At 68.4% G+C, this 57,671-nt stretch carries 45 protein-coding genes (2 of these 45 only partly in view); 25 read left to right on the top strand and 20 right to left on the bottom strand.

All coding sequences use genetic code 11. From position 1 onward, the window contains the following. The 3 genes from bioD to AB0H61_RS16220 form a co-directional block, all read right to left on the bottom strand. Nucleotides 1-73, bottom strand: partial view of a dethiobiotin synthase gene (gene bioD / locus AB0H61_RS16230; protein ID WP_357304514.1) — the beginning only. The gene continues 602 nt to the left of window position 1, outside the view; 73 of the gene's 675 nt are visible here — the first part of the coding sequence; it begins with the start codon at nt 71-73; the stop codon falls past the left edge of the window. Beyond that, nucleotides 70-1,224 carry an 8-amino-7-oxononanoate synthase gene (locus AB0H61_RS16225; protein WP_357304511.1) on the bottom strand — a complete coding sequence of 385 codons (1,155 nt, stop codon included), beginning with the start codon at nt 1,222-1,224 and terminating at the stop codon, nt 70-72. Before AB0H61_RS16225 ends, bioD begins: the two co-directional genes overlap by 4 nt. A 565-nt stretch (nt 1,225-1,789) precedes the next feature. Beyond that, nucleotides 1,790-3,091 (bottom strand): adenosylmethionine--8-amino-7-oxononanoate transaminase, encoded by a 1,302-nt coding sequence (locus tag AB0H61_RS16220; protein ID WP_357304508.1) that lies wholly within the window; start codon nt 3,089-3,091, stop codon nt 1,790-1,792. Nucleotides 3,092-3,540: 449 nt separating this feature from the next. On the opposite strand from AB0H61_RS16220, the gene glgX reads away from it, so the two are divergent. After that, nucleotides 3,541-5,661, top strand: a complete 2,121-nt coding sequence (glgX, locus tag AB0H61_RS16215) for a glycogen debranching protein GlgX (protein WP_357304506.1) — start codon at nt 3,541-3,543, stop codon at nt 5,659-5,661. A gap of 12 nt (nt 5,662-5,673) precedes the next feature. Next, complete coding sequence (treY, locus tag AB0H61_RS16210) at nt 5,674-8,109, top strand: malto-oligosyltrehalose synthase (RefSeq protein ID WP_357304504.1); 2,436 nt, start codon at nt 5,674-5,676, stop codon at nt 8,107-8,109. Here treY and AB0H61_RS16205 read toward each other — a convergent pair. The 4 genes from AB0H61_RS16205 to AB0H61_RS16190 form a co-directional block, all read right to left on the bottom strand. Further along, the gene (locus AB0H61_RS16205; RefSeq protein WP_357304501.1) at nt 8,083-9,303 is read right to left on the bottom strand and encodes a DUF2235 domain-containing protein; all 1,221 of its coding nucleotides are present in this window, start codon (nt 9,301-9,303) and stop codon (nt 8,083-8,085) included. The two genes, treY and AB0H61_RS16205, sit on opposite strands and share 27 nt — an antisense overlap. A 238-nt stretch (nt 9,304-9,541) precedes the next feature. Further along, nucleotides 9,542-10,369: a methyltransferase domain-containing protein gene (locus tag AB0H61_RS16200; protein ID WP_357304499.1), complete on the bottom strand. Its 828-nt coding sequence runs from the start codon at nt 10,367-10,369 to the stop codon at nt 9,542-9,544. A gap of 80 nt (nt 10,370-10,449) precedes the next feature. Beyond that, nucleotides 10,450-10,872 (bottom strand): hypothetical protein, encoded by a 423-nt coding sequence (locus AB0H61_RS16195; protein WP_357304497.1) that lies wholly within the window; start codon nt 10,870-10,872, stop codon nt 10,450-10,452. 46 nt (nt 10,873-10,918) lie between these two features. After that, nucleotides 10,919-11,275 carry a nuclear transport factor 2 family protein gene (locus AB0H61_RS16190; protein ID WP_357304495.1) on the bottom strand — a complete coding sequence of 119 codons (357 nt, stop codon included), beginning with the start codon at nt 11,273-11,275 and terminating at the stop codon, nt 10,919-10,921. 158 nt (nt 11,276-11,433) lie between these two features. Between AB0H61_RS16190 and AB0H61_RS16185 the strand changes: the two genes are divergently transcribed. Then, entirely contained in the window at nt 11,434-14,127 is a 2,694-nt protein-coding gene (locus tag AB0H61_RS16185) for an AAA family ATPase (protein ID WP_357304493.1), read from the top strand. Between the two features lie 23 nt (nt 14,128-14,150). Here the strand turns inward: AB0H61_RS16185 and AB0H61_RS16180 are convergent, their stop codons facing one another. Continuing rightward, nucleotides 14,151-14,390 (bottom strand): hypothetical protein, encoded by a 240-nt coding sequence (locus AB0H61_RS16180; protein ID WP_357304490.1) that lies wholly within the window; start codon nt 14,388-14,390, stop codon nt 14,151-14,153. 86 nt (nt 14,391-14,476) lie between these two features. Between AB0H61_RS16180 and AB0H61_RS16175 the strand changes: the two genes are divergently transcribed. Both AB0H61_RS16175 and ilvA read left to right on the top strand, forming a co-directional pair. Further along, complete coding sequence (locus AB0H61_RS16175; RefSeq protein ID WP_357304489.1) at nt 14,477-14,911, top strand: nitroreductase family deazaflavin-dependent oxidoreductase; 435 nt, start codon at nt 14,477-14,479, stop codon at nt 14,909-14,911. Nucleotides 14,912-14,986: 75 nt separating this feature from the next. After that, complete coding sequence (ilvA, locus tag AB0H61_RS16170) at nt 14,987-16,342, top strand: threonine ammonia-lyase IlvA (protein WP_357304487.1); 1,356 nt, start codon at nt 14,987-14,989, stop codon at nt 16,340-16,342. 18 nt (nt 16,343-16,360) lie between these two features. On the opposite strand, the gene AB0H61_RS16165 is transcribed toward ilvA, so the two are convergent. Together AB0H61_RS16165 and treZ are read right to left on the bottom strand one after the other, a co-directional pair. After that, complete coding sequence (locus AB0H61_RS16165) at nt 16,361-17,614, bottom strand: serine hydrolase domain-containing protein (RefSeq protein ID WP_357304484.1); 1,254 nt, start codon at nt 17,612-17,614, stop codon at nt 16,361-16,363. Nucleotides 17,615-17,805: 191 nt separating this feature from the next. Then, nucleotides 17,806-19,542: a malto-oligosyltrehalose trehalohydrolase gene (gene treZ / locus AB0H61_RS16160; protein WP_357304481.1), complete on the bottom strand. Its 1,737-nt coding sequence runs from the start codon at nt 19,540-19,542 to the stop codon at nt 17,806-17,808. Between the two features lie 223 nt (nt 19,543-19,765). Between treZ and AB0H61_RS16155 the strand changes: the two genes are divergently transcribed. Continuing rightward, on the top strand, nt 19,766-20,383 hold the full coding sequence (locus tag AB0H61_RS16155) for a class I SAM-dependent methyltransferase (protein WP_357304478.1): 618 nt from the start codon (nt 19,766-19,768) through the stop codon (nt 20,381-20,383). Nucleotides 20,384-20,771: 388 nt separating this feature from the next. Here the strand turns inward: AB0H61_RS16155 and dnaE are convergent, their stop codons facing one another. After that, a complete protein-coding gene (gene dnaE / locus AB0H61_RS16150) occupies nt 20,772-24,320 on the bottom strand; it encodes a DNA polymerase III subunit alpha (protein ID WP_357304475.1) in 3,549 nt (1,182 codons plus the stop codon). Between the two features lie 300 nt (nt 24,321-24,620). Between dnaE and AB0H61_RS16145 the strand changes: the two genes are divergently transcribed. The 8 genes from AB0H61_RS16145 to AB0H61_RS16110 all read left to right on the top strand — a co-directional run bounded on the left by AB0H61_RS16145 (nt 24,621) and on the right by AB0H61_RS16110 (nt 33,895). Beyond that, nucleotides 24,621-25,832, top strand: coding sequence for a histidine kinase (locus AB0H61_RS16145; protein WP_357304557.1), 1,212 nt, complete (start codon nt 24,621-24,623; stop codon nt 25,830-25,832). A gap of 91 nt (nt 25,833-25,923) precedes the next feature. Continuing rightward, nucleotides 25,924-26,748, top strand: a complete 825-nt coding sequence (locus AB0H61_RS16140) for a LytTR family DNA-binding domain-containing protein (RefSeq protein ID WP_357304472.1) — start codon at nt 25,924-25,926, stop codon at nt 26,746-26,748. 36 nt (nt 26,749-26,784) lie between these two features. After that, nucleotides 26,785-27,153, top strand: coding sequence for a hypothetical protein (locus AB0H61_RS16135; RefSeq protein ID WP_357304469.1), 369 nt, complete (start codon nt 26,785-26,787; stop codon nt 27,151-27,153). A 102-nt stretch (nt 27,154-27,255) separates the two neighbouring features. Next, the gene (locus AB0H61_RS16130; RefSeq protein WP_357304554.1) at nt 27,256-29,001 is read left to right on the top strand and encodes a cation acetate symporter; all 1,746 of its coding nucleotides are present in this window, start codon (nt 27,256-27,258) and stop codon (nt 28,999-29,001) included. Nucleotides 29,002-29,154: 153 nt separating this feature from the next. Further along, entirely contained in the window at nt 29,155-29,517 is a 363-nt protein-coding gene (locus AB0H61_RS16125) for a DUF485 domain-containing protein (RefSeq protein ID WP_357304467.1), read from the top strand. After that, a complete protein-coding gene (locus tag AB0H61_RS16120) occupies nt 29,514-31,148 on the top strand; it encodes a cation acetate symporter (RefSeq protein ID WP_357304464.1) in 1,635 nt (544 codons plus the stop codon). The genes AB0H61_RS16125 and AB0H61_RS16120 overlap by 4 nt, the downstream gene beginning before the upstream one ends. Nucleotides 31,149-31,260: 112 nt before the next feature. Continuing rightward, nucleotides 31,261-33,279, top strand: a complete 2,019-nt coding sequence (locus AB0H61_RS16115; protein ID WP_357304461.1) for an acetate--CoA ligase — start codon at nt 31,261-31,263, stop codon at nt 33,277-33,279. Nucleotides 33,280-33,451: 172 nt separating this feature from the next. Then, nucleotides 33,452-33,895 carry an SRPBCC family protein gene (locus AB0H61_RS16110; RefSeq protein ID WP_357304458.1) on the top strand — a complete coding sequence of 148 codons (444 nt, stop codon included), beginning with the start codon at nt 33,452-33,454 and terminating at the stop codon, nt 33,893-33,895. Between the two features lie 66 nt (nt 33,896-33,961). Here AB0H61_RS16110 and AB0H61_RS16105 read toward each other — a convergent pair whose 3' ends face one another. Next, nucleotides 33,962-37,309, bottom strand: coding sequence for a BTAD domain-containing putative transcriptional regulator (locus AB0H61_RS16105; protein ID WP_357304455.1), 3,348 nt, complete (start codon nt 37,307-37,309; stop codon nt 33,962-33,964). A gap of 147 nt (nt 37,310-37,456) precedes the next feature. Between AB0H61_RS16105 and AB0H61_RS16100 the strand changes: the two genes are divergently transcribed. The 4 genes from AB0H61_RS16100 (at nt 37,457) to AB0H61_RS16085 (ending at nt 43,188) form a co-directional block, all read left to right on the top strand. After that, the gene (locus AB0H61_RS16100; protein WP_357304452.1) at nt 37,457-38,365 is read left to right on the top strand and encodes an alpha/beta hydrolase; all 909 of its coding nucleotides are present in this window, start codon (nt 37,457-37,459) and stop codon (nt 38,363-38,365) included. Continuing rightward, a complete protein-coding gene (locus tag AB0H61_RS16095; protein ID WP_357304450.1) occupies nt 38,362-38,982 on the top strand; it encodes an NAD(P)H-dependent oxidoreductase in 621 nt (206 codons plus the stop codon). The genes AB0H61_RS16100 and AB0H61_RS16095 overlap by 4 nt, the downstream gene beginning before the upstream one ends. A gap of 107 nt (nt 38,983-39,089) precedes the next feature. Next, nucleotides 39,090-40,670 (top strand): serine hydrolase, encoded by a 1,581-nt coding sequence (locus tag AB0H61_RS16090; protein ID WP_357304551.1) that lies wholly within the window; start codon nt 39,090-39,092, stop codon nt 40,668-40,670. A 232-nt stretch (nt 40,671-40,902) separates the two neighbouring features. Next, a complete protein-coding gene (locus AB0H61_RS16085; RefSeq protein ID WP_357304448.1) occupies nt 40,903-43,188 on the top strand; it encodes a CocE/NonD family hydrolase in 2,286 nt (761 codons plus the stop codon). A gap of 40 nt (nt 43,189-43,228) precedes the next feature. Here the strand turns inward: AB0H61_RS16085 and AB0H61_RS16080 are convergent, their stop codons facing one another. Then, complete coding sequence (locus tag AB0H61_RS16080; protein ID WP_357304445.1) at nt 43,229-44,002, bottom strand: maleylpyruvate isomerase family mycothiol-dependent enzyme; 774 nt, start codon at nt 44,000-44,002, stop codon at nt 43,229-43,231. A 233-nt stretch (nt 44,003-44,235) separates the two neighbouring features. Between AB0H61_RS16080 and AB0H61_RS16075 the strand changes: the two genes are divergently transcribed. The 3 genes from AB0H61_RS16075 to AB0H61_RS16065 are packed head-to-tail and all read left to right on the top strand — an operon-like array spanning nt 44,236 to nt 45,938. Beyond that, on the top strand, nt 44,236-44,910 hold the full coding sequence (locus AB0H61_RS16075; protein WP_357304442.1) for a hypothetical protein: 675 nt from the start codon (nt 44,236-44,238) through the stop codon (nt 44,908-44,910). Next, complete coding sequence (locus AB0H61_RS16070) at nt 44,900-45,481, top strand: DUF6529 family protein (RefSeq protein WP_357304440.1); 582 nt, start codon at nt 44,900-44,902, stop codon at nt 45,479-45,481. Before AB0H61_RS16075 ends, AB0H61_RS16070 begins: the two co-directional genes overlap by 11 nt. Nucleotides 45,482-45,494: 13 nt before the next feature. Beyond that, a complete protein-coding gene (locus tag AB0H61_RS16065) occupies nt 45,495-45,938 on the top strand; it encodes a Rieske (2Fe-2S) protein (protein ID WP_357304437.1) in 444 nt (147 codons plus the stop codon). A gap of 107 nt (nt 45,939-46,045) precedes the next feature. On the opposite strand, the gene AB0H61_RS16060 is transcribed toward AB0H61_RS16065, so the two are convergent. The 3 genes from AB0H61_RS16060 to AB0H61_RS16050 form a co-directional block, all read right to left on the bottom strand. Continuing rightward, nucleotides 46,046-46,513 (bottom strand): VOC family protein, encoded by a 468-nt coding sequence (locus tag AB0H61_RS16060; protein WP_357304434.1) that lies wholly within the window; start codon nt 46,511-46,513, stop codon nt 46,046-46,048. Nucleotides 46,514-46,613: 100 nt separating this feature from the next. Then, entirely contained in the window at nt 46,614-47,342 is a 729-nt protein-coding gene (locus AB0H61_RS16055; RefSeq protein WP_357304431.1) for a hypothetical protein, read from the bottom strand. Continuing rightward, nucleotides 47,339-48,286, bottom strand: coding sequence for a hypothetical protein (locus AB0H61_RS16050; RefSeq protein ID WP_357304428.1), 948 nt, complete (start codon nt 48,284-48,286; stop codon nt 47,339-47,341). The genes AB0H61_RS16055 and AB0H61_RS16050 overlap by 4 nt, the downstream gene beginning before the upstream one ends. A 130-nt stretch (nt 48,287-48,416) precedes the next feature. On the opposite strand from AB0H61_RS16050, the gene lspA reads away from it, so the two are divergent. Genes lspA through AB0H61_RS16035 form a run of 3 tightly spaced genes read left to right on the top strand, consistent with a single transcriptional unit; the run spans nt 48,417 to nt 50,780 of the window. After that, nucleotides 48,417-49,157 carry a signal peptidase II gene (gene lspA / locus AB0H61_RS16045; RefSeq protein ID WP_357304425.1) on the top strand — a complete coding sequence of 247 codons (741 nt, stop codon included), beginning with the start codon at nt 48,417-48,419 and terminating at the stop codon, nt 49,155-49,157. Next, nucleotides 49,154-50,080: an RluA family pseudouridine synthase gene (locus AB0H61_RS16040; RefSeq protein ID WP_357304422.1), complete on the top strand. Its 927-nt coding sequence runs from the start codon at nt 49,154-49,156 to the stop codon at nt 50,078-50,080. Before lspA ends, AB0H61_RS16040 begins: the two co-directional genes overlap by 4 nt. Then, entirely contained in the window at nt 50,073-50,780 is a 708-nt protein-coding gene (locus AB0H61_RS16035; protein ID WP_357304419.1) for a hypothetical protein, read from the top strand. Before AB0H61_RS16040 ends, AB0H61_RS16035 begins: the two co-directional genes overlap by 8 nt. 78 nt (nt 50,781-50,858) lie before the next feature. On the opposite strand, the gene AB0H61_RS16030 is transcribed toward AB0H61_RS16035, so the two are convergent. Together AB0H61_RS16030 and AB0H61_RS16025 are read right to left on the bottom strand one after the other, a co-directional pair. Beyond that, nucleotides 50,859-51,515, bottom strand: a complete 657-nt coding sequence (locus tag AB0H61_RS16030; protein ID WP_357304416.1) for a response regulator transcription factor — start codon at nt 51,513-51,515, stop codon at nt 50,859-50,861. After that, on the bottom strand, nt 51,512-52,735 hold the full coding sequence (locus AB0H61_RS16025) for a sensor histidine kinase (RefSeq protein WP_357304413.1): 1,224 nt from the start codon (nt 52,733-52,735) through the stop codon (nt 51,512-51,514). The genes AB0H61_RS16030 and AB0H61_RS16025 overlap by 4 nt, the downstream gene beginning before the upstream one ends. Nucleotides 52,736-52,868: 133 nt before the next feature. Here AB0H61_RS16025 and AB0H61_RS16020 point away from each other — a divergent pair, with 133 nt between their 5' ends. Then, entirely contained in the window at nt 52,869-54,935 is a 2,067-nt protein-coding gene (locus AB0H61_RS16020) for an MMPL family transporter (protein WP_357304410.1), read from the top strand. Nucleotides 54,936-54,978: 43 nt separating this feature from the next. Here the strand turns inward: AB0H61_RS16020 and AB0H61_RS16015 are convergent, their stop codons facing one another. Both AB0H61_RS16015 and AB0H61_RS16010 read right to left on the bottom strand, forming a co-directional pair. After that, nucleotides 54,979-55,797 carry a PhzF family phenazine biosynthesis protein gene (locus tag AB0H61_RS16015; RefSeq protein ID WP_357304407.1) on the bottom strand — a complete coding sequence of 273 codons (819 nt, stop codon included), beginning with the start codon at nt 55,795-55,797 and terminating at the stop codon, nt 54,979-54,981. A 146-nt stretch (nt 55,798-55,943) separates the two neighbouring features. Beyond that, nucleotides 55,944-57,671: the 3' portion of an HAD-IC family P-type ATPase gene (locus AB0H61_RS16010; RefSeq protein WP_357304404.1), read on the bottom strand. Its footprint extends 696 nt past the window's final position; 1,728 of the gene's 2,424 nt are visible here — the last part of the coding sequence; its start codon lies off the right edge, out of view; the stop codon is at nt 55,944-55,946.

Here is a 57,671-nt window from a genome sequence, read left to right as displayed (position 1 = left end):
CGGCGGCCACGGCAGCCGTCACGACCGTCTTGCCGACTTCAGTGGAGGTGCCGGTGATCAGCAACAAGCTCATGCGGGCACCACATCCAGTCCGCGGGCTTCGGCGAGCACCGCACCGAGCACCGTCGCGATGGTGTCGAGCTCCGCCGCCGTGAGGTTGGCGCGGGCGGTCAACCTCAGTCGTGAGGTGCCCTCCGGCACCGACGGCGGCCGGAAGCAGCCGACGTCGAGCCCGCGCGCCCGGCAGGCCTGAGCGGCGTCGTAGGCGACCTGCGCCGCGCCGAGCACCACCGAGACGACGGCCGACTCCGGTTGCGCCACACGGGCGATACGGGCGATATCGGCCGCCCGATCCAGCACTCGGGTGGCCATATCGGGCTCTCGGCGCAGCAGGCGGAGGGCCGCCCGGGCCGCGCCGACCGCGGCGGGCGCGAGACCGGTATCGAAGATGAAGGTGCGCGCGGCATCGATCAGATGTGCCCGGACCCGCTCGCTCGCCAGCACCACCCCGCCCTGGGCGGCGAGGGCCTTCGAGAGGGTCGCGGTGATCACCAAGTCCGGTTCGCCCGCGAGACCCACCTCCTGGACGAGTCCGCGGCCGCCGGCGCCGCGCACCCCGAGTCCGTGCGCCTCGTCGACGATCAGCACCGCGGCGTTGGCCCGGGTGACCCGATGCAGCTCGGCCAGCGGAGCCAGGTCGCCGTCGGCGCTGAAGACCGAATCGGTCAGGACCAGCGCGCGCTCCTCGGTCCGCGCGGCCAGCAACCGGTCCACCGCCTCGACATCGCCGTGCGGCGCGATCTCCACCCGCGCGCGAGAGAGCCGGCATGCATCGACCAGTGAGGCGTGACTGCCCGCATCGGAAACCACCAGCGCGCCGCGCCCGGCCAGTGCGGTCACGACACCGAGGTTCGCGGCGTATCCGGAGGCGAATACCAGCCCGGCCTCGGCGCCGACGAACTCGGCGAGTTCGGCCTCCAATAGTTCGTGTTCGGCGGTGGTGCCGGTGACCAGCCGGGATCCCGTCGACCCCGCGCCCCAGCGCCGCACCGATTCGATCGCGCCCTCGATCACCTCGGGGTGCCGCACCAGACCTAGATAGTCATTGGAGGCCAGATCGATCGACGGCGACAGCGGGGCGCGCGGCCGCAACTCCCGGCGCAGCCCGGCGGTCACCCGCTCGACGGCACGCTCGTCCAACCAGCTCAGCGGATCGGTAGTCACAGCTCCGCAGCATACTTGAACACCGTTCAGGACGGTATCGAGGATGTGCCGTACGGTGTCGACAAGCCGTATGGGCGAAACGGTGATCCGTACTTCCCGATCGCACGCAAGCGGTTCACCCACGGCTGCCACCGCATTCCAGGTGTGGAAGCTCCGGCTCCGGCTCCGGCTCCGGCTCCGGCTCCGGCTCCGGCTCCGGCTCCGGCTCCGGCTCCGGCTCCGGCTCCGGCTCCGGCTCCGGCTCCGGACAGCACGCTCACACAGACGCCCGCGCAGCTACAACATCCGAGGCACCGCAGGTCCACCGGCTCAGCCGACCAGATAGCGGTTCACCCACGGCTGCTACCGCATTCCGGGTGCGGAGAATCCGGCCCCGACAGCACGCTCACAGACCGCAGACGCCCCCGCAGCTAATAGCGTCCGGGGCACCCGCAGGTCCACCGGCTCAGCTGACCAGATAGCGGTTCACCTACCACCGCCACCGCATTCGGAGTGCGCGGAATCCGGTTCGGGACAGCACGCCCGACGGCGACCGCCTAGCTACAGCGCCCGAGGCACCGCAAGGTCAACCGACCAGATACGGACGCGCTGTATTCGTCTGCGCCGCGACGGCGGCGAGCATGCCGGAGGCGACAGTGGCGATATCCTCCGATGTGCTGATGAACGGCGGCATGCAGTAGACGAGATTGCGGAACGGTCGCAGCCAGGCCCCGGCCGCGACCGCGGCATCGGTCGCCGTCCGCATATCGACCGGCTCGGCCAGCTCGATCACACCGATCGCGCCGAGCACTCGCACCTCGACCACCCCGGGCAGATCGCGGGCCGGTGCCAGGCCCGCGGTGAGCTCGGCCTCGATCCGCGCCACCGCACCGCGCCAATCTCGCTGGAGCAGTAGTTCGATGGAGGCCACCGCAACCGCGCAGGCCAGCGGATTGCCCATGAAGGTCGGGCCGTGCATGAGGCCCCCGTGCGCGGCGCTCACGGTCTCCGCGATCCGCGCCGTGCACAGGGCGGCGGCCAATGTGAGGTAGCCGCCGGTGATCGCCTTGCCGACGCACATCACATCCGGCGCCACCCCGACGTGGTCGGCCGCGAAGAAGGCGCCGGTGCGGCCGAATCCGGTGGCGATCTCATCGAAGATCAGCAGCACACCGTGCGTATCGCACAGTCTGCGCAGTTCGGTGAGGTAGCGCGGATCGTGCCAGCGCATACCGCCGGCTCCCTGCACCACGGGTTCGACAATGATCGCGGCGAGTTCGTCGGCGTGCGCGGCGATCAATCGGTCCAGCTCGGCCACATAGTCGGGCTGGTAGTCGCGCGGCGGGGCGGGGGCGAAGAGCTGCCGGGCCAGTACATCGGTCCACAGCGAATGCATGCCGCCATCCGGATCGCAGACACTCATGGGGGTGAAGGTGTCACCGTGGTATCCGCCGCGCCACGTGAGCAGCCGGTTCTTGCCGGGCTTGCCGAGTGCGCGCCAGTACTGCAAACACATCTTCACCGCGACCTCGACCGAGACCGAACCGGAGTCGCAGAGGAAGACCTTGTCCAGCCCGGCCGGGGTGTGCTCGACGAGCAGCTCCGCCAAGCGGGCGGCGGGTTCGTGCGTCAGCCCGCCGAACATCACGTGACTCATCCGCTGCGACTGCGCCAGCAGCGCGGCGTCCAGCACCGGGTGGCGATAGCCGTGTACGGCGGCCCACCAGGAACTCATGCCGTCGACCAGTTCGCGGCCGTCGGCCAGGGTCAGCCTGGTGCCCGCGGCGCTCGCGACCACCAGAGGTTCGGTGGTCGCGGGGAAGCCGCCGTAGGGGTGCCACACGTGTTCGGCGTCGATGGCGGTGATGTCGTCGGGAGTCAGTGCCACAGGAATCCTCGCGGTCGCACAACCGCCCCGGCCGCCCCGGGACGGGCTTGAACGCCGTTCAAGTTACCACTCGAGCTCAGCGGATACGATGTGCCATCCGGATCCGCGTGGTCGAACCTGCGCGATCGCCGCGCGAGTACGGCGAGCCGCGGCTCACCGACCGCGGCCGCAGGGAGTCCGCGGTCGACCACGAAATCCGTCCGCCACTGCGGCATTGGAAATATTCCGGCGGTGGCACAGCTCGGATGCCGCGGGGAAGACCGCCGCCACGCGACCCGTTGGTGACGGCACTGCCGTGCGAGTAGCGGGACGGCTATCGCGGGCATCCCGCCCGGCCCGCAACGCATCCCGCTCGGCCGAGGTGGTAGCTCGGGTATCGGCCTCGGCCGACGCACCTGTCCGCAACCACCCGCACCGGGGCGGAAACCGCTGCCGCTAGTGTCGTCCGTATGTCTCAGCCCGACGCAGCGCCCGGTGAACTGACACCACTCGGTGTGTGGCCGGGCACCGCCTATCCCCTGGGCGCGACCTATGACGGTGCCGGCACCAATTTCTCGGTCTTCTCCGAGGTCGCGGACGCTGTCGAACTGTGCTTGATCGCGAGGGACGGCGTCGAGACCCGGATCCCGCTGGACGAGGTGGACACCTATGTCTGGCACGCCTACCTCCCGACCATCGGACCTGGCCAGCGCTATGGCTTCCGGGTACACGGGCCGTACGTCCCGGAACACGGATTGCGCTGCGACCCCAGCAAATTGCTGCTCGACCCGTACGGCAAGGCCTTCGACGGCGATTTCGACAACGATCCCTCGCTCTACACCTACGGCCTGGATTCGTTGGGCCACACCATGACCGGCGTGGTGATCAACCCGTTTTTCGATTGGGGCGCCGACCGCAGGCCGAATCGGCCGTATCACGAGACGGTGATCTACGAGGCGCATGTCAAAGGCATGACGATGACGCACCCGGGCATTCCCGAGGAATTGCGCGGCACCTACGCGGGCATCGCGCACCCGGCCATCGTCGGCCACCTGAAGAGCCTCGGCATCACGGCGATCGAACTGATGCCGGTGCACCAGTTCCTGCACGACCGGATACTGCTTGACCAGGGTCTGCGAAACTACTGGGGCTACAACAGTTTCGGCTATCTGGCGCCGCACAATGGCTACGCCGCCAGCCCGCGCGGCGGCGCGGCGGTCACCGAGTTCAAGGCGATGGTGCGCGCGCTGCACGCCGAGGGCATCGAGGTGATCCTCGACGTGGTCTACAACCACACCGCCGAGGGCAATCATCTCGGCCCGACCATCGCCTTCCGCGGCATCGACAACGCCGCCTATTACCGGCTGCTGGACAAGGATCCGTCGCGGTACATGGATTACACCGGCACCGGTAACAGCCTCAATGTGCGCCATCCGCACACCCTGCAGTTGATCATGGATTCGCTGCGCTATTGGGTCCTGGACATGCACGTCGACGGCTTCCGCTTCGACCTGGCCGCCACCCTGGCCCGCGAATTGCACGATGTCGACCGGCTGTCCACCTTCTTCGACCTGGTGCAACAGGACCCGGTGGTCAGTCAGGTCAAGCTGATCGCCGAGCCGTGGGACGTCGGAGAGGGCGGCTACCAGGTCGGCAACTTCCCCGGGCAGTGGACCGAGTGGAACGGCAAGTACCGCGACACCGTCCGCGACTACTGGCGCGGCCAGCCCGCCACGCTTGGCGAATTCGCCTCCCGGCTCACCGGATCGTCGGACCTGTACGAGGCGACCGGGCGCAGGCCGAGCGCCAGCATCAACTTCGTCACCGCGCACGACGGCTTCACACTGCGGGATCTGGTGTCCTACAACGAGAAACACAACGAGGCCAACGGTGAGGGCAACCGCGACGGCGAAAGCCACAACCGCTCCTGGAACTGCGGGGTCGAGGGGCCGACCGACGACCCGGAGATCCTCGCGTTGCGCGCCAAGCAGACCCGCAATCTGCTGGCCACGCTGGTCCTCTCGCAGGGCACCCCGATGCTCGCGCACGGCGACGAAATGGGTCGCACCCAGCACGGCAACAACAATGCGTACTGCCAGGACTCCGAACTCGCCTGGATGGATTGGTCACTGATGCAGACGAATTCGGACCTGCTCGACTTCACCAGGCAGGTGATCGCGCTGCGCACCGACCACCCCATCTTCCGGCGCCGCCGCTTCCTGGAGGGTCGCCCAATCCGATCCAAGGACGACGTCCGCGACATCGCCTGGCTCACGCCGGGCGGCGAGGAAATGACCCCCGCGGACTGGGACAGCGGTTTCGGCAAATCACTGACGGTGTACCTGAACGGACAGGGTATTCCCGAACCGGGCCCACGCGGTGAGCACATCACCGACGACTCGTTCCTGCTGTGCTTCAACGCGCACGACTCCGCCCTCGATTTCGTGTTACCCGGTACCGACTACGGCCCCGAATGGTCGGTCGCATTGGATTGTTCGGTGCCCGACGGCCGCTCCGAGACCACCTACCCCGCGTCCGCCACGTTGCCCGTCCCCGCCCGTTGCCTGCTCGTCCTCCGCTGCCCTGCCTAAACCGACACCCACATGACTGCATCCAACGCACCGATCCCCACCCATCACACGGACCCCATCGCCCACAGCCGCACCCGGGGCAGGGCGACGACCGTCCGCAGCACCTACCGGCTGCAACTGCGGCCGGACGCGCTGACCTTCACCGATGCCAGAACGATCGCGGAATACCTACAGCAACTGGGTATTTCGCACTTGTACCTGTCACCGATCATGACCCCGATGCACGGTTCGACGCACGGCTACGACGTCGCCGATCCGACCACCGTATCGGCCGCGCTGGGTGGACCCGCCGGACTCAAAGCGCTCGCCGACGAGGTGCGCAGCCGCGGCATGGGTTTGATCGTGGACCTGGTCCCCAACCACATCGGGGTCGCCGACCCGCGACAGAACCACTGGTGGTGGGATGTGCTGCGGAACGGTAGGGAGTCGGCCTTCCAGCACTTCTTCGATATCGACTGGAGCCCGGCCAACGGCGCGGGCGGGCGGCTGGCCCTGCCGGTGCTGCAGAGTGAGAACGATCCGGCCGCGCTGACCGTGGACCGCTCCGGCCCCGAACCGATGCTGGCCCTGCACGATCTGCGCTTCCCGATCGCACCGGGGACCGACGGTGATAATGCGCTGCGCATCCACGACAAACAGCATTACCGGCTGGTGAGCTGGAGGGCAGGGCTGTGCACCTACCGCCGCTTCTTCGCTGTCAGCAGCCTGGCCGGGCTGCGCCAAGAGGATCCCGAGGTCTTCGAGATCACACATCGGGAGCTGGCGGCTTGGTGCGAACACGATCTCATCGACGGCGTCCGGGTGGACCACCCGGACGGATTGTCCTATCCCACCGGTTATTTGACCCGGCTGCGGCAACTCATCGGACCCCATCGGCTGCTACTGGTGGAGAAGATCCTGGCCAACCGGGAGCCGCTGGACGCCACTCTGCCGGTGGACGGCACCACCGGCTACGACGCGCTGGCCGGGCTCAGCGGGGTGCTCATCGATCCGGACGGCGAGCAGACGCTGACCGAGCTCTCGCGCCGGTTCGCCGGGCACGGCAGTGACCGCGCCTGGGTCGGCGAGACCGAGCACCGCATCAAACGCGCGGTGGCGGAGAGCATTCTGGCCCCGGAGGTCCGGCGGTTGGTCGCCGCGATCAAACGCGACGCGAACGCCGACAGCTTCGACACCCTGGCGCTGACCAATGCCGCCATCGAGGTACTGGCCTTCATGCCGGTCTACCGGGTGGACTACACGCCGCTGGCGGGTATGACCGGCGCGGTGGTCGCCGAGGTCGAGAAGCGCAATAGCGAACTCACCGCGCCACTGTCGGTGCTGGTCACCGCGCTGGCGGCGGATGGCGAGGCGGCCGTGCGGTTCGGTCAGGTCTGCGGGGCCATCACCGCCAAGGCGGTGGAGGACACCATGTTCTACCAGGGGGCGCGACTGGTCTCGCTCCAGGAGGTGGGCGGTAACCCGGCGCGCTTCGGGCACTCGCTCAACGAATTCCATCTCGCCAATACCGAACGAGCCCAGCGCTGGCCCGCCACCATGACCACGCTGTCCACCCACGACACTAAACGCGGCGAGGACGTGCGCGCCCGCATCGGGGTGCTGTCGCAGGCCGCGAAGCCTTGGGCGCGCTCGGTGGAGTCCTGGCTGGAGAGCACCCCGGCTCCGGACGGGGCGACGGCTCTGTTTCTGCTGCAGAACATGTTCGGCGTCTGGCCCGCCGACGGCCGCCCGGCCTCCTCGGTGCCGGGTCTACGCGAACGGCTGCATCTGTTCGCGGAGAAGGCGATCCGCGAGGCGGGCACCCGATCCTCCTGGGAGGAACCGGATGCCGAATTCGAATCGGCGGTGCACGGTTGGCTGGACACGGTGATCGACGGGCACGTCGGCGCAGAACTCAGTGATCTGGTGCACGATCTGGCACCGCACGCATGGTCGGATTCGCTGGCGCAGAAGCTGCTACAGCTGTGTGGACCCGGCATCCCGGACGTCTATCAAGGCTGCGAGCTGTGGGAGGACTCGCTGGTCGACCCGGACAACCGGCGCCCGGTCGACTTCGCAGCGCGCATCGGCATGCTGCAATCGCTCACCGGCACACCGGCATTGGATACCTCCGGTGCGGCGAAGATGTGGATCGTCGCCTACGCGCTATGGCTGCGCCGGGAGCGCCCGGAATGCTTCGTCGGTGGCAGCTATCTACCGTTGTTCGCCACCGGTGAGCAGTCGAGCAGGCTGGTGTCCTATGCCCGCGGGCGGATCGGTGAAGCGCCGGAGGTCATCGTGGCCGTCACCCGGCACAGCGTAGGTCTCACCGAAACCGGGTGGAGCGATACCACATTGGATCTGCCGTCCGGCACCTGGACCGACCGGCTGACTGGTCACACCTTCCAGGGCAGGGCCCGGGTCGAGAAGCTCTTCGCTCGCCTACCCGTCGCTCTGCTGGTGCGCTGAGACCGGCTTGATCTTCTCGAACAGGTCCTCCGGAAACGCGCCGCTGAACTTCTCCTCGCGCCAGCGTTCCAAATTGGACGGATGGTAGTCCGGGCTGTCGAGGACGGAGGAAGCCAGCCGGATCCCGCTGTCCGCGCCGGAGAACCGCCGTTTCGTCCGCGCGGCGACCGTCTCGTTCTCGACGGCAGCCTTGCGCTTGCGCTGCCCCGCCAGTCGCCGCCAGGAATCCAGGTGGAAACGATCACTGCGCGGATTACGCAGGGTGCGAAGCAGATTCAGGATCAGGTAGCCGGGGCCGAGTGAGCCGTGCCGCTTCATATGCTTCGCACCGGCGGCGTGACAGCGCTGTGACAGGTCCTCCAGCCGGTCCTGGTCGAAAACCAGGCCCACCGATTCGGCCTCGCCGACCATCCAGCGCAACGTCAGATCCGACAGGCCGCATTCCTCGTAGCCACCGCCGACATCGCTGTGCACGCCCTCGAACCAGACCTGTTTGACCCGAGGGAAACCCCTGCGGTACTTCACATCCGGCTCCACCGGCACCTGCCACAGGCAGGGCTCGAAGTTGCGCCGCCGCTCGTCGATGGCCAGCGCCTGCCGGGCGCAGTAGACATTCGACGAGAGTTTGACATCGTGGAACTTGTGCCGCAGCGCGGTCAGGCCCGGCACACCCAGCGCGCCGACGGTATCGAAGACACCGAGAAAGTCGATCTTGGCCGGATACTGACAGTTCTCCTTGCGAAACTTCTCCCACTCCGACGGGATGGAACCGTCCGCCGGAGGTCGCTGATGGTGAATCGCCAAGGCGTGCGGGTACTTTCCGTCGATCATGGCCTCGGGCGTCATGATCCCGATGCGGCCGATCAGACTGGCCAGGCTGCGCGCGGTGTAGGCGCCGCGACTGAAGCCGAAGATGTAGATCTCGTCGCCGGGCTCCCAGTTCAACGCCAGATGCCAGTAGGCCGAGGACAGATTCGCCTCCAGACCCAGCCCGAACGCACCGCCCATCATCCGGTCCGCCAGGAACCCGCGGGCGCCCGGACCGGACACGTAGGTGACCCACTGCTGAATCGGGGTTTCCCTCGGACCCGGCGCGGAGAAGCGGATCGTCTGCGCGATCTTGATAATGTTCGATACCGTGCTGCTCGATTCGGCCTTCCATGTGCCGTCGCAACACACCACCAGGCGTTTCATGGATGAATTCTCCCCTCGAATTCCCGTCGAAACCCGCGTACCCGACTACTCGGATTCATCGCGGGCGCGCATGGCAATGTTAGTGAGGGCGGCATACTCGCGCATCGGGATACGCGGGCCCCACCAGACCGCGACCTACGTATCGCGTCATTCGATCAGATCCACACCGGATCGCCGTAAACGACACTCATATCATCGATTTCGGGCAAGCGGATCTGTACGGCGGGTAGGCGAGGGGTCAGGCCAGGTGCGCGAGTACCGCGAACATGGTGACCGACAGGTGGTAGTCACCCGTGGCGAACCCCGCCTCCAGCTCGGCGATGAACCGCTCGCACTCCGCCGCCGTGATCACCCCCGCCGCCACCGCCTGCTCGCTCATATTCGTGAACAGCCCCCGCGCCGAGTCCGGTGTCCAGATCACCGCCTCCGACCCCTGGTCGTCGATGACGAATCCGGCCGCTGCCAGCAGCCCACGCAAACGGCGACCGGACCCCGGATTCGGCGTATTGGCCAGCATGGCCGCGCCGAGCGCCTCCACGATCGCGGGTTCACCGGGATGGGTGATCGCGGTGAACCAGTCGCTATCGATTAGCAGCACCCGGCCGCCGGGCCGCAGCACCCGGGCGATCTCCGCGGTGGCGGCGGCCGGGTCGTCGAGATGTTGATACACCCGCTCGCAGCGGACGGCGTCGAAGGAATGATCCGGGAAGGGCAGCCGGTAGGCCGTGCCCTCGAGGAATCGGGCGGGCGAATCGGCCGCCGCGGCACGCTCCCGCGCGACGGCGAGCATGGCCGGATTCGGGTCGACACCGACCGCGTCGCCGTCCGGGCCGACCCGCTCGGCGAACTCCAGCACCTCGGATCCGGTGCCCGACCCGATATCGAGGGCCCGCTCCCCCATCGTCACCGCGAGCGCCTCGTGCGCCCAGCGCCGCATCCGGCGCACACCGGGCAGTTCCGCCTGCCTATCGAGAAGTTCGACCAGCACGCCGATCGGCGCCTCCTCGACCTGATCCACGTGGAATGACGGGGGCACTGTCGGCTCGGGCGCATCTGTCCGGGGCATAGGCCCGACGGTACTCGGATCGTGGCGCACCGGACCGGGTATCGGTTCGTCGATGTGGTTGTGGTTGTCGCGTTTTCGGATTACCTGGCCTTGCGCAGACCCAAGTACTGCAGAGCCGCGAAGGCGCCGACAGTACCCGCCTGCAGCACGGTCCAGACAGCCCCCGCCAGGTTCAGATCCAGCGCTCCCTCGAGCAGCGCGGCCAGGCTGACCACGACCCAGACGGCATTGCCCGCCACCACCATGCGCGCGGCCATCGTATTGATGGCGGTTGACGCGCCGATCAGCGCGACTGCGATTCCGTACAGCGTGAGGAAGACGCCGATCGGAATTCCGATACCGGTGTCGAGCCCGAGCAGCGACTCGATCGGGCCGGAGAGCGCCAGGTAGGCGAGGCCGTTGACGCCGGTGACGACCGCGTCCAAGCGCAGCGACAACCGCAGCAGGGTGGGGCCGGGGGCGAGCAGGGTGGACAGGTAGCCGGGGGCGGCGGTGGTGGTCATGGCGAAAGCTTCTTTCGTTGTGCGGGAAGGAGAACGAGCGTGCGGATCAGGCCGCGGCCGGGACCTTGTCGAGGAAGCCGTAGACGTTGGCGATGCGGCCGTCGCAGACGATCGCGACATCGAAACCGATCACCACCGCGGGTCCGTCGGCCGGACCGAGCCCCCAGGTGAAGCGCACCTGGTCGTGGTGGCCGTCGACCGGGCCCGCCGAAGTGAAGACCCAGCCGGGGAATTGGGCCTGCACACCGGCGATCGCGGCGTCCATGCCGTCATGTCCGGCGACCTCGACCAGCGGGTCGACGTAACGCACGTCTTCGGTGAAGACCCGGGCGATGGCGGCCTTGCGCGCGGCGGCATCGGTGGTGTTCCAGGCTTCCAGGTACTGCGCGACGGGAGTGTTCATTCGATCCTCCATTAGTGTTCTGAGCTGCGGTTTTCCGTTGCTCTTGCTGATGGGGACTACGTTATTGCCGCGGGTGGGTGCCTCGAATCAGTCATCTATAAGTACTTTCCGCGACGGCGTAGGTATGTAGGGCGGACCGCGCTCGCTACGGTGGACCGATGCTCCACGGAAGAGAAGTCGAACAGGCGCACATCGATCGACTTCTGCACGCGGCCCGCGAGGGACGCAGCGGGGCCGTCGTATTGCGTGGCGAACCGGGTATCGGCAAGACAGCGCTTCTGGATTACGCTGCCGCCCAGGGCATTCCGACGGTGCGCAGTGCGGGCATCGAATCCGAGGCCGAATTGCCGTTCGCCGCACTGCATCTGCTGGTGCGGCCGGGTATGGCACTGGTGGACACCCTGCCCGGTCCGCAGCGCGCCGCCCTGCGCTCCGCATTCGGGCTGGCGAGCCATGATCCGGCCGACCGCATGCTGATCGGACTCGCGGTGCTGTCGCTGCTCGCCGAAGAGGCCGCCGAGGGCCCGCTGCTCTGCCTGGTCGACGATGCGCACTGGCTGGACCGGGCGACCGCGGAGAGCCTGCTGTTCGCGGCACGGCGGCTGGACACCGAAGGCGTGGTGATCATATTCGCCACCCGCACCGGCGAACTCGACTTCCCGGCACCCGGCCTGCCGGAGCTGGTGGTCTCGGGCCTGCGCCAGGACGCCGCGGCGGCCCTGGTCGACGACCGCGCCCCGGAGCTGGCGCCCGCGGCGCGCTACCGGCTCCTCGCCGAATCGGGGGGTAATCCGCTGGCTCTGCTGGAACTGCCGGCGGTGCTGGCGGCGGAATCACCGGGGTCGGGGTCGAATCCGCTCCCGCTGACCCAGCGCCTACAGGTCGCCTTTCTCGGACAGGTGAGCAGACTGCCCGCGCCCACCCGGACATTGCTGTTGGTGGCCGCCGCGGCGGGTAACGCCGACCTCGGGACGGTGCTGCGCGCGTCCGCCACGCTGGACGCCCGGCTGCCGGATCTCGCACCCGCCGAGGAAAGCGGGCTCGTGCACAGCGACGGCCACACCCTGAATTTCCGGCACCCGCTACAGCGTTCGGCGATCTACCAGGGTGCGCCACTGGCCCAGCGACTCGCGGCGCATCGCGCCCTCGCCGACGCGCTGACCGACGACGCGGACGCCGACCTGCGAGCCTGGCACCTGGCCTCGGCCGCCACCGGCCCCGACGACACCGCGGCCGCCGCCCTCGAGGCGACCGCGGACCGGGCACGCATGCGCAGCGGCTACCACGGCGCGGTCGCCGCCTACGAACGCGCGGCGGGGCTGAGTATCGAGCCCGCGGGCCGGGTCCGCAGACTGGTGCTGGCCGCCGAGACGGCGACCGAGACCGGCCGCTTCGACCTGGCCGGACAACTCGCCGAACGTGCCGCCACCCAGACCACCGATCCGCTGCTCACCGCCCGGCTGGATCTGGTGCGCGCCACCGCCGAGTTCGGCGCGGGCACACCGCTGGCGGCGCACCGGCTGCTGCTCGACGCGGCATCCGCCGTCCGCGAGGCCGATCCGCGCCGCGCGGCCCGCACACTGTCCCAGGCGGTGCATACCGCCTGGTATCTCGGCGCGACAGAACTCGCCGAGGTCGCCACGCTGTGGTCGGCGCTGCCACTCGCGGACGACGAACCGATGACACCGATCGCCCACTACACGCTCGCCGCAATCGACGGCCGCGGCACGGGGCCGCTGCGCGTGGCCGCCGCGCACGCCCGGCGCAACGGCGCCGACAGCCCGCGGGATCTGGTGCAGATGTGCGGAACCGGGCTCGTCGTCGGTCAGGACGAGCAGGTCGCCGAACTCGCCGCGGAACTCATCGCGGAGAGCCGCGAGCAGGGCAGGGTCGCGCTCCTGCCCGCACTGCTGTTCTTCCGCGCCGAGGCCGAAATGTTCCTCGGCAGGCCCCGTGAGGCCAGGGTCGCCGCGACCGAGGGGTTGCGGATCGCCCAGGACGGTGGGCAGACGCACTGGGTCAGCCAGCAGATGAGCTTCCTCGCGTATCTCGCCGCACTGGAGGGACGCGACCCGGAGTGCCGAGAACTGGTGGAATGCGCACTGGCCGAGGAACTCGGCGGCACTGCGGCGGCGGGCGCATCATGGACCCACGCGGCGCTCGGCCTGCTCGAACTCGGGCAGGGCAAGGTCGAGAGTGCGCTGGCCCGATGGGAGCCGTTGACCGAGGAGCCGGCCCGCCACCACGTCATCGGAGTGCGCACGCTGCCCGATCTGGTCGAGGCGGCGGTGCGGCTCGGCGACCCCGACCGCGCGGGCGACGCGCTCGACCGGTTGCGGTCCTGGGCCGATTCGGCCGGGCAGGAGTGGATCCAGGCCCTTGCATTGCGCTGCCGTGCCCTGACCGCGCCCGATGCCGAGGCCGAGGCGCTGTACCCGGAGGCGTTGCGACTCGGCGGACGTCCCTTCGAACTGGCGCGCACCCAACTGCTGTACGGCGAATGGTTGCGCCGCACCCGCCGCAAGGTGGACGCGCGCGGCCAGCTACAGCCGGCGCTGGAGACCTTCGAGCGTCTCGGCGCCGCACCGTGGGCCGAACGCGCGCGGACCGAACTCGGCGCGCTCGGCGTCGGGGCGATCGCCCGGCCCGCCGACGGAGTGCTCGCCCGGCTCACACCGCAGGAGTTGCAGATCGTGCGTCTGGCCGCGCAGGGCATGTCCAATCGGGATATCGCCGCGCAGCTGTTCCTGAGTCCACGGACGGTCGGGCATCACCTGTACAAGGCGTATCCGAAACTGGGGGTGCTCGCACGGGGCGAATTGGCGGCGCTTCCGCTGGACGCGGACCGCTAGCGTGCGACGTGCGGGAGGGGTGATCAGTGCGCCGACAGCGCTCGATCGGTACGGCGATCCGCTCCGATACGGCGACTCGTCGCGTAACCGAGCAGCCAGCGGGCCGCGGCGACGCCCGCGCCCGCGAGCACGCCGATCTGCGGCGAACCGGTGATCAACGCCAGAAGAAGGCAGGTCACCAGGCCCGCGGCGAGTGCCTCGAGTTTGAACACCGGCCACGCGGAACCCGCGATCTGCACCGATGAGGGGTGAACCGTTGCCATGCGGTCAGGATATACGGACCTCGAAGTTCGGTCCACCAAACATTTGCCAGGGGAACATTGGCATACCCCGGCGCGTTGCCCGGAATATGCCATTGACGGGAGACTACGCACCCAGCACCTCAGGCTGGGCTCGCAAGCAGGCCGAGACCTACGAGGACTCCGGCGGCACCAAGGGCACGTCGATGATGGGCAAGCCGGTCATCCTCCTGACCACCCGTGGCGCCAAGACCGGCAACCTGCGCAAAACCCCGCTGATGCGGGTCGAACACGACGGCGAATACGCCATAGTCGCCTCACTGGGCGGGGATCCGAAGAATCCGGTCTGGTACTACAACGTCAAAGCCGATCCGCACGTCGAATTGCGCGACGGAACCGCGGCCAAGGACTACACCGCCCGCGAGGTCTTCGGTAGGGAGAAAGCGCTGTGGTGGCAGCGGGCCGTCGAGGCCTGGCCCGACTACGCGAAGTATCAGACCAAAACCACCCGCCAGATCCCGGTCTTCGTCCTCACCCCGCGCTGATCCGCAACCTCGCGGCAAGCTATTCTCCCCCACCCGCCGCATCCTGCCGACGCGGCGGGTGGCAGCATATTTCGGGTGTTCAATCCGCTTGATGTTCTCGACGAACTGTCCGCTTCTCGTCCCGCGCTGAGCGCGGACGAGATCGACGCCGCCGCCAAGCGAATTGCCGACATTATCGAGCCGACCCCGCTGCAGTTCAGCCCGCGCCTGTCGGCGCTGTCCGGCGCGCAGGTCTACCTCAAGCGCGAAGACCTCACCGCGGTGCGCTCCTACAAGCTGCGCGGCGCCTACAACCTGATCGTGCAGCTGACCCCCGAGGAACGGTCCGCGGGTGTGGTCGCGGCCAGTGCGGGCAATCACGCACAAGGTGTCGCCTACGCCTGTCATGCCATGGGCATCAAGGGCCGCATCTACGTCCCGACCACTACGCCCAAGCAGAAGCGGGACCGGATCCGGGTGCACGGCGGCGAGTTCGTCGAGCTGATCGCGGTCGGCGAAACGTACGACGCCGCGGCCGCGGCCGCCGCCGCCGATGTCGAGCGCACCGGCGCCACCATGGTGCCGCCGTTCGATGACCCGCGCACCGCCGCGGGCCAGGGCACCATCGCCGCCGAAATCCTGGAACAGCTCGGCACCGCCCCCGATCTGGTGGTGGTCCCGGTGGGCGGCGGCGGCTGCCTGGCCGGTATCGGCACCTACCTGCGCGAGCGCGCGCCGCAGGCGGGCATCCTCGGCGTGGAGCCGAGCGGCGCGGCCTCGATGACCGCGGCGCTGGTCGCGGGCGGACCGGTAACGCTGCCCACCATCGATCCCTTCGTCGACGGCGCCGCGGTGCGCCGGATCGGCGCGCTCCCCTACGCCGCGGCCGCAGGTTTCGGTAGCCGCGTGGTCTCGCACGGTTCGCTCCCCTTACTGACCGCCACCGAATCCCCCCAGGGTGCGGGTGCTTTCCGGATGATGCACGTCGACGAGGGCGCGATCTGCACCACCATGCTGGAGCTGTACCAGAACGAGGGCATCATCGCCGAACCCGCGGGTGCGCTCTCGGTCACCGGACTCAGCGAGATCGAGGTGGAGCCGGGTTCGACGGTGGTCTGCCTGGTCTCCGGCGGCAATAACGATGTCTCCCGCTACGGCGAAATCATCGAACGCTCGCTGGTGCACCGCGGCCTGAAGCATTACTTCCTGGTGGACTTCCCGCAGGAGCCGGGTGCGCTGCGCCGTTTCCTGAACGAAGTGCTCGGACCGGACGACGACATCACCATGTTCGAATACGTCAAGCGCAACAACCGGGAAACCGGCGCCGCGCTGGTCGGCATCGAACTGGGCGCGCAGGACGGCCTCGCGCCGCTGTTGGAGCGGATGCGCGACTCCCCGATCCAGTGCGAGCGGCTGGAGCCGGGTTCCTCGGCCTACCGCTACCTGACCTGAGCCGAAGGCGGCCGCCGCTCAGGCGGCCGCCTCTCGGGTATCCCCGAGCGCGGTCCGCTTGGTGCCGCGCAGGCAGTTCAGTACCAGCGGCAGCAGCCACATCGCCGACATCTGATCCAGGCTCATATGCGGCACCGCCAGCCGGTTGTGTACGAAGCCGACCGAGAGCCCCAGCCGCGGTTCGGCCCAGCCGAAAGAGCCGCCGAGTCCGATGTGGCCGAGACCGCCATGGGCGCCCGGCATGGGCAGCGAGTGGTAGCCGAGATGCCACAGCATCGGCATATAGAACAGCGCGTGGTCGAGCTGGTAGCTGCGGATCCGGCGCATTTCGGCGATGGTTCGCGCGGAGAGGTACCGGCGGCCGTCGACCATGCCGTCATTGGCCAGCGCGCCGTACATGGTGGCCAGCCCGGTAGCGGTGCAAACGCCGTTGCCCGCGCCGAGTTCGGTGTTCAGGATCGGCGGGGTGTCGCCCTCCAAGAGCGCCTCCATGCCGGGCAGGAACAGGGCGCGGAGCGCGGCGCCCGGCGCGCCGGGGAAACCGAAGGAGCGACCGATGATCCGGGCGCCGAGCGGTCGTCCGAGTATCCGCAGCTGGTCGCCCGCGAGCGGGGCGTATCCGGTCGGCGCACCGGACGGCGGGGCGCCGAGGTGGATGCCGTCGATGCCGAGCGGTTCGGCGACCTCGCTGCGGAACAGCTGGGCCATACCCCGCCCGGTGATCGCGCGGGCCAGTCCGGCCAGCAGCCAGCCGAAGGTGAGCGCGTGATAGGTGGGAACGCCGAGTAGATGATCCGGTTTCGCGGCGGCAAGCCGTTGCTCCATCAGTTCGTGGTCGAGCACCTCGGTGATGTCGCCCGCGAGCGGGTTGAGCGCGGAGAGCCCGGCACGGTGTGTGAGCACCTGCGCCACGGTGATCTCGGCCTTGCCGTTCGCGCCGAACTCGGGCCAGTACTCGGCGACCGGGGCAGCGTAGTCGAGCAACCCTCGATCGGCGAGACGGTGGATGACGGTGGCGGTGACACCCTTGGTGGCGGAAAAGATGATCGACCCGGTATCACCGGTCCAGTGCGCTGATCCCGTATGTCTGCCGGTCCAGATGTCGACCAGTGGTTCGCCGTGCAGATGGACCGCCAGTGCACCGCCTGCCCCCCGGCGACGGCCGAAGGCTCTCGCGAATGCCCGCACCAGCGGAGCGAATTCGGCGGCGGCGCTGCCGCCCACCCCGTCGGGGAGGTCGACGAGATCCCCGGATGAAGCCACGTTGCCCATTCCTCAAAGGTAATGGCGTATTCAACTGGCGGCATCCCCGTCTCGGACAGTTGAGGCCACACCGTTATACGGCATCGCGACCGGTCTGTTCGCGGATACAAACACAATTGGAGAACATTTGTGCCCGCGAACGAGGGCAACCGCGAGAATCCCGTTCGGCGCGGCACGTTTGCGCATCGCGCGGATAACGCTCAGTGCCGATCGGCATCCAGGAGGGTAAACGAATGACCGGGAATTGTTATCTGCCCCGGCGTCTGGCCCGCCTCCGGCTCCTGCCAGGACAGCAGGCCGGTGCCCGTGTACGGCGCGGCGACGGGGTCGGCGGATAGATTGCACACCAGTCGCAGTGGACCCCTCCGCACCGCGATCCACCGTTGCCGCTCGTCGTACTCGACCCCGACATGGGTCAGCCACGGATCGGTGATCTCGGCCCTGGTCCGGCGCAACGCAATCAACGCGCGATAGCAGGCCGACAACCGAGCGTGCCGGTCACGCTCCGGTTCGGACCAGTCCAGCTTCGAACGCAGGAAGGTCAGCGGGTCCTGTGGATCGGGCACCTCGTCGGTGGACCAGCCGTGTTCGGCGAATTCGGCCTTGCGACCCGCCGCGGTCGCCGCGCCGACCACCGGGTCGGTATGCGAAGTGAAGTAGAGGAAAGGAGTGCGGGCGCCCCACTCCTCACCCATGAACAACATCGGCGTGTAGGCCGAGAACAGCACCAGCGCGGCCTTGACGGCGAGCTGTCCGTCGGTGAGATAGGCGCTCGGCCGATCCCCGATGGCGCGATTGCCGATCTGATCGTGGGTGCAGGTGTAGGCCAGCAGAGCGCTGGCCGGGATCAGGCTCCGGTCGATCGGGCGGCCATGGGTGCGGCGGCGGAAGCTGGAAAACGTTCCGGCATGGAAGTATCCGTGGGTCAGCGTCTGCGCCAGGCAGGCCAGCGAGCCGAAATCGGCGTAGTAGCCCTGTCGTTCACCGGATACCGCCGTATGCACGGCGTGATGCAGGTCGTCGTTCCACTGCCCGGTCAGCCCGTAACCGCCCGCGGCGCGCGGGGTGATCAGCCGGGGGTCGTTGAGATCGCTCTCCGCGATCAGGGTGAGCGGCCTGCGCACATGCGCGGCGAGAGCGTCTGTCTCGGTGGCCAACTCGGTGAGCAGGTGGGTGGCGGTGCGGTCGACCAACGCGTGCACCGCGTCCAGGCGGAGCGCGTCGATATGGAAGTCGCGCATCCAGCGCAGGGCGTTGTCGATGATGAAGCGGCGCACCGGATCCGCGTCCGGCCCACCGAGATTCAGGCTCTGACCCCAGGTATTGCGGCCGTCGGTGAGATACGGGCCGAACCGAGGCAGATAGTTGCCCGAGGGGCCGAGATGGTTGTAGACCACATCGAGCGCGACCGCCAATCCTCGTGCGTGACAGGCATTCACGAAGCGCTGTAGCCCATCCGGGCCACCGTATTGTTCGTGCACCGCGTACCAGAGCACACCGTCGTAGCCCCAATTGTGGGTTCCGTCGAAGGCGTTCACCGGCATCACCTCGACCACCGTCACCCCGAGTTCGACCAGGTGATCCAACCGTTCGATCGCGGCGTCGAAGGTGCCCTCCGGCGTGAAGGCGCCGATGTGCAGTTCGTAGTAGACCGACCCGGCGAGCGGGCGCCCGGTCCAGTCGCCGTCGGTCCACCCGGCGGGATCGAGCGTGTGTACGGCCGAGGGGGCATGCACCCCGTCGGGTTGCCGTGCCGAGCGCGGATCCGGCAGCACCGCCGGATCGTCGTCGAGCAGGAATCCGTATCGGGCGCCGGGTGCGGCGGGCACCGTCGTGCGCCACCAGCCGTCCGTCGAACGCGTCATCGGGTGCGCCGTACCCTCCAGATGCAGCCGCACCAGCTCCGGCCTCGGCGCCCACACCTCGAACACAGTCACCGCGCCAGCATCCCACGGGCAGTTACCCGGATCCCGCCGACGGTCGCGACCAGGCCCGGTGTCTGTCCGGCCGATGCCCGCCCGGTCCGATCGAGATCCGACCACCCGCCCACCGGGAAATTCGAAGGCAGCGTTGCGACCGACATCGCCCGGGCGGGCTTTGCGGGAATCGCGTCCATCGTCGACCGGTGCATTGCCGGGAGATCGCTGTCACAGTGGAGGGGTGGGATTCTATGGAGATCGGATCGTGCCTCGGCTCGTCGACGTCGTGTGCGGGATGCGGACGAACAATCCGCAGCGCGAGCGAGCCTGTGCCGGATTGCACGGGCGGGTGGTGGAGGTCGGGTTCGGCTCGGGATTGAATGTGCCGTTCTATCCGCAGGCCGTGCGGTCGATCAGCGCGGTGGAACCGGCGGATCTGGGATGGAAAATGGCGGGCAAACGGCTGGCGAAGGCAACGGTGCCGGTGGAGCGGGCGGGGCTGGACGGACAGTCGCTGCCCTTCCCGGACGACAGCTTCGATTCGGCGCTGTCGACGTGGACCATGTGCACCATCCCGGATATCGCGACCGCGCTCGCCGAGGTCCGGCGGGTGCTCGTCCCCGGCGGCACGCTGCATTTCGTCGAGCACGGACTCGCGCCCGACCGCGGCGTGCAGGTATGGCAGCACCGGCTCAACCCGATCGAGAAGGCCGTCGCAGGCGGCTGCCACCTGGACCGCGATATTCGCGGCCTACTGGAGAACGCGGGTTTCGAGATCCGCGATATCGACGTGTTCTATGCCGACGGTGTGCCGAAGGTGTTCGGCGCCCTCTCCCTCGGGGTCGCGGTCTCGGCGTAACGCACCGGGCATCTCCGCCGGAGTATCGGACCGATTAATTCAAACACTTCACAGAGGGCCCACACGCCTCACAGAGCGCGCACCCTCGTGAGGCGCATGAACGGTCTGTGACCCCTGGAACGGCGGCGGACGGCCACCTTTGGTCGGCTGGATCGGCGCGGCCCTCGGCCTGGTCATGCTGGCCACGGTGGCGTGGGCACACCTGCTGGAGGGTGAACCCGTTGCGCCCGCCACGGCACCTTCACTCGCCGAGATCCGCGGCCGAACGGCGGGCCATCCGCGCATCCGGCCGGGATGTCCCCATCGCGGGATATCCCGGCCGAACATGCAGCGCGCCAAGCGAAACCGAACTCCGGGTGGCAGTCCTCCCGGTCTGCCGAACCGGACGTCAGACCCCGAGGCAGCCCGGTCCGAGCAGCGCCTTCAAGTCACCCATCAGTGCCGAGGACGGTGAAACCCGCAGGCTGTCATCGAGTTTCAGCAGCGTCGTCTTCTCGCGGGCGCCGACGTGACGCAGGTGCACGTCGGAGGTGCCGGGGTGGCGGGACAGGACGCGCTTGAGTTCGCCGATCTTGTCGGGGGTGCACATGCGGGTGGTGACGGTGACCGCGAGCGGTTTGGCGACACCGATCGTGGACAGGTCCGGGACCACGAGATCGTTGGCGATCAACGAGATCCGGTCGTCGCGCACCGAGACCCTGGCCTTCACCAGCACCACCGCGTCCTCGATCACATCCATGCCATAGACCGAGTACGACTGCGGGAAGAACAGCACCTCGACACCACCGGTCAGATCCTCCAGCTGCGCGGAGGCCCAGGCCAGACCGTTCTTGTTGATGCGACGGTTCACCGAGGCGAGGATGCCGCCGATGGTGACCTGCGCGCCGTCCTTGACATCACCCTCCAGGATCGCCGGAATCGGCGTATCCACCTGCGCGGCAAGGACATGTTCGACACCGTTGAGCGGATGGCCGGATACGTAGAGGCCCAGCATCTCGCGCTCGAGCGCCAGCTTGTGCTTGGTCTCCCATTCGTCGTCGGGTACCGCGACATTGAATACCGAGGCCACCGACTCATCGGCATCCACGCCACCGAACAGGTCGAACTGCCCGATCGCCTCGGCCTTCTTGGTGGTCATCACCGCGTCGATGGCGTCGGAATGAATCAGCAGCAGACCCTTGCGGGGATGCCCGAGCGAGTCGAAAGCGCCTGCCTTGATGAGGGATTCGGTGACCTTCTTGGTGCAGGCGATGGCGTCGATCTTATTGAGGTAGTCGGAGAAGTCGGTGAACTTCGACTTCTCCTTGCGCGCCTCGATGATCGAGGAGACCACGTTGGCGCCGACATTGCGCACCGCGCCGAGGCCGAAGCGGATGTCCTTACCCACCGAGGCGAAGTTCTGCTCGGACTCGTTGACATCCGGCGGCAGCACCGTGATGCCGAGTTTTCGGCAGTCCGAGAGGTAGACCGCGGCCTTGTCCTTATCGTCACCGACGGAGGTGAGCAGGCCCGCCATGTACTCGGCCGGATAGTTGGCCTTGAGGTAGGCGGTCCAGAAGGAGACCAGGCCGTAGCCGGCCGCATGCGATTTGTTGAACGCGTATCCGGCGAACGGAAGGATGGTGTCCCACAGCGCCTTGATCGCGGGTTTGGAGAAACCGTTGTCCTGCATACCCTTCTCGAAGCCCTCGAACTCGGCTTCCAGGACTTCCGCCTTCTTCTTACCCATGGCGCGGCGCAGAATGTCCGCTCGACCGAGCGAATACCCGGCCACCTTCTGCGCGATCTGCATGATCTGCTCCTGGTACACGATCAACCCGTAGGTGTCGGCCAGGATCTCCCTGAGCGGTTCTTCCAGCTCCGGATGGATCGGTTTGACTTCTTGCCGGTTGTTCTTGCGGTCGGCGTAGTCGTTGTGCGCGTTCATGCCCATCGGGCCGGGGCGGTACAGCGCGAGCACCGCGACGATATCCTCGAAGCCGGTCGGCTGCATGCGCCGCAGCAGGTCGCGCATGGCGGAACCGTCGAGCTGGAAGACGCCGAGAGTGTCACCGCGCGACAGCAATTCGTAGGTGCCGGGATCGTCCAGCGGCAAGTGATCCATATCCAGATCGATGCCGCGGTTGGCCTTGATGTTATCCAGCGCGTCACCGATGACGGTGAGGTTGCGCAGACCGAGGAAGTCCATCTTCAACAGGCCGATGGCCTCGCACGACGGGTAGTCCCAGCCGGTGATGATGGCACCGTCCTGGGCCCGCTTCCAGACCGGGATCGCGTCGGTCAGCGGCTCGGAGGACATGATGACCGCACAGGCGTGCACGCCCGCGTTGCGGATCAGGCCCTCCAGTCCGCGGGCGGTCTCGTAGATCTTCGCGATATCCGGATTGGTGTTGATGAGCTCGCGGACCTCGGCGGCTTCCTTGTACCGCTCGTGATCCGGGTCGGTGATGCCGGAGACCGAGATGTCCTTGGCCATGATCGGCGGCGGCAGCGCCTTGGTGATCTGGTCGGCGATGGCGAAGCCGGGCTGGCCGAACAGGACTCGCGCGGAGTCCTTGATCGCGGCCTTGGTCTTGATGGTGCCGAAGGTGATGACCTGGGCGACCCGGTCGCTGCCCCACTTATCGGTGGCGTAGCGGACCATTTCACCGCGGCGGCGATCGTCGAAGTCGATATCGATATCGGGCATCGAGACGCGCTCGGGGTTGAGGAAGCGCTCGAAGAGCAGGCCGTGCGGGATCGGGTCGATATTGGTGATGCCCATGGCGTAGGCGACCAGCGAGCCCGCCGCCGAACCACGACCGGGGCCGACCCGGATGCCCACCTCGAGCGCGTGGCTGATCAGGTCGCCGACCACGAGGAAGTAGGCGGGAAAGCCCATCTCACAGATGACGCCGAGTTCGTACTCCGCGCGGCTCAGGTACTCCGGCGGAACGCCGTTCGGGAAGCGCCGGTCCAGGCCGCGCATGACCTCCTTGTGCAGCCAGCTGGCCTGGGTCTCACCCTCGGGCACCGGGAAGATCGGCATCCGGTCCCGGTGCTCCCACACGTCGGCGTAGGACTGCACCCGCTCGCCGATGAGGACCGTGTTGTCGCACGCGCCGGGCACCTCGGCGTCCCAGATCGCGCGCATCTCCTCGGCGGACTTCAGGTAGTAGCCGTCACCGTCGAATTTGAATCTGGTCGGGTCGCTGAGCGTCTTGCCGGTTTGGATACACAGCAGTGCTTCGTGGTTGGTCGACTGGTCCTTGGTGACGTAATGGCAGTCGTTGGTGGCGATCGGCGGGATGCCGAGCTGTTTGCTGACGTCCAGCAGGCCCTCGCGGACCCGGCGTTCGATGGACAGGCCGTGGTCCATCACCTCGAGGAAGAAGTTCTCGGGGCCGAAGATCTCCTGCCACTTCGCGGCGGCTTCCAGCGCCTCGCGGTCGTGGCCGAGGCGCAGCCGGGTCTGCACTTCGCCGGAGGGGCAGCCGGTGGTGGCGATGATGCCCTCGGCGTATTGGGCGATGATCTCCTCGTCCATGCGCGCCCACTTGCCGAGCTGGCCCTCGATGGAGGCCAGACTCGACAGCTTGAACAGATTGCGCAGACCGGTCGCATTCTCCGCGACCATGGTCATATGCGTGTAGGCGCCGGAGCCGGAGACGTCGTCGCCCTTCTGGCTGGGGTCACCCCACTGCACGCGCTTGGTGTCGAATCGGGAGCCCGGCGCGATGTAGGCCTCGATGCCGATGATCGGCTTGATGCCCGCCTTCTTCGCCGAGTTGTAGAACTCCGCCGCGCCGTACATATTGCCGTGGTCGGTCATCCCGACCGCATCCATTCCCAGCCGTTTCGCCTCGGCGAACAGGGGCGAAATCTTAGCCGCACCGTCGAGCATGGAGTACTCGGTGTGGTTGTGCAGGTGAACGAACGATCCGGACGAGGCGGCCAAGACGGTCCTTCCTCCCAAGGTCTCGACGGGGGTTGGCCCTGCGATTCTAGGCACGTCGGTACGACAAGTTTCGGGAGGCTCGCACGCCGTGACGGGACGTCCCAGGAGGGCTCGGCGTGTCGGTGGTGAAGATCACCGGCGCGTCGGATGACTCGTCGCGCGTCCGTCCGATTTCCGCGAATACGACGCGTTTTCAGGGACCGCCAGACCCTACGCGATGGGCACCCGTGATCGAATGGCGGTCCCGGTCCACCACTGAAACCCGGTCAATTCCGAAGGGATCCAGATGCCGCTGCGTCGCTGCCCGAGACCGCGATGACATCGACGGTGGTCGCCATCATCGTCGGGGCGGCGTTGATTGCGGGCGCGCTGGTGCTGTGGCCGCGGACTCGGCGGGTGGTGACCACACCCGCCGAGCGGGCCGTGCACACGGCATTGCATACGGCATCGCTGGCGGCGGTACCGTTGCGCGGCGGCCTGACCGATCGGTCCGCGCAGGAGGCGGCGCCGCATCTGCGGGCGCTCACCGGGGCGGCGGCGCTGGGGGTCGCCGACCCCGACGGCACCCTCCTCGCCTGGGACGGACCGCACAGTGAGCTCGTCGAACGGTTCATCGACGCCGCCGAGCGCGCCATCGCCACCGAGCGACCGGTACTGGTCTCGGTGCCCGGCCGGGCCGAGCAGTCCGCCCGCACGCTGATCGCCCAGCCGCTGCTGATCGAGAACGCGGGGGTGGCGGGGGCGCTCGGCGTGGTGAGCTCCGGACAACCCGGGCCGGGCAGACTCGGCGCGGTGGCGGAGGTCGCCCGATACGTCTGCGGACAGCTGGAACTGGCGGAGCTGGACGCATCACGGGCGCGTTTGGATCGCGCCGAGGTCCGCGCGCTGCGGGCGCAGATCAGTCCGCACTTCATCTACAACGCGCTCAATACCATCGCCTCGTTCGTGCGCACCGATCCGGATCGGGCCCGCGAACTGATCCTGGAGTTCGCCGACTTCACCCGCTACTCCTTCCGTACCGCGGGCGAATTCACCGTGCTGTCCGACGAATTGCGCAATATCGAGCGCTATCTCGCGTTGGAGCGGGCCCGGTTCGGCGACGCGCTCGAGGTACGGCTCCAGATCGCCCCCGAGGTGCTCGGCGTGGTCCTGCCGTTCCTCGCCCTCCAACCGCTGGTCGAGAACGCCGTCCGGCACGGACTCGCGGGCACCAAACGAGGCACCATCGGCATCGTCGCCGAGGACGCCGGCACCGACTGCGTGATCAGTGTCGAGGACGACGGCGTCGGGATCGACCCGGAGCTGCTCCGCTCCGGAGCCCTCGACGCCATCGAAACCGGTTCCGGCCCAGCTCGTTCCGGGGAGGCGGCGCACATCGGTCTGGCCAATGTCGACGACCGCCTGCGCGCCGCCTTCGGCAACGACTACGGGCTGGTGGTGGAGACCGCCCCCGGCGCGGGCACCAAGGTCAGCCTGCGCGTCCCCAAATTCCGGGCCGGTATCCAGGCCTGATGCCGGGAGCGCACTCGGCTGACCGGTGCGTGGTCATCGCGTCGGTTCGTCGCCTTCCGGACGCCCGTGACGGGTATTCCTCCGGGGCCGGATGCGTGGCACTTACGATGGAGCGGTTGTGACACGGACCACCGAAAGGCCCGCGGGCGCGTTACGCGTGCTGGCGGTCGATGATGAGAAGCCGGCTCTGGACGAGCTGGTGTACCTCCTGCGCGCACAGCGGGAGGTGGGCGAGATCCACGGCGCGGGCGATGCGACCGAGGCGCTGCGGCTGATGCGGGCGCACCCGGTGGACGCGGTATTCCTCGATATCAATATGCCCGGACTGGACGGGATGGAGCTGGCAGGGATCCTGTCGGAGTTCGCGAATCCGCCCGCGGTGGTGTTCGTGACCGCGCACGACGATCGTGCGGTGGCGGCCTTCGACCTAGGTGCGGTGGACTATCTGCTGAAGCCCTTGCGGGAAGCACGGCTGGCCGAGGCGGTGCGCCGGATCGTCGGGGCCCACACCGCGCCCGCGCCCGCACCGCAGCAGCCACGCGCCGATCCCAATGAGGTGATTCCGGTGGAACTGGCCGGGGTCACCACGCTGGTGCACCGGTCCAGCGTGAGCTGGGTGGAGGCGGACGGCGACTATGCCAGGCTGCACACCAGCGCCGGTTCGCATCTGGTCCGGATTCCGCTGTCCGCGCTCGAATCGCGCTGGGAGAATGCGGGTTTCCTGCGGGTGCATCGGTCCTATCTGGTCGCATTGCGGCTGGTTACCGGGCTGCGCACGGTCGGTACCGGCACGGTGGTGTGCCTGCGCGCGGACGAGAATGCCGCGGCCGTCGAGCTACCGGTGAGCCGCCGTCAGGTTCGCGAGCTGAAACAGCGGCTGGTGCACGGCCCGCGCCACACCTGGACGAATCCGTGAATCAGACTCCACCGGACCGGCGATGAACGGCACGCGATGACCGGACCCCAGCAACGTCCGGTCCGGCAGCGCGTGGTGCTCGCCGAGCGGCGCGGCGCCCGGCAAGCGCGCACGCGGGTCGAGGTGACCGAGCAAACGGAGATCGGCGAGGCGCTCATCGGCGGCCTGATTCGCGCCCAACTCGGCCTCGCGCTGCGGGTGGCCCTGGTCACGGTCCTCGTATTGTGTTCGCTGCCGCTGCTTTTCCACCTGCGCGCGCTGGGTTCGGCCGTCATCCTCGGCGTCCGGCTGCCGTGGCTGCTACTCGGGCTCGCCGTATACCCCGCGCTGTACGCCATCGCCCGTCTCTACGTCCGCCTCGCCGAACGCAACGAGCAGGACTTCCTCGAATTGGCCGAGGACTGATGTGAGCACACCTACTCGCCGCCCGTCGACGGATCCGGCGCGCGTCGCGACCTCGGCTTCCGGTCGTCGGCCATTCGGTCGGCGGGATCTGTCGTGCCCACGGTGACCGCGCCGTGGCTCACGGTCTGCGCCCTCGCGCTCGCCGCGCTCGCGACGGTCGCCATCGGTGCCTATGGTGTTCGCTTGGCTCGCACCACCTCCGACTTCCTCGTCGCGTCGCGCAGTGTGGGACCGGGCTGGAATGCCGCGGCCATCTCGGGCGAATACCTGTCGGCCGCTTCATTTCTCGGTGTGGCCGGGCTGATCGCGAAATACGGCGCGGACGCACTCTGGTATCCGGTCGGGTTCACGGCGGGATATCTCGGCCTGCTGCTGTTCGTCGCCGCGCCGCTGCGGCGATCGGGTGCGTATACCGTGCCGGATTTCGCGGAGTTCCGTTTGGAATCGCTGCGGCTGCGCAGACTGGCGGCGGTCGTCGTCGTGCTGATCTGCGGCGTGTATCTGATTCCGCAGTTCCAGGGGGCCGGGTTGACGCTGCGGATCCTGCTCGGGGTGCCGAGTTGGGTCGGCGCACTGGCGGTCGGGGCGATCGTGATCGCGAATGTGGCAGGCGGCGGGATGCGGTCGATCACCCTGGTGCAGGCGTTCCAGTATTGGCTCAAGCTGACCGCGGTGGCATTACCCGCGCTGGTGCTGCTCGGGCATTTCCTGGCACAGGACCGAGAACTGGGCGCGCCCGCACCGCCGGTGGTCACCGAGCGCACCACCGTCGATATCAGCACCGATGTGCGGGTCCGGGTCGATACCGCACAGCAGGTGTCGATCGCGGGCAGGCTGGATGACCGGCCGGTCGACGGACTGGTGCCACTGACTCCGGGCATCCATGAACTCGGCGCGGGCACCGAGTTGGTGCTGGAGCCGGATTCGGCGGTGCCGGTGGTGGCCGGGGCTCCGACGGACGGCGCCACCTGGCTGACCCCCGGCGGCGGGTTCGGCGGCAGACATCCCACCTACCAGGTGTATTCGCTGATCATCGCGACCTTCCTCGGCACCATGGGTTTGCCGCACGTCCTGGTGCGCTTCTACACCAACCCCGACGGCCGGGCCGCGCGCGCGACGGCGCTCGCGGTCATCGGCCTGGTCGGGGTCTTCTATCTGTTCCCAATACTGCTCGGTGTCTTCGCGCGGCTCTACGTGCCGCAGTTGCTGATCACCGGCACCTCCGATGCCGCGGTGGTGCTGCTGCCCGGGTCGGTGCTGAGCGGACTGCCGGGGCAGCTGCTGAGCGCCTTGGTCGCAGCAGGGGCGATCGCGGCATTCCTGTCCACCTCGTCGGGGCTGCTGGTCAGCATCGCGGGCGTGCTCAGCACCGATATGCTGCGCGGGCGGATCCGCGACTTCCGGGCCGCCGCGCTCGCGGCGGGTCTGGTGCCCCTCACGCTGTCGCTCACCGTCGCGTCGCTGGATCTGTCACGCACCGTCGCCCTGGCGTTCTCGGTCGCCGCCTCCACCCTGTGCCCGCTGCTGGTGCTCGGGATCTGGTGGCGCGGGCTGACCGCGGCCGGCGCGACAACCGGGCTGATCGCGGGCGGTCTCGCGGCGGGCGGCGCGACCGTGGTCTCGGTATCGGGCGGCATCTCCGACGAGTTGGGGGGCGGCTGGCCCGCCGCGATCCTGGGCTACCCCGCGGCGATCAGCGTGCCATTGGCCTTCGCGGCAATGATCCTGGTGAGCAAGCTGACTCGCGGGCAGAACCCGCGGACCACCGGTCGCATTTTCCTGCGCATGCACGCTCCCGAACATCTCGGGATGGGCGCCGATCGCGAACGTCGCCTGCGCACCACGTAGTTCCGCGAACGCCCTACCGTTCGTCGCGGCGCGGCGACCGTTCACCGCACAGATCCACACCCTCACGGAGTGACCTGGGCCACATCATGAATCCGTCACGGACCTCCGGTTACGGTCTGCGCAGTAAGCCACGTCACACGCAAGGACCCTCGGATGACCAGTATCGACCTCGACAAGGGCGGCACCGCCCCGCGCCCCGCGCCGACCGCCGAGGATTTCGCCGCCGTGCACGCGAGCCCGCAATTCCAGGAACTGCGCAGCCGCCTGCGGCGCTTCGTATTCCCGATGACCGCGCTCTTCCTGTTCTGGTACCTCAGCTACGTGCTGCTCGGCGCCTACGCGCACGATTTCATGGCCGCCGAGGTGTTCGGCAACATCAATGTCGGATTGCTGCTCGGCCTCGGGCAGTTCGTTTCCACCTTCGCCATCACCGCGGTCTACGTCCGGTTCGCCAACAGGGAACTGGATCCGCAGGCGGCGGCCATCCGTAACTACCTGGAGGACGGCCGCGCATGAGCGACTCGTATCTGGCCGCGGGCACCGTCGGCGAACCCCTCGCGAATATCGCCATTTTCGCCCTCTTCGTCGCGGTCACCATGGTCGTGGTCATCCGGGCCAGTCGCAGCAATGCCACCGCCTCGGACTATTTCACCGGCGGGCGCGGCTTCTCCGGACCGCAGAACGGCATCGCCATCGCGGGCGACTACCTTTCCGCGGCAAGTTTTCTCGGCATCGCGGGCGCTATCGCGGTGTACGGCTACGACGGATTCCTGTACTCCATCGGCTTTCTCGTAGCCTGGCTGGTCGCGCTGCTACTGGTCGCCGAAATGCTGAGGAACACCGGCAAATTCACCATGGCCGACGTGCTCAGCTTCCGGCTGCGTGAGCGACCGGTGCGCACCGCGGCGGCGCTGTCCACGCTGACCGTCTCGCTGTTCTATCTGCTGGCGCAGATGGCGGGCGCGGGCGGCCTGGTCGCGTTGCTGCTCGACATCAAGTCCAAGACCGGGCAATCCGTGGTGATCGCGGTGGTCGGCGTGCTGATGATCGTCTACGTGCTGGTCGGCGGCATGAAGGGCACAACGTGGGTGCAGATCATCAAGGCGGTGCTGCTGATCACCGGCGCCGCGCTGATGACGGTGATGGTGCTGGCAAAATTCGGCTTCAACTTCTCCGACATCCTCGGCTCGGCACAGGAAGCGGTCTCCGGCTCCACCAGCAAGGCGGTGGCGAGCAGGGACGTGCTCGCGCCCGGTGCGCAGTACGGCGCCAACGAGACCTCCAAGCTGAACTTCGTCTCGCTCGGCCTGGCGCTGGTGCTCGGCACCGCGGGTCTGCCGCATGTGCTGATGCGCTTCTACACGGTGCCGACCGCGAAAGAGGCTCGGCGCTCGGTGGTGTGGGCGATCGGCCTGATCGGCGCGTTCTACCTGTTCACCCTGGTGCTCGGCTACGGCGCCGCGGCCATCGTCGGCCCGGATCGCATCCTGTCCTCGGCGGGCGGCCAGAATTCGGCGGCGCCGCTACTTGCCTTCGAACTCGGCGGCGTGATCCTGCTCGGCGTCATCTCCGCGGTCGCCTTCGCCACCATCCTCGCCGTGGTGGCGGGCCTGACCATCACCGCCTCGGCCTCCTTCGCCCACGACATCTACGCCAGCGTGCTCAAGCGCGGCAATGCGGATGAGTCGGCGCAGGTACGGGTTTCGCGGATCACCGCGGTGGTCATCGGCGCGATGGCGATCGGCCTCGGCATCCTGGCCAACGGTCAGAACATCGCGTTCCTGGTGGCACTGGCCTTCGCGGTCGCGGCCGCGGCGAATCTGCCGACCATCGTGTACTCGCTGTTCTGGCGGCGGTTCAACACCACCGGCGCGCTGTGGAGTATGTACGGCGGTCTGATCTCGACCATCGTGCTGATCATCTTCTCCCCCGCGGTGTCCGGAACCAAGTCCTCGATGATGCCCGGTTCGGACTTCGACTGGTTCCCGCTGTCCAACCCCGGAATCGTCTCCATCCCGCTGGCTTTCGCACTCGGCGTGATCGGCACCTTCGTCGGTGGCCGCCGACCCGAGGATCCCGAGAAGGCCGTCGAGATGGAGGTTCGTTCGCTCACCGGCGTCGGTGCGGAGCAGGCGATTACGCACTGACCGCCGGAAGCGAATTGCCGCAATGGCGCGGCGCCGCCCGTTGGGCCTCGGCAAGCGCCGGGGCCCAACGGGATCGACCTCGTGCTCGTGATATTTCGATTGGAGTTCTACGTTGACCAGCGCAACCACCGACCGCGATGCCGGAGCGCCCGCGGCCTATCCGCCGCCCGCCGAATTCGTCGCGACCGCCAATGCCGGTGCGGGCCTGTACGAACGGGCCGCAGCCGATCGGATGGAGTTCTGGGCGGCGCAGGCACGCCGGTTGCACTGGGGGCAGCGCTGGTCCCGGGTGCTCGACTGGAGCGACGCTCCGGTGGCGAAGTGGTTCGTCGACGGCACCCTCAATGTCACGTACAACTGCGTGGACCGGCATGTGCTGGACGGGTACGGCGATCAGGTCGCCATCCACTGGGAGGGCGAACCGGGCGACTCCCGCGACATCACCTACGGCGAACTGCTGGCAGAAGTATCCAGAGCGGCGAACTATTTGACCGAACTCGGGCTGCACGCGGGCGACCGGGTCGCCATCTACATGCCGATGGTGCCCGAGGCCATCATCTCGATGCTCGCCTGCGCCCGGCTCGGGCTGACCCACTCGGTGGTATTCGCGGGCTTCTCCCCCACCGCCCTGCGCCAGCGCGTCGACGACGCGGGCGCACGGCTGGTGATCACCACCGACGGGCAGTGGCGGCGCGGCACCGCGGCACCGCTGAAGGCCGCGGTGGATGAGGCGCTGGACGGTGCGCCGACCCGCCCGAGCGGTCAGGGCCCGGAGGAGGAAGCCCGCGTAACCACGGAGGGCCCCCGCTCGGGCGAAAATGGGCACAGTGTCGAACACGTACTCGTGGTGCGCCGCACCGGAATCGAGGTGCCGTGGACCGAGGGCCGCGACCTGTGGTGGCACGATACCGTCACCGATGCGTCACCGGATCACGAGGCGCGGGCCTTCGACGCCGAGCATCCGCTGTTCATTCTCTACACCTCGGGCACCACCGGAAAACCCAAAGGCATTCTGCACACGTCCGGCGGCTACCTCACCCAGGCCGCCTACACCCACCACAACGTCTTCGACCACAAGGCCGGCCGCGATGTGTACTGGTGCACCGCCGATATCGGCTGGGTTACCGGGCACAGCTACATCGTCTACGGACCGCTGGCCAACCGCGCCACCCAGGTGGTCTATGAAGGCACACCCAACTCTCCGGACGAGCACCGGCACTTCCAGATCATCGAAAAGTACGGCGTCACCATCTATTACACCGCGCCGACACTGGTGCGCACCTTCATGAAATGGGGCCGGGAAATCCCGGATGCCCACGATCTGTCCTCGCTGCGGCTACTGGGCAGTGTCGGCGAACCGATCAATCCGGAGGCTTGGCGCTGGTATCGGGAGGTCATCGGCGGCAACCGGACCCCGATCGTGGACACGTGGTGGCAGACCGAGACCGGCGCCATCATGATCTCCCCGCTGCCCGGTGTCACCGCCGCCAAACCGGGCGCCGCCATGACCGCGTTGCCCGGCATCTCCGCCTCGATCGTGGACGATGACGGCGCCGTGCTCGACAACGATCGATCCGGTCTGCTCGTCCTCGACCAGCCGTGGCCGTCCATGCTGCGCGGCATCTGGGGCGATATGGCCCGGTTCCGCGAGACCTACTGGGACCGATTCGCCGCCGAGGGCTGGTATTTCGCGGGCGACGGGGCCAAGCTCGACGCCGACGGCGATCTCTGGGTGCTCGGTCGCGTCGACGATGTCATGAACGTCTCCGGTCACCGCATCTCCACCGCCGAGGTCGAATCCGCGCTCGTCGGGCACTCGGGCGTCGCCGAGGCGGCCGTGGTCGGCGCGACCGACCACACCACCGGCCAGGCCATCGTCGCCTTCGTCATCCTCACCGCGGATGCGACGAATACCGGTGACGCCCTGGTCACCGAGCTGAAGGCCGAGGTATCCCGGGAGATCAGCCCCATCGCGCGCCCGCGCGAGATCCATATCGTGCCGGAGCTCCCGAAGACCCGCAGCGGCAAGATCATGCGTCGCCTGCTGCGCGATGTCGCCGAGGGCCGCGAACTGGGTGATACCTCGACCCTGGTGGACCCCAAGGTCTTCGAGGCCATCGCTCGGAGCTAGCCCCGGGCGGCGGACCCGGTCGCGATGAGGGGGATCGGGTCCGCGCGACCACGCCCACGTCTTCCCGTCACCGACTGCGCCGCCCGTGACGGGTGTGAACGACCGAAATCCGGACGGGCCGCCCGGAACCCTTCTACTATTTGTTGTAGTAGACGAGAAGGGGAGGATTTCGATGGAAACCATCACTGTCGAACGTGTCGTTGCGGCGCCGATCGACAAGGTCTTCGAATGGCTGGCCGAAGCGGACAATTACCCGCGATCACGGGTCGTGCTGCGCGAGCGTCTGGTGCAGCAAGGGGACGGGGCGCCGTATGGGCGTGACGCGATTCGGGTGCTGATCTGGGTGATCGGGTGGTTCCGAGAGCGCATCACCGCCTACCGCCCACCGCACGAATTCGAATATCTGGTCGAACGCAGCTTCCCGCCCAGCCGACACGAGGGCGGACGGCTGACCTTCACCGAGGTCCCTGGCGGCACCCGGGTGGTCTGGACCACTACCGCGGAGATGCGACTGCCGTTCGGCGCCGCCGCCGTGACCCGGCTACTCGTCGCGCCGGTGATCTCCTTCGTCTTCGGCAGGGTGCTCGCCGCCGCGGACCGAGCGTTGCGCTCGTAGGCCGGTGCGCGGGAGTCCCCGGCGCTCAGCCGATCCGGCGGCAGGTAGGCCGAACGCCTTCCGCTGTCAGTCCGACACCGCCACCTCGACGTCCGCGGCCAACTTCCGTGCGGCGTCGGGGGCCAAGTGCCTACCCGCGGCATGCGCTGCGGCGAAGCGTTCGGCGCCGAGTGCCGCGCGGACCACGCCGGTAGGGCGGTCGATATCAGGATGTTCCGCGGGAAGCAGGTGCATGCCGGTGGTCGCGCGCAGAGCCTCGGCGGCGCCGAGTAGTTGTGCGGCGGTGTCGAAGTGGCCGAGACCGGTAGTCGCGGCGGCGAGCCCGGCGAGGGCGAAGACCGTGTCGCGCGGAGCTTCGATGCGCTGGGCGCCGTCGAAGGCGTCCAAGTGCAGGCGCAGCGCGACGGCAACCTCGCCGCGCTGCTCGCGGATATAACCGAGTTCGACCTGCAACATGGGCACGAACAGCGGGATCTCGTCGCCGTCGGTAGCGGCGAGGGCGAGGATTTCCCGCAGAATGGGTTCGGCCACTTCGGGTTTGCCGTCGCGGCGGGCGGTGAAGGCGAGCACGATAGAGGCGAAGAGGCGGCCGGGAGCGTAACCGTGTTCGGCGGCGACCTGGATCGCCTGCTCGGCCAGTGCGGCACCGCGATCGAATTCGGTGTGCTGCATGGCGATCCAGCCCAGCCAGCACAGGTGCGTGCAGACCTGGCCCCACAATTCCAGTTCCCTGGCCAAACCCAGTGCCTCGCCGTGGATCTCGGCGGCACCGGTCAGGTCACCGGTGAGTTCACCGAGCCCGCCCAGCCATTCGGCGGCCTGGAGCCGGCCCCACCGGTCGCCGAGCTCGGCGAAGATCCTGGCCGCCACGCGGGCATTCTCCTCGAGCGCGGCCAAATCGACGCGACTGTGCGACATCTTGGCCAGCGCCACATGCGCCAACGCGATCCCCCAGCGGTCGCCCCGCTCTTCGCAAACCGGTCGCGCCCGGCCGATCAGCTCCTCCGATATCGACAGCTCACCGGATTCCAGCGCGGTGAAGGCGAGCAGGAGTTCGGCCCTGGCCCGGCCCGCGGGATCCTCGACGGTGTCGTATGCCGCGAACACCTCGGCGCGCTTGGCCTCCGCATCGGTGAATTCACCCTGCTGGAAGGCGAATCCGGTGCGCCATGCCAATACCGGCGCCCGGTGCTGCGGCGCACCACCCAGCGCCAGCGCGGCATCGAACCAGCGCCGGGCATCCCCGAGCTGACCGCGCAGCAGCCAATACCAGGCCAGCGCGTGCACCAACCGCAGCGCATCCTCCGCATCCCCGGTCCGGACGAAACCATCCAGGGCGGTCCGCAGATTCGCGGTCTCGGCATCCAGCCGATGCAGCCAGCGCTGCTGATCGGCCCCGTACAGCTGCGGTGCGGCCTGTTCGGCCAGCCGCAAGTAGTACCGGTGGTGCGCGCGGTACGCCTCCTCGCCCTCGCCCGCATCGGCCAACCGGTCCGCGCTGAACGCCGTCACCGATTCCAGCAGTCGATACCGCCGCCCGACCGCTTGTACCAGCGACCGATCCACCAGCCGTGCAACAATATCGGCCACCTCGGCCGAGTCGACCCGCACCGCCGCACCGGGCGCGCTCACCACCGACGCCCGACCCCCGACCGGTCCACCCGCGCCCTCCGACCGACCGGCGGTATCGCTCCCTACCGCCGGGAAGTCCGCCGCCGTTCCGGCTGCTGCCTCTCCCCCTGCGGCGCAGACGAATTCGGCGGCGTCGAGGGTGCAGCCACCGGAATGCACCGCGAGCCGGCGCAGCACCGCCCGCTCGGTGTCGTCGAGCAGCCCCCAGCTCCAGTCGATCATGGCCGTGAGGGTCTGCTGCCGCGGTGGCGCGCCACGGTGGCCACTGGCCAGCAGACGGAAGCGGTCGTCGAGGCGGGCCACCATCTCGTGGACGCCGAGGGCGCGCACCCGGGTGGCGGCGAGTTCGAGCGCGAGCGGGATGCCGTCGAGGCGGCGGCACAGGGTGGCGACCGATTCGGCGGTGTCGGCGTCCAGGACGAAGTCGCGCGCGCCCGCGCGGGCGCGGGTCACGAAAAGCTGGACGGCACTGGATTGTTCGACTTCGTCGTAGGCCGCGCCGGATGCGGGCACCGACAGCGGTTCCACCGCGAGGATATCCTCGCCGGGCAGCCGCAGCTGTTCACGGCTGGTGGCCAGGATACGCAGATTCGGCGCGGCGCCGAGCAAGGCCTCGGCAAGGTCGGCGGCCGATTCCACCACGTGTTCGCAATTGTCGAGCACCAGCAGCAATTCTTGATCGGCCAGCACCTCGCACAGCGATTCGAGGGGGTCGGCGGATCCGCCCTCGGCGGCGTGGACGCCGAGTACCCGCGCGACCGCTTCGGCCAGCCAGGTCGCGCCGTCGGCCGAGGTCGGTTGCAGTGGCGCCAGTTCGACCAGCCAGGCGTCGTGCGCGAAGCGATCGGTGAGCGCCGCGGCCGCGGCCAGTGCCAGGCGGGTCTTGCCGACGCCACCGGGGCCGGTCAGCGTGACCAGCCGGGCATCGGACACCGCGGTGCGCAATTCGTCCAGCTCGGCGTCGCGGCCGATCAGCGCGGTGCGCTGAGCCGGGATATTGGTAGTGCGCCGCCGCACCTCGGTCTCCGGCCGTGGCACAGCCACCGCCAGCTCCTGCGCGAGGATGGATCGTTGCAGCGCAACGAGTTCCGGGCTCGGATCCAACCCGAGCTCGTCGTCGAGCTGGCGGCGTAGATCCTCGAAGCTGTCCAGCGCCTCGGCCTGGCGACCGGCACCGTAGAGCGCCCGCAGCTGGGCGGCCCGCAGTCGTTCGCGTAGCGGATGTTCCCGGACGAATGGCCCGAGATCGCCCGCGACCTCCCGGAATTCGCCGAGCGATAACCGCGCCTCGGCCAGTTCCTCCACGGCGACGAGTCGCTGTTCCTCCAACTGCGCGATGGCGGGCTGGGTATAGGCCGCGTCCCGGAAGTCGGCGAAGGCCGGACCGCGCCACAGCGCCAGCGCTTCGGTCAGCACCCGCGCCCTGGTCGCGGTGTCGGCGGCCTCGCGGGCGGCGGCCACCAACTCGCGAAACCGCAGCGCGTCGACGGCGGTGCTGCCGAGCCGGTAGCCGGGCGGCGGCGAGATCACCAGTTCGCGGCCGCCGGGTTCGGCGTCCTCGAACGCGCGCCGCAATTGAGAAGCCTTGGCCGCCAGGGTGCCCGCGGGATTTCCCGGCGGATCGTCGGACCAGATGTCGTCGACCAGGCGGTCCCCCGAGACCGGCTGACCGGCATTGACCAGTAGATCGGCCAGCAGCGCACGGACCTTCGCCCCCGGAATCGGTACCACCGTGCCCGCATCCGTCCAGACGGTCAACGGACCCAGCACACCGAAACGCATGCACGCAGCTTAGGACGCCGTTCTGACGTGTCGGAACCGCACGGTCTCGCGTAGTCCGGCGGTGCGGAAACCGACCGTAAACAAACCGGAAGGCGCCGCGGCCAGAGTTGGTCACAACGAAGTACCGACCACCGCGAAGGATCCGACATGAAGCTCACCACCGTTCTCGCCGCCGCGGCACTTGCCGCCACCGCACTGCTGACCGGCTGCGGCACGACCAAGATCACTGATCCCGCCGCCGCCCCGGCACCCGGCAACTACGCCGATGTGAACGGCCTGCACATGTATTACGAGGTGCACGGCGAGCCGACCGCGCAGCCGCCGCTGGTGCTGCTGCACGGCGCGCTCTCGGGCATCGGCACCGACTTCGGCGAGCTCATCCCGGAGTTGTCCAAGACCCGCCAGGTCATCGCCGTGGAACAGCAGGCGCACGGGCGCACCGTCGATATCGTTCGCCCGTTGCGCACCCCGCAGATGGCCGAGGATACCGTCGCCCTGCTCGGCTCGATCGGTGTGCGGCGCGCCGACATCCTCGGCTACAGCATGGGAGCCGGTGTGGCGCTGGAGATCACGATGAAGTATCCGGATCTGGTACGCAAGCAGATCCTGCTCTCCGGCGGCCTCTCCGCCGACGCCATGCACCCCGGCCTGATGGACGGGCTGGCCGAGTTGAAGCCCGAGCACCTGCACGGGTCGCCGTTCCACACCGACTATCTGAAGAACGCTCCGCGTCCCGAGGACTTCCCGCGCCTGGTCGAACGGATCCGCGAACAGGATATGAACGGCATTCCGGTCTTCGCGCCCGAGGCGGTGCGCCGGGTCACGGCGCCCACCCTCACCGTCATCGGCGACTCCGATATCGTCCGCCCCGAGCATTCGGTGGAGATGTTCCGGCTCTTCGGCGGCGGCATCATGGGCGATACCCCGGCCGGGCTGCCGAATTCGCAGCTGGCCATCCTGCCCGGCACCTCGCACATCACCGCGCCGCATCGCCCCGACCTGCTGTTGCCGATGATCCCGGTCTTCCTCGACACCCCGCTCGAGGACGCGCGGTGAGCGCACTGTCCCCCGCCCCGGCGGCCGGTGTGGTCGCGTCCACCGAGCCGCTGCGGGTGGCGCTGATCATCGGCAGCACCCGCTCCGGCCGCTTCGGCCCGACCGTCGCCGACTGGTTCGCCCGGTGGGTCCGGCGTCGCGGTCTCGAACTCGACTGCGTCGACCTGGCCACCACCGGTCTCCCCGACCGGCTCACCGATCATGACGAACCGCTGCCGTCCGCCGTGCGCGAGCTGAGCGAACGTCTCATCGCCGCCGACGCGTTCGTCATCGTCACCCCCGAGTACAACCGCAGTTTCCCCGCCGCGGTGAAGAACGCCGTCGACTGGTTCGACATCGAGTGGGCCGCCAAACCGGTCACCGTGGTCAGCTACGGCCGCGATACCGACGGCGCCAATGCCGCCACCCAGCTCCGCCAGGTCCTCGCCGAACTCAACGCCGTCCCCATCCGCCGCACCGTCGCGATCACGCGCGCCTGGCAGCGCTTCGCCCCCGACGGCAGCTGGCCCCGCCGCGACGCCGAACTCGACGACACCGTCAACCGAGTCTTGGATCAGCTCACCTGGTGGGCGCATTCGCTGCGCGAGGCCCGCGCCCGCAGCCCGTTCGTGCCCTAGCACCGCGGCGGAGCCAGGTCCGTAACGGCACGATTGCTGAAAACCTGCCGACTCGTCCGGCAAATGAACGCACGCCACCGATCCGCCGGGTCTACCTTGGACACATGATGCGTCGCGAACGCTGGATCGGAGCGGTCGTATTCGCGGTAGCCGCCCTCATGGTGAGCTGCGCTTCGTCGGATTCCGACGAAGCGGTCGGCACACCGTCGGCCCAGCCGACCGGTGCGCCCAACCAGGTGGTCGGCCTGGCGCTTCCGGAGCGGGCCGTCGAGGTTGCGGTAGAGAAACTCGACGGGCTCGCCGAATCATTACTCGCGGAGTCGGGGATCCCGGGGATGGCGGTGGCCGTCGTACACGGTGGGAAGACCGTGTACAGCAAGGGTTTCGGTGTCAGGGAAGCGGGCCATGACGAGCGCGTCGATGCCGACACCGTGTTCCAGCTGGCCTCGGTATCCAAATCCCTGGCGGCGACGGTGGTCGCGCACCAGGTCGGAGCGGGATCGGTGGAGTGGGAGACTCCGATCGTCTCGAAGCTGCCGTGGTTCGCGCTGCGCGATCCCTATGTCACCGCCAATGTCACGATCGGCGACCTGTTCTCGCATCGCAGCGGACTCCCCGATCATGCGGGTGATCGGCTGGAGGATCTCGGTTACGGTCGCAGGCAGGTACTGGAGCGGCTGCGCATGGAACCGCTCGACCCGTTCCGAATCACCTACCAGTACACCAACTTCGGCCTCACCGCGGCCGCCGAAGCGGTCGCCGAGGCCGCGGGCGCCGAATGGGCGCAGTTGTCGGAGGATGTGCTCTACGCACCACTGGGAATGACCGCGACCAGCTCGCGATTCGACGACTACCGGGCACGGACGAACCGCGCGGTCGGACATATGTCGGTCGACGGGCGCTGGGTGGCCCAGGCGGTGCGCGATCCCGATGCGCAGTCACCGGCGGGCGGAGTCAGTTCCTCGGTGCGCGATATGGCACGCTGGCTCGCCATGCTGCTCGGCGACGGGACGTTCGAAGGCATTACGATCGCGCCACCGGAGGCCCTGCTCCCGGCGATCACACCGCAGATCGTCTCCAACCCGCCCACCGTCCCGGACGCGCGCGCCGGCTTCTACGGGCACGGGTACAACGTCTCGACCACCTCGACCGGGCGCGTGGCCTACAGCCATTCGGGCGCCTTCACGCTGGGCGCCGCCACCAACTTCCTGGTCATCCCCTCCGCCGACGTGGCGATCATCGCGCTGACCAATGCGGCCCCCATCGGCATTCCCGAGACGCTGACCGCCGAATTCGCCGACCTGGTGCAGTACGGCGAGGTGCGGGAAGACTGGCGTGCGCTGTACAAGAATGTGCTCGCCGGGTTGAACAAGCCCGAGGGGGATCTGGTCGGCAAGCAGCCACCCGCGAATCCGGCCCCCGCGCAGCCGCTGCCGTCCTACGTCGGGGTCTATGCCAACGACTACTGGGGACCGGCCATCATCACCGAAACCGCGGGCGCGTTGACGCTCGCGCTCGGCCCCGACCGCAAGACCTACCCGTTGCGGCACTGGGACGGGGATATCTTCACCTTCGCGCTGGACAATGAGAACGCCCCACCGGGAACCATCTCCCAGGCCACCTTCGCAGGCGACACGCTCACCCTCGAATATTTCGACGAGGACGGGCTCGGAACCTTCCGGCGCTGATCGGCCGCGCGGTGGGCCGTCTCCGAGGAGAGACACGCGCACCACGGATCGGGTTTCACCGTCGCCGGGCCGTCCTTCGACCGGTGTCGAGCCGCCGCATTCACGCCCGCACCGCCGACTCCCCCTACCGAAAATACCGGGACCAGCGGCTTCGGTTCCACGATATGGCGGTAGCGCATTGCTATGGTCACTGGTGTCCATGGACCGGTTGTAGGCGAGTTGGAGGACTCGGGTGGCGCCAAAGTGTGGTTCGGGCAGAGCTTTCCGGGTGGCGATGGGGGCCGTGGCGGCGGTCGTCGTGGTCGCCGGATTGTCGGTGGGCGCGACCCGGATCGGCGCGCCGGACCTGGCGTCCACCGTGGAACAGTGGACCGAACTGCACGACGGACCGCAACCGTACGCGGATGTGCGCATCGAGTCGGATGTGCCGATCACGATGAGCGACGGGGCGATACTCAAGGCCAATGTCTACCGGCCGGTCGACGGGGCCGGGAATACGCCGAATTCACCCTTGCCCGCGATTGTCACCATGACGCCGTACAGCAAGTTGATGACCAACCTCATCGATTCGGCACTGGCTTTGCCCGGACTCCAGCAGCTGACCATGGACCTCGTGCAGCGCGTCAACCTGTCCGGCACGCCGATCAGCGGATTCGGCGACCTGCTGCACGCGCTCGACGGCGGCACGGTGCAGACCGTGCTCGGCGTCGATCGCAAATTGATCCGCAGCGGCTACACGCTGGTGGTCGTGGATGTTCGCGGCACCGGATTCTCGCAGGGCGCCTGGGATACGTTGGGCGAGCGGGAGCAACTCGACACCCGCGAGGTGATCGATTGGGCCGCCGTGCAGCCCTGGTCGAACGGGATCGTCGGCATGAGCGGCGGATCGTACGCCGGAATCAATCAGCTCCGCGCGGCCGAGAACGCGCCACCGGCATTGAAGGCCATTTTCCCGGTCGAGCCGGGCAGCGATCTCATGCGCGATGTGGTCGCGCCCGGTGGCGGCGTCGGAACGACCTTCCTACCGCTGTGGCTCAATACCGTGAACCAGTCCAAGATGATTCCCGATGTGGCGTCGATGTTCAACGGCACCTTCGACTGGGCGTGGCTCGGCGAGCGGCTGGCGGATCCGATGACGAACTACGACCTCCTGATACAAGCGCTGACAGTGCCGACGATGGAGGAACTCCCGCCCGCACTCGGGTCGGCGCTGGACAGCGAGAGTGCCTTCCGCAAGGCCATCCTCGGGCACCCGGAACGGATTACGGTGCCGACATTCGTCTACGGCGGATGGCACGACATCTTCGCCAATAGCGCGACCAAGATCTACAACGCGATTCCACTGGCGTCCGAGCCGGTCGATACCCGGGCGACGGGCACCGGCGCGGCCGGGACGGGTTCGGCGGGAGCCGGTTCGGAGGGCACGGGCACGGCAGGCACGGGTTCGGCCGCCCCCACCACCACCAGTCCGAGTGCCGCGGCCCCGACCACCAACCGCCCGCTCGTCTCCAATGTCGCCGGGACGCGGGCGGCAGGCACCGGCACGGACGGCGCGAACACCACGGGATCCGTCACGCACAGGCCGAACTCCGGCATGAAGAAGCTCGTCGTCGGCGATACCTATCACGCCAATCCCGGTGCGGGAACCGGAGTCCCGGGCGCGCCGCCGCGGCTGGACGTACTGCAACGCGCCTGGCTCGACTACTGGCTCAAGGACATCGACAACGGCATCGACGAATTCGGGCCGGTCGTCGTCTTCGAACAGGGCGGCAACTGGGTGACCCTGCCGAGCTTCCCGCAACCCGGCGTCACCCACCGCCGCGTCTACCTCTCCCCCACGGCCAGCGGCACCACCGCGGACAGCTTGCACGACGGCTCCCTCACCCCCGCGCTGCCCGACGCGTCGGAATCCCTTACTGTCGCACCGGGTCTGTCCACCGTCTGCTCCCGCGACGCCGCCCAGGGTTCGGCGGGTATGTGGGCCGCGCTGGATATCTGCGCCAAGGATTCGCGCGTCGCCGAACGCAACGCCCTGACCTTCACCAGTCCACCGGTGTCCTCGCCCACCGTGATCTCCGGCCCGATCAACGCCCACCTCAATACCGTGCACGACGCCCCCGACGGCTACTGGAGCGTCACCGTCAACGATGTCGCGCCCGACGGCACCTCCACCGTCCTGACCACCGGCCAGCTCACCGCCTCCCTGCGCGCGGTGGACGAGTCCAAGAGCAGCCGCTCGCCCAACGGTGACTTCACCGCCCCGTACAACCCGCTGACCGTGGACAGTCACCTGCCCGTGACCCCCGGTGAACCCGTCGCCCTCGATATCGCCGTCATCCCCACCCAGGCGGTGCTGGCGCCCGGGCACCGGCTCCGCGTCGACATCTTCGCCGGGAACGCGCCCAAGGCCCTCGCCTTCCGTCCCATGCTCAACGCCAGCGGGCTCAAACCCCAACACCTGCGGCTGGATCCGAACGCACCCAGCTTCATCAATATCCCGACCGACCGGCCGCTGTAGGGGCTGTCACCAACTCACCCCGTGCGATACGTCTGCCCAGTCAGAACGGAGTGGACTCGAGCCACCGGGTGAAGACGGAAGTGTCGCCGAAGATCTCGACGCGTGGGTCGTCGGCGGGAATGCGGCGCAGCAGGACGAGCAGGAGGGCGACGGCGGTTCCGCGAAGGGCGACCGAACTTTTGGCGTGACCGTTGTTCCATACGATCGCGCCGCCGGAGGACTGGACCGTCCATTCACCGGCGGATCCGAGGTCGGGATCGGTGGCGTGCAGGTGCATGGAGACGCCGTCGGGCAACGGTGCGCCCGTGCCGTTTCCCCGTGCGGTGCTGAGTAATCCGAGCCATTCGGAGATGCCGTCGGCCGCGAGGTCGGGTCGCAGGGTCACCTCGCGGTCGAGGGCAAGCAGGACGTCGGCACGATGGACGGTCGCCTCGTGCAGCCGTCGGCGGATCCACCATTCGGCGGGGCGCGGCGGGCCGAAAGGAGTCCAGACCGGCACGTCGGATCCGATGGCATCCACGGCATTCGGCACCAGGCGGGCGCTGTCGGACAGCCAGCGGGCCGCGCCCTCGGGATCTTTGGGCATCGCACCGTCGGGGACCGCACGGAAGTCCAGCGGCTCGGTGGCCCGGCCGGTGATCATGGCGGCGGCCCAGCGGTGGCCGCGGCCGACGTGGGTGACCAGATTGGCGAGAGTCCAACCGGGACAGGCCGGGATCGGTGTCGCCGGATCGGCTGTGCGCATCAGGTCGGCGAGCGCATCGGTTTCGGCGAGCAGTGCCGCACGGTACGCGGCCGTGGTCGAGGTGGTCACCTACCGGAGACTAACGCGCCGGAACCCGGTCGGCACCGGGATGTTCCGAAGCCGTCGCGGACCGCGGCGGCGCGCTCGACAAGGCGACACGCCGTCCGGGGGCCACGCGGAACACCGGATTGAACCGTTGAGGTGGGCTGCCCCGTACACAATTCGAAAGCGATACCGGCGCAACGTGGGGTCGGAAATCGCTATCGGCCGGTACGAGAGCGGCCGAATATCGAGGAGATTCCATGAAGCGTCTGGGGCCGTGGCTCACCCTGGCGGCGGTGGCCGTGCTCGGCCTTGCCCTGCTGATCGTCAATATGTCCAAGGAAACCGAACCGACGACCGCGAAGCCGAATGCGACGACATCGTCGCCCGCCGCGCCGACAACCGCGGCCCAGACAACCGGCGCTGCCCCGACGAGTGCCGCGCCCGCCGCGGCGAAATTCCCGACGAAGGCCGACTACGTCGGCAGGATCGCACTGCAAACCGGTGGCACTCTCACGCTGTCGATCGCGGTCGAGGGCGATAAGGCGATCGCTTACGCCTGCGACGGTACGGCCGTCGAATCCTGGCTGCGGGGCAGCGCGGCGAACGGAACGCTGACACTGACCGGAAAGAACGACGCGACCCTGGACGGCAGGCTGGACGGAACCACGGTGCGCGGCAGGCTGGCGATCGGCGGCAAGCAGTGGGACTTCACCGCCGCGCCCGTCGCACCGCCCGCCGGGCTCTACGTCTACACCGACGGCGGGGTGCGGCAGAGCTGGATCGTCGACGGCGCGGGCACGGTCACCGGCGTGCGGCGCGCGGTCGACGGCGCCACCTCCTCGGCGCCCGGTCTGGCGCCGGACGCAACGGCGATCGTCAACGGCAAGAAGATCACAGCGAACAAGGTAAGTGGTGGTGACAATGTCGGCTGATCGAGAAGCGCCCACCGTCCGGCAGATACAGCCGAGCATGGTCTCGGGGGCGGCCATCGCCGTCGCGGTGCTGATCGGCGCCGCGGTCGCGGTCCTGCTCGGGGTATACGCGAACGTGCACGAACCACGGTTCTTCTCGATCAATGTGGCGGGTTTCTCCAGCCCGACCGCCGTGAAGTCCTGGCTCGCCACGCTGGCTGTCGCGCTCGCGGTATTCCAATTCGGTTCGGCCCTGGCCATGTACGGCAAGATCCCGCGGATCGCCGCGCCCGGATGGATCGGCTCGGCACACGTCTGGTCGGGGCGGCTGGCCGTGCTGGCCAGCGTCCCGGTCGCGGTGCACTGCCTGTACGCGTTGGGCTTTCAGGACTACGAGCCCCGGGTGCTGTGGCACTCGCTGCTCGGCTGCTTCTTCTACGGCGCCTTCGTGACCAAGATGCTGCTGCTCACCCGCAAGGGCCTGCCCGGCTGGGCGCTCCCGGTCGCGGGCGGATCGGTACTCACCGGACTTACCGGCATCTGGCTCACCTCGGCGCTGTGGTTCTTCCAGAACAACGGCATCATCTTCTGATCGGAGCTCGACTATGAACAACGACGACCTGGTTCTCGACCGCCGCACCGTGGTGGCGGGCGCCGGCCTACTGGCCGCGGCCACCCTGGCCGCCTGCACCACCTACGGCGACACCGATTCCGCCGCGGCCCCCGCGCCGGCGGCGCCACCCGCGCCCGCCGCACAACCGGGCGGCGCGTCCAATATCCTCGCCAAGATCTCGGACGTACCGGTCGGCAGCGGGGTGATTGTCGGCGATACGGTGGTCACCCAGCCGAGTGCGGGCACCTTCGTCGGGCTGGACAGCACCTGTCCGCACGCCGGATGCAAGGTCAACGCGGTGGCGAATGGAACTATCAACTGCCCTTGCCACGGCAGCAAATTCGGTCTGGACGGCTCGGTGGTCTCCGGTCCGGCGGCGCGCGCGCTGTCCTCGAAGAGCGTGCGCGTGGAAGGCGATTCGATCGTCGCGGGCTGAGCCCGAGCCGCTGCCCGCGCGCGGATCACCCGAACGGCCCGCGTGACATGCCTACTCGACGGCGGGCGCTGGACACGCCCGCCGTGCGCCGATCCACGTGGAGCCGGTCAGGATTCGCCGAACATCTCGGCCATCCGCCTATCCATCTCCTCCGGTGGGACGTCCTCGACGTGGGTGGCCACGGTCCAGCGATGACCCCATGGATCCTCGAAGGCGCCGCTGCGGTCGCCGTAGAACTGGGTCGTCATGGGGGTCAGCTCCTTGGCGCCCCCGGCGAGCGCCGCGCCGAATGCGGCATCGGCGTCCTCGACATAGACGTAGAGGTTGACGGGGGTGCCGCCGACCTTCTTCGGGTCGAGGAATCCCATTTCCGGATCCGGATCGCCGAGCATGATGAGCGAGTTACCGAGGGTCAGCTCGCAGTGGGCGATCTTGCCGTCGGGACGGGGCATACGCATCCGTTCCGAGGCGCCGAAGACGAGTTTGTAGAAGTCGACGGCGGCGGCGGCCCCGTCGATCGCGAGGCCGGGTGAGACCACCGGATATCCGTCGGGAACAGGTTTGACATCGGACATGAGAGACCTCCGGGTCGCAATTGTCGGACAGTGCGAGCCTATTCCTGGACGGCACCGGAGAATGCCGATCTACCGAATGACGCAGAAATTCCGGCGGTTTTCACGGACCCGTGATACCGCGCAACTTGCGCACCTGCGCGGCGGTGAGATCGCTGAGCACCCCCGGGTCCACCGATTCCGGCGCGGTCACCGATACCTGGGCCAGCGTATTCCCCACCTGAACGATGCCGACCAGCGAGACCAGGGTGAAACCCTCGCTGGAGGTGCGCAGCTGGAAGGCGGTGGAGGCGTCGCCGACGGGCGGCTGTTCGAGACCACCCAGTCGGTATTCGATGACGGCTTCGTCGGAGTCGGCGCCGGAGTACCTGATGCAATTCCGAATGGTCTGTTGCACTTCGGAAAAAACGGCGGCGACAGCCTCGTTCGAATAACTCGCGGCATCGATATCGATGCTGGAGAAGTTCGGGCCGTTGTAGATAGCGAAGTTCGCGGCCAGATTCTCGGGCCGCTGTTCGCTGAGCGGCATCAGAACCTTCTCACACCCCGCGGGCCTGGTTTGCGGCACCACGGCCGAGGTGGGCGTATTCCCGGGGCCGTTATTCGAATCGAGTACGGCGCTCATGCCGGGCGGCAGGTCGTTCTCGCTCAGCAGCCGGTTCATCAGGTCCTGCGGATCGGTGATCGGCGTACCCGGCGCGGGCGCCGCCGCGACGACCGGTCCCAGTGGCGGCAGCGCGGGTTCCTCGGGTTCCTTCGGATCCGACGATCCACATGCGGCGACCAGAGCGGTACACGCGGCGGCCAGCAACGCGCCGCGACCGCGGCTCACTCGGTCCACGAGACCTGCGTGGTGATCGTCTGCTGCAGATTGCTCGCGCTGCGCGGATCCCGATAGGCCTGGTGACCGCCCACGGTGATGGAACCTGCCACCGGCAACGGCAGCCCGAGGTCGACGGTGATGGTGCCCGCGCCCTGCATGGCGTAATCCTCGATATCGAGGGTGCCCGCCTGATTGGGCAGCGTCCAGACGGTCGCCTTCGGCTTCTGGATGACGTTCAGCTCGATGGTGAGCCGGTCGCCGTCGACCTTGGTCAGGGTCGCCGTGGTCACCTGGTCGAGTGTGACGCCGCCGTCCACTTCCTGGTGCACCGTCCAGATCGCGCCCTCCCCGACCGGTTCGTCGGGGAACATGACCGAGCGGTAGACGGCCTGGTAAAACGCCTGTTCGAGCGCCGCGCGGGCCGCATTGGAAGTATCCGGCGACGGTGCCAGACGCAGTGCGGTGATGGCGCCGTCATCGCTGAAGTCGAATCCGGCGTGGGTGCCGCCCGCGGCGGTGAGCGCCTTGTTCAACGACGGATCCGGCGTGGTCACCGTGCCCAGCGTGAGGTCGACGCCGTCGGCGCTGGTCTGCGCGGTCATCGGGATGGTCAGCGCGGGCGTCGAGAAATCGCGCACCGGCTGATCGTTGATCTGCTGCTGGATCCGGTGGTCGGTGCGCAAGGTCACCTGCTGGGTGGTACCCGCGGCATAGCGCGGACGCAGCACGGCGCGCGGCTCGGCGCCCGGCGACATCACGGTCGCGGCCGAGGCCGAAATCGGCACGGTCACTTCCTTACCGATGCCGAGCGGCTCAGTGCTGTCGGTGGCGACAGTCGCGTCGGAGTCGTCACTGCAGCCGACGCCGAACGCGGAAAGCCCGACCGCGAGCACCACGAGCAGGGCGCCGGAGCGCGCGATGCGGGGAACGTGGGGGGAAGACAACACCGTCACAAGGCACAGCGTACGACCGCTTCCTGAGTGTCAGCTGGGACATCCCGCCGACGAGTCCTGAAACCGCCGCGAACACGCCGCGGCGGAGGCGCGGCACGTGCGGTAGCGCGCTCGAGAGATGATAATCGTCGTGAGTGACGACCGGCCGCCCGAGGACAACACCGCAGACCGCGCGGTGCCGCCACCCGACGACGCGGCTCCGCCGACCGAGAAATCGGCGTCCGGGGCCGCCGATCGCGGGACGGGCGGGGAAGAAGCGGTGGCAGCGGCGGATCGGAAGGCCCCGCTGCGCCTGAGGAATCTGCTGCTCATCGCGGCGGTGCTGTACGGCCTCGACCTGCTGACCAAGACCATCGCGGTCGCGAACCTCACCCCGGGCGATCCGGTCCCGATCATCGGCGACTTCGCGCGTTTCACCCTGGTCCGCAACCCGGGCGCGGCGTTCTCCATGGCGACCGGCATGACCTGGCTGCTGACCCTGGTCGCCGCCGCGGTGGTGATCGGCGTCATCCGCATCGGCCGCACACTGCGTTCACTGTGGTGGGCAATCGGGCTGGGCATGGTGCTCGGCGGCGCCCTCGGCAATCTGACCGACCGGCTGTTCCGCGCGCCGGGACCGTTGCAGGGGCATGTGGTCGACTTCGTGGCGATCGGCTGGTGGCCGGTGTTCAACGTGGCGGATTCGGCGATCGTCTGCGGCGCCATCCTGCTGGTGCTGTTGACCGTCTTCGGCTTCGAGCCCGATGGCACCCGCCACGGGCACGGCGCGGCCGAGACGGCCGAGCACACCCGGACCGCGACCGAGGACGAACGCCCGCCGGAATCCGACGGCGGCACCGTGACGAGCACCGGACAGGAGAACGCGGCATGAGGGAAACCAGGACCATGCCCGTGCCGGACGGGCTCGACGGCATGCGGGTGGACGCGGGACTGTCACGGCTGCTCGGCCTGTCTCGTACCGCGGTCGCCCAGCTCGCCACCGACGGATCCGTACAACTCGACGGCGTGCCCGCGGGCAAATCCGATCGGCTGGTCGCCGGCGCCTGGCTGGAGGTCGAATTCCCGGAGCCCAAGCGGGAATTGACGATCGAGGCGGCACCGGTGGAGGGGATGAAGATCCTCTACGCCGACGACGATATCGTCGCGGTCGACAAGCCGGTCGGCGTGGCGGCGCACACCGGCGTCGGCTGGACCGGGCCCACCGTGGTCGGCGGGCTGGCCGCGGCCGGTTACCGCATCTCCACCTCCGGCGCGCATGAACGCCAGGGCATCGTGCACCGCCTCGATGTCGGCACCTCCGGGGTGATGGTGGTCGCGCAGTCCGAGCACGCCTACACGGTGCTCAAGCGGGCATTCAAGCAGCGCACGGTGGACAAGCGCTATCACGCGCTGGTGCAGGGGCATCCGGATCCGAGCAGCGGCACCATCGACGCCCCCATCGGCCGGGCGCGCGGCGCCGACTGGAAGTTCGCCGTCACCGCGGACGGCCGGCCCAGCATCACCCACTACGACACGGTCGAGGCGTTCCAGTCCGCCAGCCTGCTCGATATCCATTTGGAGACCGGCCGCACCCATCAGATCCGGGTGCACTTCTCCGCCATCCGGCATCCCTGCTGCGGTGACCTCACCTACGGTGCCGATCCGCGCCTCGCCGAACGCCTCGGCCTGGAACGCCAATGGCTGCACGCCCGTTCGCTCGGATTCAATCACCCCGTCGACGGCCGCTACCTGGAGATCACCAGCGAATACCCGGACGATCTGAAGAACGCCCTGAACGTCCTGCGCAATGCCTGACGCGGGCGATCGGTCCAGGCAGCGATCCGGCGTCGTGCGCGGCGCCCTCGCCGTGCTGGTCGCGATCGCCGTCGTCGGGTTCATGATGGTGCTCGGCGAGCTGAATCCGCCACGCCCGCCGGGGATTTCGACAGATCGGCTGGGTCCGGATCGCGGTCAGCCGGTCGCGGACTATCTTGCGCACGCGCGTGATTCGCTGACCGGCGAGGATACCGCCGAGCATTGGGCGCTGGTGTCGTTCACCGAGGAGCTACGGCCCGAGGAGATTCCGGCGCACAGCGGCGGCCTGCGGATCGGGCAGGTGCTGCATCGGGTCCCCCTCACCGATGTGCAGACGCCGATCGTCGCGGTCCAGGTCCCCGCGGGCGACGCGGTGGCGGTGGCTTCCGCCGATGCCGCCGCCTGGCAACTGCTCGACCAACTCGAGCGCACCGATCCACACGCCGTCGGCGACCGCTACCACCGCGTCATGACCGTCTCGATCGCCCGCCTGCGGGCCGGTTGCGCCTGCACCGTCGGCCTCATCGTCCGCGGGACACTCCCGCGGTTCCGAGAGCTGGCCGCCACCAACGGAATCCGCGCCGTCGAAGCCCTACCGGCGGACGCCGTCGCCGGGGCCTTCGGGATCTCCCCGCTCTTGCCCCAACAGCTCGACGTCGCCCTCCCCGGTCCCGACACCGGTCCGGTCCCCGAACGCTGAGCTCTTGCCCACACCCACAGCGGCGACCGGATTCTCCGCGCATGCGGCTCGCCTCACGGCCGCCGCCCCGGGGCGCGATCAGGTCGCGGGGGTGATAAGGTCCGCTTCGTAGGCGGCGATGACGAGCTGGACCCGGTCGCGGGCAAGGAGTTTCGCGAGAATTCGGCTGACGTGGGTCTTCACCGTCAAGGGGCTGAGGACCAGGGTTTCGGCGATCTCGGTGTTGGTCAGGCCGCGGGCGACGAGGACCAGGACGTCGAGTTCGCGGTCGGTGAGGGTGCCGAGGGAGGGCCGCGGGGCGGGATCGGGTACCGCGCGGACCCGGGCGATCACGGTGGCGGTCACGCTCGGAGATAACAGTGACTCCCCCGCGGCCACGGTGCGGATGGCGTCGAGGAGTGCGGCGGGGCTGGTGTCCTTGATGAGGAACCCGCTGGCGCCCGCGCGCAGTGCGGCCAGCACATTGTCATCGGTGTCGTACGTGGTGAGCACCAGCACCCTGACCCCTGCCAGATTCTCATCGGCGGCGATCAGCGTGGTGGCGGCGATCCCGTCCAGATCCGGCATCCGGATATCCATCACCACGACATCGGCCCGCTCGGAGCGCGCCAGGGCGACCGCCTCACGCCCGGTCGCCGCCTCCCCCACCACCGCCATATCGGGCGCCGAGGCGACCAACATCGCGAAGGCGCCGCGTATCAGCGCCTGATCGTCGGCGAGCAGTACCCGGATCATGAAGCCACACCGGGTATTCGACCGAATGCGGTGGCACGCTCCCGCGCCGCGGCGCGCTCCGACGCCGCGAGCGGCGAGTCCGGCGCCCCCGACGGACCCGCGGTCGGCAGTTCGGCGGTGACGGTGAATCCGGTTGCGTCACCGGTCACCTCCGCCGACCCGCCGATGGCCTCGGCCCGCTCGATCAGGCCGCGAATGCCGAATCCCGCTGTGCCGCCGGTACTTCCGCAGCCGTTATCGCGGACGCAGACGATCAGACGGTCGGGGTGGTACTCGAGGCGGACGGTGGCGCGGGTGGCCGAGGCGTGTTTGGCCACATTCGTCAATGCCTCCTGGACGATGCGGTAGCCGACCATTTCGACGGTCGGGGTGAGCGGGCGCACCGCACCGACGGTGTCGAAATCCACGGTGACACCGGCGGCCTCGGCCGATTCGGCCAGTGCCGGCACCTGCGCGAGCGCCGGCAGCGGGGCCCTTGCCGCACCGCCGGGGGTGCGCAACACACCGACGGTCGCCGTGAGTTCGGCGCGGGCGTCGGAGCACGCCCCGGAAATGGTCTCCAGCGCCTCGAGCACCATGGTGCGATCGGCTCGACGTTCGGTGACCAGATGGGAGGCCACGCCCGCCTGCACCTGGATGACCGTAATCGTATGGGCCAGCAGGTCGTGCAGATCCCGCGCGATGCGCAATCGTTCCTCGGCGACCTGACGGCGTGCCTCCTCATCTCGGGTGCGCTCGGCCTGTTCGGCGCGATCCAGCACCTCGCCGATATACGCGCGGTGCAACCGCACCGCCTCGCCCGCCACACAAGCCAGCACGAACCAGCTGACCGCGCCGAATGCTTCCAGCGCGGTGTTCTCATCGCCGGTGGGCGACATCAGGATTCCGGATACGCCGAATCCGACGACCAGGCCGAGAACGATCGCGGTGCGACGCCGGTTGCCGTATCTGGCCACGGTGTAGAGCGCGATGATCGTCGCCGGGACCACGGCCTCGTGCGGATACTCACCCACGTGGTACGGCACGGCCACCGCGAGGTGCGCCAACAGCACCGGGAGCGGCGCGAATACGCGCGCGACCAGCGGCACCGTCGCCAGCATCAGCAGCACGGCACCGAAGGCGTCGAGTGACCTCGGACTCGGCAACAGGGCCGCCAGCGCCGGCTCACCGATGAGGAGCACGCCGGTGAGCACGCCGTTCGTCCACCACCGTTCATCCATTCCCGCCATTGTCCAGCAGCCGACACCGCGACGGGTACTCCGTGCGGAGTATTTCCAACAGCCCTCCGCGGGCGGACGTCTTCCGGCGCCGTTCCCGCCACGCTGCTCCTGTGTTCACAACAAGGAGACAGTGATGGGTATCAAAGCCAGAGCCTGGCTGCTGATCGGCGTATGGATCGCGGCGCTCGCCGCGCTGGTACCGCTGGCCGGTGGCCTCGATGACGTCAAGTCCGACAGGGAGACCGACTATCTGCCCGCGAGCGCGCAATCGACCATGGCGGCCGAATGGGAGGCGGCGCTACCCGGCGGCACCGAAAACGTCTTTCTCGTGGTGTACCACCGCGCCGCGGGTTTGACCGATGCGGACCGTGCCACAGCCGCCGCCCAGTTCGCCACGCTGCGAGCGAAATACGACAGCGCGGGCGGTCCCGCCCAGCCGATCACCTCCAATGACGGTCAGGCGCAGATGTATCCGATCATGATCGGCGCAGCCTACGGTGAATCCGCGACCTATATCGAGGAATTCCGGGCGATGGTCGCCGATCATCCGGCCGGTCTCACCGTCCAGGTCACCGGACCTGGTGCGCTGCAGGCGGATTTCGAGGGTTCGTTCGAGGGTATCGATGAGCGTCTGCTGCTGGTCACCGCACTGGTCGTGACGGTGATCCTGCTGCTGACCTACCGCAGCCCACTGCTGTGGCTGGTGCCGCTCATCGCGGTCGCCGCCGCGAATGTGCTCGCCATGGCGGCGGTGTACGTACTGGTGCGGACCTTCGATATCACCGTCAACGATCAGAGCGCGGCCGTGCTGACCATCCTGGTCTTCGGCGTCGGCACCGACTACGCGCTGCTCATCGTCGCCCGGTATCGCGAAGAGCTGCACCATCGTTCGGAGGTCGGGGCGGCCATGCGCGCCGCGCTGCGGCGTTCGGTACCCGCGATCGCCGCCTCGGCGGCGACGGTGAGCCTCGGCCTGCTGTGCCTGGTCGCGGCGGAGATGAACAATGCCGCCGGGATGGGCCCGGTCGGCGCGGCCGGGATCGTATGCACGCTGCTGGTACTGGTGACGCTGTTTCCCGCCCTGCTGGTGGTCTGCGGCCGAGGGATATTCTGGCCGCGCATTCCGCGGGTGCTGCCGCAGCACGTCACGCGGGCCACGGTCTGGGATCGAATCGGGGCGAATATCGCACGCAGGCCGGTCTTGTCGGCTGTCGCGTCGATCGCGGTGCTCGTCCTGCTGAGTCTAGGACTACTCGGCAATACCGAATCCCTCTCGCGCGCCGACCAGTTCGTGCAGACCCCGGAATCGCTGCGGGGCCAAACCCTGCTCGCCGCGCACTTCCCGGACCGCGCCGGCACTCCGCTGCTCGTCATGGCGCCCAACGGCGCCCGGGACGCGGTCTTGCGCGCGGTCGCCGCCGATCCGGGTATCGGCGCGGCCGAGGCGGGACGCTCCGGCCCGGAATTCGGTGAGATCACCGCGATTCCACGCGATCCGGCCGATTCCGCAGCCGAATACGCGACTATCGAGCGCCTGCGCGACACCGTCGCCGCGCTCGCACCCGGCATCGTGGTCGGGGGCCCGAGTGCGGCGAATCTCGATACCGCCGACGCGTCCAGCCGCGACCGCTGGGTGGTGATTCCGCTGGTGCTGCTGGTGGTGACAGTAGTGCTCGGTCTGCTGCTCCGCGCCGTCGCCGCGCCGATCGGGCTGGTGCTCACGGTGGTGCTGTCCTTCGGATCCGCCTTGGGCGCCAGTGTTTTCGCGTTCGAGCACCTCTTCGGTTTCGAGGGCCTGGACTCCGGGCTGATCCTGCTGGCTTTCCTGTTCCTGGTCGCCCTCGGCGTCGACTACAACATCTTCCTGATGAGCAGGGCCAGGGAGGAGTCCCAGCGGATCGGCGCAAGGGCGGGCATGCTGCGCGCACTCTCGGTGACCGGCGGGGTCATCACCTCGGCGGGTGTGGTGCTGGCCGCGACCTTCGCGGTGCTGGTCACTCTGCCCCTGGTCTCGTTGGCCCAGATCGGATTCGCGGTGGCGTTCGGCGTGCTGCTGGACACCCTGCTGGTCCGGTCGGTGCTCGTCCCGGCTCTCACACTCATCGCGGGCGAGCGTGTCTGGTGGCCGTCGCGGATATCGCATCCGGCCCCCGAACGGCCCGACCCGGCCGCCACGAATCCGGAACCGGCACGCCTGTAGCCCCTTGCGACGGGGGGGTGACGGCCGTCCCGGACCGAACGGCTCAATCCGGCAGCGTCACCACCCCGTCGAGATAGCGGCGGCACCGGCCGGCCAACAGCACCCGGTCGCCGACGATTTCGCAGCGCAGCGTGCCGCCGCGTCGGGACAGCTGCCGGGCGAGCAGCGTGTTGCGCCCGATCTCCTTGGCCCACAGCGGAACCAGCAGCGCGTGCGCGGACCCGGTCACCGGATCCTCGGGCACACCGATCCCGGGGGCGAAGACCCGGGAGACGAAGTCGAATTCGTCGCCGCGCGCGGTGATGACAGCACAGCGTGGCAGCTTCGGAAAGGCACCGAGCGTCGGACGGGCCGCGCGGACTTCGGCTTCGGTGGCCAGCACGATGACCTCGTCGGCACCCGTGAAGGCGCGAACCGGCGTCACACCCAATGCGGCGACGAGGGCGGGCGACGGCTCGATCTCGACCGAATCGACCACCGGCAGGTCGAGCACGTATTCGTCGTCGTCGGTGCGTTCGACGTGCAACCAGCCGCTGCGGGTGAAGAAGCTGACCATATCGGCGCCGGGGTGGGTGTCCTCCAGGATCTGCGCGGCCGTCGCGAGGGTGGCGTGCCCGCACATGGCGACCTCGGCGGCCGGGGAGAACCAACGCAGGTGGAAGACCGGCCGATCGTCCGGCGGCACCCCCGCCTCCGGGGGTAAGTGCGAGGTGTAGAAGGCGGTCTCGGCGAGGTTGTTCTCCTCGGCCAATTTTTGCAACAGCTCGTCCGGCAGCCACGAGGACAGCGGCATGACCGCGGCCGGGTTGCCCGAGAACGGTGCGTCGGTGAACGCGTCGATCTGGTGCAGCAGTACCTCCATATTCGGAAAAGGTACTCCAACTCCGAATGACCCCCTCGCACAAGGCTTCTCGCGGCGCGGCAGGTCGGGTGTCCAGTTGGCCGTCCAATCCGCGAGGGCTAGACAGACACCGCCGTCCTGCCCGGATTTCGACCCCGCCGGCTCGCTCAGGCGCTGCCGCCGGGTGAGGCCGGAATCAGCCGCCGCTGCTCCCCGTGCAGCGCCGCGCTGATCCACCAGGCAGCCTCGACGAGCACGATGCCGACGGCGCCACAGATGAACGCGGCGGTGGTGAGCCGGACATTGGACGGATCCAGTTTGAAGAACTCCCGGGTGAACGGAACCGTGAACAGGAAGACGTACGCGGCGATCGAGGCCGAAATGAGCACGACCTTCCACCAGACATACGGCCGCGCCACGATGGCGAGCACCCAGACCGCGATCATGATCAAGGTGATGAGCGCGGTGGTGCCCGCCTGTACCTTCTGGTCCTCGGTGGCGTTCGGGCCTGCGTAGGCGATCAAGTAGGCGACAAAGGTCGCGACACCGATCACCACGCCGGAGGGAATCGCCAATCGCATGACGCGCCCGACGAATCCGGTCCGGGCGCGCTCATTGTTCGGGGCCAGCGACAGGATGAAGGCCGGAATGCCGATGGTGAACCAGGCCGCGATCGTGACGTGCCGGGGCAGGAACGGATAGGCGATCGGCTCGTAATCGAAGATCTGCGAGCCGACTCCGGCCAGACCGACCAGGAAGGCCAGCAGCACCGAGTAGACGGTCTTGGTGAGGAACAGATTCGAGACCCGCTCGATATTGCCGATCACCCGGCGACCCTCGCCGACCACGTAGGGCAGCGTGGCGAACTTGTTGTCCAGCAGCACGATCTGCGCGACCGCGCGGGTCGCCGGACTGCCCGAGCCCATCGCGACTCCGATATCGGAATCCTTCAGCGCCAGTACGTCGTTCACGCCGTCGCCGGTCATGGCGACGGTATGTCCGCGCGATTGCAACGCGGCCACCATGGCCCGCTTCTGATCGGGGCGGACCCGGCCGAAGGTGGTCTCGTGCTCGAGCACATCGGCGAGTTGCTCGCGGTCCTCGGGCAATCTGCGGGCGTCGACCGCGTGGTCGCCGCCGGGCAGCTCGAGCGAGGTGGCGACGGCGCCGACCGAGACGGCGTTGTCACCCGAGATCACCTTGATCGAAACATCCTGATCGGCAAAGTATTCGAGGGTCTCGCGGGCATCGGGACGGATCTTCTGCTCCAGCACCACCAGCGCGGCGGGCCGCACGATTCCGGGCGCGTCCGGGGCGTCCACGGGCCTATCGCTGCGCGCCAGCAACAGGATCCGCAGACCCGACGATCCGAGTTCCTCGGCGACCCTGGCGTCCTCGGAGTCCGGGTCGAGCAGCACATCCGGCGCCCCGAGCAGCCAATCGCCATATGTCCCATAGGAGCTGCCGCTCCACTTCTTGGCCGAGGAGAACGGTGCGACCGCGGTCTGCCGCCAGCCGGGGCCGTCCCCCAGTCCCTCGGCGATGGCCTGCACGCTGGCGTTGGGGCGCGGGTCGTCGGCGGCCGACGCGGCCAATGCCTGTCGCACCTCGGTGTCCTCGAAACCGGTCAGCGTCTTGATACCCGACAGGCGCATGCCGTTTTCGGTGAGCGTGCCGGTCTTATCCGCGCACACCACGTCCACCCGGGCCAGGCCCTCGATCGCGGGCAATTCCTGCACCAGGCACTTGCGCCTGCCCAGGCGCACGACGCCGACCGCGAACGCGACCGAGGTCATCAGCACCAAGCCCTCCGGCACCATCGGCACCAGCGCCGCGACCATGCCGGTCACCGCGGGCTGCCAGCTCTCCTTGCTGGAGACCAGCTGGTTGTAGAT

This window comes from Nocardia sp. NPDC050710 (genome assembly GCF_040654375.1).
GTDB lineage: Bacteria > Actinomycetota > Actinomycetes > Mycobacteriales > Mycobacteriaceae > Nocardia.
The sequence above is the reverse complement of the archived record's forward strand: the minus strand, read 5'-3'. Positions and strand labels throughout refer to the sequence as shown.

Excerpts from the sequence above, each read along its gene's own strand:
- glgX (WP_357304506.1), top strand. The coding sequence starts at position 3,541 with ATGTCTCAGCCCGACGCAGCGCCCGGTGAACTGACACCACTCGGTGTG.
- treY (WP_357304504.1), top strand. The coding sequence starts at position 5,674 with ATGACTGCATCCAACGCACCGATCCCCACCCATCACACGGACCCCATC.
- AB0H61_RS16205 (WP_357304501.1), bottom strand. The coding sequence starts at position 9,303 with ATGAAACGCCTGGTGGTGTGTTGCGACGGCACATGGAAGGCCGAATCG.
- AB0H61_RS16200 (WP_357304499.1), bottom strand. The coding sequence starts at position 10,369 with ATGCCCCGGACAGATGCGCCCGAGCCGACAGTGCCCCCGTCATTCCAC.
- AB0H61_RS16195 (WP_357304497.1), bottom strand. The coding sequence starts at position 10,872 with ATGACCACCACCGCCGCCCCCGGCTACCTGTCCACCCTGCTCGCCCCC.
- AB0H61_RS16190 (WP_357304495.1), bottom strand. The coding sequence starts at position 11,275 with ATGAACACTCCCGTCGCGCAGTACCTGGAAGCCTGGAACACCACCGAT.
- AB0H61_RS16185 (WP_357304493.1), top strand. The coding sequence starts at position 11,434 with ATGCTCCACGGAAGAGAAGTCGAACAGGCGCACATCGATCGACTTCTG.
- AB0H61_RS16180 (WP_357304490.1), bottom strand. The coding sequence starts at position 14,390 with ATGGCAACGGTTCACCCCTCATCGGTGCAGATCGCGGGTTCCGCGTGG.
- AB0H61_RS16175 (WP_357304489.1), top strand. The coding sequence starts at position 14,477 with ATGCCATTGACGGGAGACTACGCACCCAGCACCTCAGGCTGGGCTCGC.
- AB0H61_RS16165 (WP_357304484.1), bottom strand. The coding sequence starts at position 17,614 with ATGGGCAACGTGGCTTCATCCGGGGATCTCGTCGACCTCCCCGACGGG.
- AB0H61_RS16140 (WP_357304472.1), top strand. The coding sequence starts at position 25,924 with ATGCGTGGCACTTACGATGGAGCGGTTGTGACACGGACCACCGAAAGG.
- AB0H61_RS16135 (WP_357304469.1), top strand. The coding sequence starts at position 26,785 with ATGACCGGACCCCAGCAACGTCCGGTCCGGCAGCGCGTGGTGCTCGCC.
- AB0H61_RS16125 (WP_357304467.1), top strand. The coding sequence starts at position 29,155 with ATGACCAGTATCGACCTCGACAAGGGCGGCACCGCCCCGCGCCCCGCG.
- AB0H61_RS16120 (WP_357304464.1), top strand. The coding sequence starts at position 29,514 with ATGAGCGACTCGTATCTGGCCGCGGGCACCGTCGGCGAACCCCTCGCG.
- AB0H61_RS16110 (WP_357304458.1), top strand. The coding sequence starts at position 33,452 with ATGGAAACCATCACTGTCGAACGTGTCGTTGCGGCGCCGATCGACAAG.
- AB0H61_RS16105 (WP_357304455.1), bottom strand. The coding sequence starts at position 37,309 with ATGCGTTTCGGTGTGCTGGGTCCGTTGACCGTCTGGACGGATGCGGGC.
- AB0H61_RS16100 (WP_357304452.1), top strand. The coding sequence starts at position 37,457 with ATGAAGCTCACCACCGTTCTCGCCGCCGCGGCACTTGCCGCCACCGCA.
- AB0H61_RS16090 (WP_357304551.1), top strand. The coding sequence starts at position 39,090 with ATGCGTCGCGAACGCTGGATCGGAGCGGTCGTATTCGCGGTAGCCGCC.
- AB0H61_RS16075 (WP_357304442.1), top strand. The coding sequence starts at position 44,236 with ATGAAGCGTCTGGGGCCGTGGCTCACCCTGGCGGCGGTGGCCGTGCTC.
- AB0H61_RS16070 (WP_357304440.1), top strand. The coding sequence starts at position 44,900 with ATGTCGGCTGATCGAGAAGCGCCCACCGTCCGGCAGATACAGCCGAGC.
- AB0H61_RS16065 (WP_357304437.1), top strand. The coding sequence starts at position 45,495 with ATGAACAACGACGACCTGGTTCTCGACCGCCGCACCGTGGTGGCGGGC.
- AB0H61_RS16060 (WP_357304434.1), bottom strand. The coding sequence starts at position 46,513 with ATGTCCGATGTCAAACCTGTTCCCGACGGATATCCGGTGGTCTCACCC.
- AB0H61_RS16040 (WP_357304422.1), top strand. The coding sequence starts at position 49,154 with ATGAGGGAAACCAGGACCATGCCCGTGCCGGACGGGCTCGACGGCATG.
- AB0H61_RS16035 (WP_357304419.1), top strand. The coding sequence starts at position 50,073 with ATGCCTGACGCGGGCGATCGGTCCAGGCAGCGATCCGGCGTCGTGCGC.
- AB0H61_RS16030 (WP_357304416.1), bottom strand. The coding sequence starts at position 51,515 with ATGATCCGGGTACTGCTCGCCGACGATCAGGCGCTGATACGCGGCGCC.
- AB0H61_RS16025 (WP_357304413.1), bottom strand. The coding sequence starts at position 52,735 with ATGGATGAACGGTGGTGGACGAACGGCGTGCTCACCGGCGTGCTCCTC.
- AB0H61_RS16020 (WP_357304410.1), top strand. The coding sequence starts at position 52,869 with ATGGGTATCAAAGCCAGAGCCTGGCTGCTGATCGGCGTATGGATCGCG.
- AB0H61_RS16015 (WP_357304407.1), bottom strand. The coding sequence starts at position 55,797 with ATGGAGGTACTGCTGCACCAGATCGACGCGTTCACCGACGCACCGTTC.